The following is a 44445-nucleotide window of genomic DNA, read 5'->3' on the forward strand; positions in this document are numbered from 1 at the left end:
GTCCGAGGGACGCGCTGTCCGGAGGACCTACTTCTTGGAGGAGGTCTCCTCGAGCTTCAGCGCCACGCCGATCGCGAAGAAGGTGGGGGTCCACTCGCCCACGAACAGACCCCAGCGGTCGGCCTGGGGCTTGGACTTGCTCTTGCCGAGGCTGACCGCCCAGGAGAGGACGGACAGGCCGATGGAGGCGAAGCCCGCCGCGTAGGCGTGCTCGCTGCGGACACCAAGGTTCTGGATCGTGCTGATCATGGATGTACCTCTTTCCTGTGGTGGTCACCGTGAACGGTGAGCTCCTCGAGCGGTGTCCGCCCAGTCTCACACGAAACGCGGCAATACGAAAGCAGGCTGACTATAAAGTCCGCTGAGAGCGGGAACCGGGCGCTCAGCGCAGCAGGCGCCGGACCACCAGGGGGCCGGCCACCAGCAGGCCGGCTGCCAAGATCCGCCGCTGCGCCGTCCTGCGGCGACCCGCCCATCCTCCGGAGACCGCCGCGGTCTCGGGATCCGGCGAGGGCCGGTGCAGATTTCCGGCCGTGTCCGCCGCGGTGTGCTCCTCCGAGAGGTGGGAGGCGTCCACCTGCCGGGCCATCATCGCCTCCATCAGCCCCGGGGCCAGCCGGTGCTCCAGCACCATCGAGCGGCTCATGGCTCCCACGGCCACCTCTCGGCGGGGCCGCCGCGCGACCGAGACGACCGCGCGGGCCACCGCCCGGGGATCGGACACGGGCACCATCGGCTCGACGGCGCGGCCGGTGTAGTTGGCGGCGTGGCGGAAGAAGGGCGTGTCGATGCTCGCGGGGAGCACCGTGCACACGTTCACGTCGTCGAGCCCGTCCAGGCTCAGCTCGGCGCGCAGGCTGACTCCCAGGGCGCGGACGGCGGCCTTCGACATCGAATAGGCCGAGGTGTAGGGCTGGGCGATCTCGGCCACGACCGAGGACACGTTCACGAGCACTCCGCGGCCCTGGCGGCGCATCACGGGCAGGGCCGCGCGGGCGCCGTGGACATAGCCCATCACGTTGACGTCCAGGACCCGCCGGAAGTCCTCGAGCGGCACGTCCAGGAAGGGTGAGAAGAAGCCCACGGCGGCATTGTTGACCCACACGTCGATGCGGCCGAACTCCTCCACCGCCCGCCGGGCCAGTTCCTGGACGGCCTCGGGGTCGGTCACGTCGGTCGGCACGGCGACGGCGCGGGCGCCCCGCCGGCGGCACTCCTCGGCCACCGTCTCGAGGGCTTCGGCCCGGCGGGCCGCGAGGACCAGGCTCGTGTCCCGTCCGGCGAAGCGGAGGGCACTCGCCCGGCCGATGCCGCTGGACGCTCCGGTGATGACGACGACGGACTCCGGCTTGCGCATGCTGCTCCCTCTTCCGACGGTGCCACGGCCACCTGAGAGCAGGTGCCCACGGCGCCCAGTCAACCACTCGCAGGCGGGGCGGGACCAGGGGTCGGTGCTTCCGTGCGGGGAGATGACCGTGCCGGTGTGGGCGCATGTGGGGTCACCCGAAGCCCCATTAACAGATGCAAAAAGTTGTTCTCTCATGCAAACTGATCCATACCCGACCCGGTGGTGACCACCGCGGCCGGGGCGGACGTCGAACCGGTCGGGGGGCCGGTGGCGTCCTCGCCCGGGGCGAAGGAGCCTCCGGGCCGGGCCGATCATTCCTGGGGGGAAACATGCTGCCATCCGTCGTGGGTGCTCTGCTGAGCACCGTCGTCCTCGTCTACGTCCTGTCGAACGCCGCCTACACGCGGCACAAGCGCTTCATCGCCGGGGCCAGGACGCTGCGCCAGGCCATCGTCGCCGTCTACGCGGTGCTGCTGGTGCTCAACCTGTGGTGCGCCACGGTCATGCCCGTGACCCTCGTCTGCGACGCGATCGCGGTGGCCACCCTGGTGGCCACCGGGGTCTTCGGCTTCGTCATCGCCGAGCGGCGGATCCCCGCCACCACCGTGGTCGAGCGGCGGAGGGTGCTGGCCGTGGGGGCGCACCCGGACGACCTCGAGCTCGCCTGCGGGGCGACCCTGGCCAAGCTGGTCGACACCGGCCACGAGGTCCGCGGCCTGGTGATGAGCTCCGGGGAGGTCGGCGGCAACGCCGGGCTGCGCCCGGCCGAGGCTCAGCGCGGTGCCTCGTTCCTGGGCCTCAATGGGCTGCGGGTGCACGACTTCCCGGACACGAAGCTGGAGACGGTCAGCAACGACATGGTCCGGGCCATCGAGGCCGCGATCCGGGAGTTCGAGCCGGACGTGATCTTCACCCACTCCGCCCACGACCAGCACCAGGACCACTACGCCGTGCACCAGGCCACCCTGCGCGCGGCCAGGGCCCACCACTCGATCCTGTGCTTCGAGTCCCCGTCGGTGACCCGCGACTTCGACCCCTCGGTGTTCGTGGACATCGACGGTTACGTGGACGTCAAGGTCGAGGCCGTGCTCTCCCACCGGGACCAGGCCGGCAAGCCCTACATGACCCCGGGGCGGGTCCGTGGCATGGCCGCCTTCCGCGGGGCGCAGGCCAAGAACACCAACGCGGAGGCCTTCGAGCCGGTCCGCCTGCTCGGCTCCGCGATCGGCGACCTCTGAGCGCCGGGGTGCAGGGGCGTCCCCGCGGACGACCCGGCACCCCGGCGCGACCGGACGGGGAGCGCGGCGACGGCCCCGACGGCGCGCCCCTCAGACGGGTCCGGAGCTGCCGGCCGGGTACTCGAGCAGCGGGACCCGGCCGTCCTCGAAGGCGGCCAGCACCTCGTCGACGATGCGCCATCCCTGCTCCGCCGCGTCCCCGCGGACGCTGAAGGTGTGGTCGCCCTCGAGGACGCCCCTCAGCACGCTGCCGTAGGCGGTCAGGCCCGGCCGGGCCATCCCGGACGAGAGCGTCACGCGGGTCATGCCGCGGGAGTCGAAGGGCCCGCCCACGTTCAGCTCCAGGCTCAGCTGCTCCTCCTCGAGGCCCATGCGCAGGACGTTCGGGGCCACGTCCCCCGAGCGCGGCAGCTGCTCGTAGTCGTGCGGCGGGCGGCGGAACGTGATCGCGATCTCCTGGCGGGGGTTGCCGATCGCCTTGCCCGAGCGCAGGGTGACCGGCACACCGTTCCAGCGCCACGTGTCGACCTCGAGGACCACCTGGGCGAACGTCTCGGTCCCGCGCCCCGGGTCCACGCCGTCCTCGGCCGTGTAGTCGGGCAGCTCCCGGCCGTCCACGTCGCCGGCGGTGTACCGGCCGCGGACCGCGGCCAGCGCGGGGTCGCCCTGCCATGGCTTCGCCGCCCGCAGGACGTGGCTGGTCAGGGTGGGGATCTCCACCTGGTCGAAGGAGGAGGGCGGTTCCATCATCACGAGGGCCATGACCTGCAGCAGATGGGACTGGATCATGTCCCGCAGCGCCCCCGCGGCGTCGTAGAACCCTGCGCGCCCCTCCAGGCCCAGGGTCTCGTCGAAGACGATCTCCACGGACTCCACGTGCTCCCGGCTCATGAGCGGCTCCAGCAGCCGGTTGGCGAAGCGCAGCCCCACGAAGTTGAGCACCGCCGGCATGCCCAGGAAATGGTCCACCCGGAAGGTCCGCTCCTCGGGGACGAGCCTGCCCACGAGCCGGTTCAGCTCCCGGGCGGTCCCGAGGTCGGAGCCGATCGGCTTCTCGAGCGCCAGCACCAGGTCCTCCGGCAGGTCGAGCCCGGCCATGGCCTCGCACGCCCGCGCGGTGACCGCGGGAGGCAGTGCGAAGTACAGGCAGACCGGGCCCTCGACGTCGTCGAGAAGGCGCTCGAGGTCCCCGGCGTCGGTGACGTCGCCCGCCAGGTAGCGAGCGGTCTCCCGCGTGTGCGCGGCGGCGGGTCCGCTCGCGCCGACGGAGTCGAAGGCCTCCGCCACGACCTGCGCCCAGCCCTCCGCGGGCTCGCGCGAGGAGCCGACCACGTCGATGCGCAGATCCGGGGCCGAGCTCAGCAGCGTGCCCAGGCCCGGCAGGAGCAGGCGGGACGTGAGGTCGCCGGTGGCGCCCAGGATGATCAGGGTCCTGATGTTCGTCATGCCAGCACGGTACCCCGGCCCCTGAGGAGCACGCCGTCCGCGCCCCTCCCGCGGACGGTCCGCGACGGCGGCCGCGACCGTGACGACGCCGACGGCAGCCCTGCGCAGACCGGACGCCCGGCCGCGGCTGGTTGAATGGGTGGATGAGCGACGACGCGACCCGGCCCCCGTCCACCCCCCTGGAGGACTACGCCCTCCTGTCCGACCTGCGCACCGGTCCGCTCGTGTCCCGGGACGGCAGCGTCGACTGGCTCTGCTTCCCCCGCTTCGACTCGCCGTCGGTCTTCGCGGCCATGCTCGGCACGCCCGAGGACGGGCGCTGGAAGCTCGCCGCCGTCGACGGCGAGGTCACGGCGCGCCGCTACCTGCCCCGCACCTTCGTGCTCGAGACCACCTGGCGCACGCCCACCGGCACGGTGGTGGTGACCGATTTCCTGCCGCCGGGCGAGGAACCGGGCGACCACGCGGACCTCGTCCGGCGCGTGGAGTGCGTGTCCGGGGAGGTCGAGGTGGAGCACGACCTGCGGATCCGTTTCGACTACAACCGGGCCGCGCCGTGGACCCGTCGGCTGGACAGCTCCGGGGACGGCGTCGAGTGCGCTCTCCTGTCGATCGCCGGTCCCGACGCGCTGCTGCTGACCGGGCCCATGCTGCGGGCGCCGGAGCCCGCGGCGCGGGAGGACGCGTCCGCCGACGAGGACGAGGCCGGCAACCCCGACGACTACGAGGGCGCTGTCGCCGACCGGCTCGAAGGACGCTTCCGGCTCACGGCGGGGGAGTCCCTGGACTGGGTGCTGACCTGGCACGAGTCCCACCACGACCTGCCCACGCCCGTGGACCCCGCCGACGCCCTCGACCGGGCGGTGTCCTTCTGGACCGACTGGTCCTCCCACGTGAGCACCCACAAGCGCCAGGAGCAGGCGGTCCTTCGCTCGCTGCTGGTCCTGCGGGCGCTCACCCACAACGGCACAGGGGGCATCGTGGCGGCTCCCACCACCTCGTTGCCGGAGGAGTTCGGGGGGTCGCGCAACTGGGACTACCGCTACACCTGGCTCCGGGACGCCGCCCTGACCATCGAGGTGCTCGTCGCCCACGACTTCACCGACGGTGCGCTGACCTGGCGCAACTGGCTCCTGCGGGCCGTCGCGGCGGACTGGCGCGACATGAAGATCATGTACGGGGTGGGCGGGGAGCGGCACCTTCCGGAGCGCGAGCTGTCCCACCTCTCCGGGTACGAGGGCTCACGGCCCGTCAGGATCGGCAACGGCGCGGTGGACCAGTACCAGGCGGACGTGGCCGGCGAGGTGATGCTCGCCCTCGCAGCCCTCCGGGACGCCGGTGTGGAGGAGGACCACCACTCGTGGGGCCTGCAGAAGAACCTGCTGCGCTTCTGCGAGCACAACTTCGGCCGGAAGGACCACGGGATCTGGGAGATGCGCGGTGAGCCCGCCCACTTCGTGCACGGTCGGGCCATGATGTGGGCAGCTTTCGACCAGGGCGTCCGCGCCGTCGAGCAGCACGGGCTCAGCGGCCCCGTGGAGCGGTGGCGGGAGCTGCGGGACCAGCTGTGCGCCGAGATCATGGAGCACGGTTTCGACGAGGAGCTGAACACGTTCACCCAGACCTACGGCAACACCGAGGTGGATGCCTCCCTGCTGCAGCTGCCGCACGCGGGCTTCATCGACTACGACGACCCTCGGATGCTGGGGACGGTGGCGCGGATCGAGGCGGACCTGCAGGGGCCCACGCGCCTGCTGCACCGCTACCGCACGGCGTCCGGGATGGACGGGCTGGAGGGCGACGAGTACCCGTTCCTGATCTGCACGTTCTGGCTCGTGGAGCAGTACGCGCGCAGCGGCCGGGTGGACGATGCCGGCGAGCTCCTGGAGCAGCTCGCGGGCTACGCCAACGACCTCGGCCTCTACGCCGAGGAGTACGATCCCGAGAGCGGGCGGCTCGCCGGGAACTTCCCCCAGGCGTTCAGCCATCTCGGGTTCATCCGCGCCGTCGACGCCGTGGTGCGGGCACGGTCCGGCGTGGCCCTCACCGAGCGGCTCCGGACGTAGGCGGAACAACGGCGCGACGACGGCAGGATGACCAACGGGCGGCGGCAGCCCCTGGGCAGGACGGCGCCTCCACCAGGGCAGGACGACGGCCGGGCATCGGGAGGGCCCCGGCGCGGAAGCCGGCACGGAGCAGGACGGATCGGGGAGAACGGGCGGCATGAGCACCTTCGACCGCGCGGCGGAGCTGCCGCACGACCTCACCGACGACCTCGTCGACGGCCTCGGGGTGGTGAGAGCCACCCCTCTCGGCGGCGGCGACACCGCATCGGCCTTCCGCCTGGAGACGGCGCGGGGAACCCTGTTCGCGAAGACCATGGCGGATCCGCCCGCCGGGATGATGGCCGTGGAGGTCGCCGGTCTGCACGCCCTCCGGGAGCACGTGCCGGAGTTCCTCGGGGTGCCGGAGGTCGTGCGGTGGACCGAGCGCGGCATCGTCCAGGAGTGGATCGAGGAGGCTCCGGACCGGCGTCCGCCCGGCACCGAGGAGCAGTGCGGGCGCGGGCTCGCGGCTCTGCACCGTGCGCGGGGGACGGCCTTCGGGGGACTCGACCCGGATCTGCCCGGCAGGATCGGGTCCTTCGAGGTGGACCTGTCCCCGACCCAGGACTGGGCGGCGTTCCTGCTCGACCGGCGGATCCGCCCGCTGCTGCGGGACGCGGTCCGGTCCGGCCGGATCGCGGCGCACGCCGAGGACCTGCTCGAGGAGCTCGCCCCGCGGGCCGAGGAGCTCGCCGGGCCGCAGGAGCCGCCCACGCTGGTGCACGGCGACCTGTGGGCCGGCAACCGGCTCGTGGACGTCCGCGGGCGGAACTGGCTGATCGACCCTTCGGCGTACTGGGGGCACCGCGAGGTCGACATCGCGATGATGCTGCTGTTCGGCGGCTTCGGTGCGGACTGCCTGGCCGCCTACGACGCCGAGCACCCGCTCGCGCCCGGCTGGCAGGAGCGGGTGCCGTGGTACCAGCTGCCGCCGCTGCTGGTGCACGCCGTCCGCTTCGGCGGCGGCTACGGGGACGCGGCCGTGCGGGCGCTCCTGCGGCTGCGCGGCTGACCGGTCGCCGGGGGGCCGGCGGCGCGGACTGGGGGCAGACCCTCAGCGCTGCTCGTCCACCGATCCGCCGGCGCGCCGGCGGATGGACGCCGTGGCCAGCACCACCAGGAGCGCCGCCGCGGCCGCGCCCCCGGCCAGGAGCATGGACCGCGGTTCGTCCGTGGCCCGGCCGGCCGCGATCCAGGACAGCCCCCACGCTGAGGCGGCGGCCACGGCCCAGCGTCCGCCGACACGCCGCTGGATCGCGGCGACGACCGCGGCGAGCGCGAGCACGACGACGACACCGATCCACTCGGCGCCCCGGCCCTCCTGCGGCACGCCCGAGTCCACGAGGGCGGCTGCCACGTTGGCCGCCGTCGCGACGGACACCCAGCCCAGGTACAGGCCGAAGGTGCCATCGACCACGAGCAGGTCGAACAGGCCGCGCCGGCCCGGGAACTCCGTCAGGCGCACCACCAGCAGGCCCAGGACCAGGACCAGGGCGACGATGACCCCGACGCCGGCCCAGATCCAGCCCTGCTGCGTGACCAGCAGCCACCCGGCGTTGAGCAGCATGGACGCCGCCGCGAGCCAGCCGGTGGCGCGGGCCCGGGGGTCCGTCGCCCGCGAGGGCAGCCACTGCCAGACGGTGTAGGCGAACAGGCCCAGATAGATCACCGACCAGATCGAGAACGCCGTGCCGGCCGGGGCGAGCAGGGTGGCGTCCGCGGAGAGGCTGCCGCCGGACGACTCCTCGACCCGGGTGCCGAACACCCCGACCCCGACGAGCGTGCCCAGGAGGCACGCGATCTCGCTGACCGTGACCGCGAGCTGACGGACGCGGTCCCCGGCGGTGGGCCGCGACTCGGTGCGGCGGGTGCTGGTGGGGGAGACGGTCACGGCGGGGCCTTTCTCGAGGGGCACGGGTCGGCAGTCACGGGCCTGGGGTGAGGGGCCCGGAGCGATGAGCCGGAGGTCGCGGGTCGGACATCGCCGGGCCGGGGAGCCACGGGCCGTGGGACGCAGGCCGGCGTGCACGGCTCCTCGGTCACCACGGTAGGCCCCGGAGCTGACCGCCACCAGGGACGGAGCGGCACGCGGAGGGCGCCTGCCCCGGCCGTCCGCCGGGAGACGCCCGCTCCCGGACTGCGCCCGGGCCGTTCCCCTAGAGTGGCCGGATGGAACCCGAGCACACTCCCCGGCCCGTCGTGGGCCTCCTCGGCGCCACCGGAATCACCGGGCGCGTGGCGCTGGCCCATCTGCTGGCGCGGGCGCCCGAGGCGGGAGCGGACGTCGTCGTCGGCGTCCGGGACCCCGGGCGCGTGCGCGCCCTGTGCGCCGAACGGGACCTCCCCGTCCCCGAGGTGCTGCACGCCGACATCGCCGACCCCGACTCGCTGCGGGCGTTCGTCCGCCGGGCCGACGTGCTGATCGATCTCGCCGGGCCCTACACGCGGCTGGCGCCCCCGGTGCTCGCCGCGTGCGTCGCGGAGCGCACCCACTACGTCGACGTGACGGGCGAGTCCCAGCTCGTGCACCGGACCGACCGGGACCTGCACGGGGCCGCCCGGGCCGCCGGGGTCGCGCTCGTGCACACGGCGGGCTTCGAGGCCCTGCCCGCCGACGTCCTCGTCGACGCCGCCCGCCGGCACGCCGCCGCCCGGGGCGAGACCCTGCGCACGGCGGACCTCGTGACCTCCGCGCGCACTCCGCCGGGGACCGGGTTCTCGGAATCCGTCTCGGGCGGGACCGTGCAGAGCTTCGTCGAGGTGCTGCGGGACCCCGATCCGGCCCGCATCGGGGACGTCGCCGCCCGCCTCCCGGACCCGCTGCCGGGCAGCGGCACCGCCGCGGACCCCAACGCCGTCCGCACGTTCAGCCCGCTGCGCTTGCGCGCCCGGACCGCCGGCGGCCGGGTGCTCGCGGCCATGAGCCCGCTCGCGGCGATCAATCCGCCGGTGGTGCACCGCACCCAGGCCCTCAGCCCGGTCCCGCGGTCCGCCGCGCACCCCGTGGCCTTCCGCGAGGCCATGGACTTCGGCCGTGCGGGCGGGCTCCGAGGGGCGCAGGGCTGGGCCGCGGCCGTGGCGGTGGCCGTCTTCCAGTCGCTCGCCGGTCTCGCCACCGGCCTGCCGCATCCGGTGCGCGCACGGCTCGCCGACGGCCTGGCGGGGGCGCTGCCCCAGGCCGGGACGGGACCGGTGGGCGACGTGCTCACCGGCTGGTCGTGGACGACCCGCGGCGTGTTCACCACTCACGAGGGCAGCGAGTTCCCCGCCGTGCTGGAGGCGAAGGGCAACCCCGGCTACGGAACCACCCCGTGGCTGACCACGGAGCTCGCCCTGCGCATGGCCGTGCACGGCGTCCCCGACGCCGCCCTCGGCTCGAGCACGCCCGCCCTGGCCCTGGACGGCGACCTGGAGGCCCTGCGCCCGGCCCGGGTGCACATCACGGTCGGCTGAGCACGGTCGGCCGAGCGACGTGGCTGAGCCCGGTCGGCCGAGCGGCGTGGGCCGAGCACGGCCCGCTGAGCCCGGTCGGTCGGGCGACGGGGGCCGAGCACGGCCAGCTGAGCACGGCCGGCCGGGCGACGGGGGCCGAGCACGCGCCGGCCCCGTCCCTCGCGAGGAACGGGGCCGGCGGCACGACCGCGGTGGGCCGGACTACGGCTTGAGCACCACCTTGATGCAGCCGTCCTCCTTCTTCTGGAACTTCTCGTACATCTCCGGCGCCTGCGCCAGCGGGACCTGGTGGGTCGCCAGGTCGAGCACGCCCAGCGGGTCCGAGGGGTCGTCCACGAGCGGCAGGAGCTCGTCGATCCACCGCTTCACGTTGCACTGGCCCATGCGCAGCTGGACCTGCTTGTCGAACATCGTGAGAAGCGGCAGCGGGCTCTTCGTGCCGCCGTACACGCCGCTGAGCGAGATCGTGCCGCCGCGGCGGACGGCGTCGATGGCGGTGTAGACGGCGTCGAGACGATCCGTGCCGACGGTCTGCATGGCCTTGCGGGCCAAGGGGGACGGCAGCAGCCCGACCGCCTGGTGCGCCATGCCTGCCACCGGGGAGCCGTGCGCCTCCATCCCGACCGCGTCCACCACGGCGTCCGGGCCGCGGCCGTCCGTGAGGTCCTTGAGCCGCTCGGCCACGTCGCCGGCGGAGTCCAGCGTCTCGATGCCGTGGCGCTCGGCCATGGCCCGGCGCTCGGCGACCGGGTCCACGGCGAGCACGCGGTAGCCCAGGTGCCGGCCGATCCGGGCGGACATCTGGCCGATCGGGCCCAGGCCCAGCACGGCCAGGGAGCCGCCCTCCGGGGGAGCTGCGTACTTCACGGCCTGCCAGGCGGTGGGCACCACGTCGGACAGGTACAGGTACCGCTCGTCCTCACCGGTCTCGGGGACCTTGACGGGCCCGTAGTCGGCGTGCGGCACCCGCAGGTACTCCGCCTGGCCACCGGGCACGGAACCGTACATGCGGGAGTAGCCGTAGATGGCGCACCCGCTGTTGTACTCCCGGACCTGGGTGGTCTCGCACTGGGACTGCAGCCCCTGGGTGCACATGAAGCAGTGCCCGCAGGAGATGTTGAACGGGACGACCACGCGGTCCCCGGCCTTGATGTGGGTGACGTCCGGGCCGACCTCCTCGACGATGCCCATCGGCTCGTGGCCGACGACGTCGCCCTTGTCCATGAACGGGCCCAGCACCTCGTACAGGTGCAGGTCCGACCCGCAGATCCCGCTCGAGGTGATTCGCACGATCGCGTCCGTGGGTTCCTGGATCCGCGGATCCGGGACCTCCTCGACGCTCACCGAGCGCTTTCCCTGCCATGTCAGAGCCTTCATCGATCCTCCTTCTCAGAGCGTCCCCCGGTCCGGAAGGACAGCATGCTGATCTGTTCGGTCGGCCCCAGCCTACTGGGCGGTGTCCGGGCCCGCATAGCGCGGGCCCTCGGCCGGAGCCCCTGCCGCGGTCTCGCCCCGCAGGAAGTACGCCCCCACCGACCCGGCCAGGGTCGCGAAGACGGCCACCGAGTAGAGCGCCAGTACCACCTCCAGCACGCGGGGGAAGCCGCCCTGCGCCCCGAGCTCCCGGCCCGTGACGGTGGACATCGCCGCGTCGGAGAGCGCCGGACCGTATCCCGCGTAGTGGCCGAGGACGTACAGCAGCTGGCTCGAGACCAGCACGACGACGCCGGTGACCGCCGCGAGCCAGCCGATCCGGCTGGACAGCAGCTTCCCCGCCGAGCGCGAGCCCCGCACCCCGGCCGAGAGCACGCTCCCCGCCCGCGTCAGCCGGGTGAGCCGGAGCAGCCGGGCGGCCTGCAGCGCCCGCACGAAGCGCAGGAAGGGCAGCAGCAGGAACAGCACCTGCCACCAGTTGCGCTTCCAGAACCGCGCGGAGAACCGGGCGACGTAGGCCCGGAGCAGGAACTCGCCGACGAACACGGACCAGAAGAGCCAGCCGACCACGTTGAGGACGGCCACGAGCCCGGCGTCCTCGGCGAGCAGCTGGCCCAGCACCACGAACAGGAACAGGACGCCCAGCACGCCCATCGGCCGGTCGAGCCGGCGCGCGAGCCCCTCCGCCAGGCCGAGCTGCTCGGCCTCGTCGGCCGGCCGCCGGCCCTCGTGCCGGACGTCGTCGCTCCTCGCCACTGTTCTTCCCTCCGTCGCCCCGGCCTTCTCCTGGGCCCACGGTAGGCCACGCGCCCAAGGCCGCGGTGCCTCGGCCGCCCGTGCGGGCCCGTGGGCGACGGGTGCAGTGCACTGCCCGGTCCCTGGCCGGCCGAGCCGCCGTGGCCGAGCGGCGGACCGGATGCGGGGCCTCGTGCGGCACGGGGTGTCAGGCGTAGCCTCGCCTGCATGACGACACGGCGGGTGCTCCTCGCCGCGGCCGCTTCCCTGGGGCTGACGGCAGCCGTCTCCGCCTGCACAGAGACGAGGACACGGATGAACCCGGGCGCAGACAGCCCAGGACGGGGCCGCGCCGCCCTGCTGGCCCGTCCCGATGCGGCCGCTCCCCCCGAACCCGCCACGCCGGGCGAGCACGAGCTCGGCGTGGCGGAGGAGCGGGACACGCTGCTCTACGTGCCCCCCGAGGCGCAGCTGCCCGTGCCGCTCGTCGTGTCGCTGCACGGGGCCGGCGGCAGCGCGCGGGGCGGGCTGGACCTGCTGCGACGCGCGGCCGGCGAGCACGGCTTCGCCGTTCTCGCCCCCGCCTCCCGCGGCTCGACCTGGGACGCGGTCGGCGGTGACTACGGGCCCGACGTCGCCGTGCTCGACCGCTCCCTGCGGCGGACGTTCGAACTGGTGCGGATCGACCCCGGGCGGATCTCCGTCGCAGGGTTCTCCGACGGCGCCTCGTACGCGCTGGGCCTGGGGCTCGCCAACGGCGACCTGTTCGGCGGCATCGCGGCGTTCTCCCCGGGCTACGTCCCGCCCGCCGGCCGGGTGGGGGAGCCACGGGTCTTCGTCTCGCACGGGGTCGCGGACGAGGTGCTCCCGATCGACCGGACCAGCCGGCGGATCGTGCCCGCGCTGGAACGGGACGGTTACGACGTCACGTTCGTCGAGTTCGACGGCGGCCACGCCGTGCCGCCGGACATGGTGGCGCAGGCGGCCGACGCGCTGGGGTGGGCTCCCGGTCCGGGCGCGGCCTGAGGTGACCGACTGCACACCGTGCAACTTTGCACTGAGTGCACAATTGCACTTAGTGTAACGGGCTGTGACGCATCTGCCCGCCGAACCGGCCCAGGACCGTCCCCCGGAGGACCGGCGGGAGGCGGTGAAGTACCACAACCGCCGCGCCATCATCGACGCCGCGGCCGCACTCGCCGCCGAGCGGGGACTGGGCCGCTTCACGGTCCACGACCTCGCCGAGCGGGCCGGGGTCTCCCGGCGCACGATCTTCAACCACTTCGCCTCCGCGGACGACGCCGTCTACGCGCGCTTCAGCGAGCTGCTCGGGGTGTTCGTCGACAACTTCGCGCACGTCGTGGAAGCCACCCCGCCGCCCACGAACCCGAGCCCCGGTGCCGTCCTCGAGCAGCTGGCCGACGTCATCGAGCGCACCGAGCTGGTCCCCGCCATGTGCCACATCGCCCACCTCATGGGCGCGAGCGGGGACAGCCCCATCACGGCGATGTGGGCGCACGAGGTGTTCCAGACCCTCACCGCCCGGCTGGCCGCCGAGATCACCGACCGGGTCCCCGGCGCGCCCTCCTTCACCGTGGACCTGCTCGCGAGCCTGCTGCTCCACGCCCTGGCGGTCGCCTTCGAGCGGTGGGCCGAGGAGACCGGCGCGGTGGACACCCCCGACAGCCGCACGACCTGGCACCGGCTGCTGCGCGAAGCCGTGGAGCGCCTGCGCCACGGCTTCGCGGACTGACCCCGGCGCGGCCCGCACTCCGGGCAGGACATGCCCCAAGACACGACCCCGGCACGACGTCCCTGGGACGACGTCTCCGGCCGGACGTTCCCGACACGACCGACAGAGAAGAGACATGGCACATCTGCTGTACCGACTCGGGCGCTTCGCCGCCCGCCGAGCCTGGGCCGTGGTCGCGGCCTGGGCGGTGGTCCTGCTCCTCGCCGGCGGCTCCTTCGCGGCCTTCGGCGGGCAGCTGACCAACGGGATCACCGTGCCCGGCACCGAGACCCAGCGACTGGCCGACCGCCTGCAGGCCGAGCTGCCCGACGCCGGGCACGGCACCGGCCGGATCGTGTTCCGGACGGAGGACGGCGAACCCTTCGGCGTCGGCCAGCGGGAGCAGATCGGCGCGGCGCTCGCCGCGGCGGAGGAGTCCCCGGGCGTCGAGGGCGTCCTGGACCCGTTCGCCGCGCAGGACGAGCGCGCGGCGCAGGAGCAGCGGCTCGCGGACGGGCGCGAGGAGGCGGCCGACGGCCGCGCGCAGCTCGACGCCGCCGAGGAGGAGCTCGACGAGAACCAGGAGAGGCTCGACGCCGCCCGTGAGCAGGCCGAGCGGACCGACGCCTCCGACCGGGTCCTGGACGAGCTCGACGACCGGCAGGAGGCCCTCGACGACGGCCGCGCGGAGCTCGAGCGCAACCGGGAGCAGCTCGCGGAGGGGCTGCCCCAGCTCGACCGCGGCGAGCGGATGATGGCCCTGGCCGAGGGGACCCGCACGGTCTCCGAGGACGGGACCACCGCGATGGCCGTGGTGACCTTCACCGCCGAGCAGCAGGCGGTCACCGCCGAGGAGAAGGAGTCCCTGCAGGCCGCCGTGGACAGCACGGAGATCGAGGGCGTGCAGGCCGAGTACTCCCTGGAGATCGCCCAGGACATCTCCCAGCTCGTCGGCCCCGCCGAGGTCATCGGCGTGGTGATGGCCGGGATCGTGCTGCTGATCATGCTCGGCACCCTCGTGGCCGCCGGCCTGCCCATCCTGATGGCGCTCACCGGTGTGTCCGTCGGCGCCCTGGGCGTGCTGTCCTTCTCCGGGGTCCTGGACATGATGTCGGTGACCCCGATGCTGGGCGTCATGCTCGGACTGGCCGTGGGCATCGACTACTCGCTGTTCATCCTCAACCGGCACCGCCAGCAGCTGTTCGCCGGCACGGAGCTGCACGAGTCCATCGGCCTGGCCACCGGGACCTCCGGCAACGCGGTGGTCTTCGCCGGGCTGACCGTCATCATCGCCCTGGCCGCGCTCAACGTCACCGGCATCCCGTTCCTGGGGCTGATGGGCACCGCGGCGGCGGTCTGCGTGGCCGTGGCCGTGCTGATCGCCGTGACCCTCACCCCGGCGCTGCTGTCCCTGGTGGGCGGGCGGCTGCTCTCCGCCCGCGCCCGGGTCCGCGCGGCCCGCCGGCCCGCCCACCTGGGGGAGCCCCGCCCCGCGGTGGCCACCCGCCACCCGGTGCTGACCCTCGTGGCCGGCGTGCTGGCGCTCGTCGTCGTCGCGCTCCCGGCGGCCTCGATGCGCCTGGGCCTGCCGGACGCCTCCTCGGAGCCGGAGGACTCCACGCAGTACCGCACCTACCAGGTCCTCGACGAGAAGTTCGGCGCCGGCGCCAACGGCCCGCTGCTCGTGGTCGCCGACCTGCCGGAGGGCACGGACGAGTCCCGTGCCGCCGAGCTGCAGCTCACCGTGGGCGAGGAGCTCATGGCGAACGACGACGTCGTCTCCGTGGTCCCGGCCGGGCTCTCGGAGGACCACCGGACCGCCGCGTTCCAGGTCGTGCCCGAGGACGGACCGGCCGCCGAGTCCACCGAGGAGCTCGTCAACGACCTGCGAGCGCTGTCCCCCGCCCTGGAGGACGCGCACGGTGTGCGCATCGGCGTCACCGGACAGACCGGCGGCAACATCGACGTCTCCCAGCTGCTGGCCGACGCGCTCCCGCTGTACCTGACCGTGGTGATCGGCCTGTCTCTGGTGCTGCTGGTGCTCGTCTTCCGCTCGATCCTCGTGCCGGTCGTGGCGACCGCCGGGTTCATGCTCTCCCTCTTCGCCGCGTTCGGCGCGGTGGTGGCGATCTACCAGTGGGGCTGGCTGGGCGGTCTGCTCGGGGTGCACGCGCCCGGACCGGTGCTCAGCTTCCTGCCCACCCTCCTCGTGGGCGTGCTGTTCGGCCTGGCCATGGACTACCAGCTGTTCCTGGTCTCCGGGATGCGCGAGGCGTTCGTGCACGGCCGCTCGGCGCGGGCGGCCGTGCAGGAGGGGCTCCGGGCCGGCCGGGCCGTGGTCACCGCCGCGGCGATCATCATGATCTCCGTGTTCGCCGGCTTCATGTTCTCCCACATGGCGATGGTCCGGCCCCTGGGCTTCGGCCTCGCCTTCGGCGTGCTCGTCGACGCCTTCGTGGTGCGCATGATGCTGATCCCCGCCGCCATGCACCTGCTCGGCGACAAGGCCTGGTGGCTGCCCCGCCGGCTCGACCGGATCCTGCCCGACGTGGACGTCGAGGGCGACTCCCTGCGCCGCCACCGCACCCCCGTTCCGGCCGATCCGGCCGCCGCGGCCGGTCCGAGCGGCTGGGGTGACGCCGCGCCGGGCCCGGACGCCGAGCACGAGCTGGTCGGCGCCGGCCGCCGCGGCTGACGCGGCGCCGGGACCGCCGGGCGACGCCGGCGCACCCCGCCACCCGCAGCGGGTGGCGGGGTGCGCCGGCGTCGTGGGCCCGGCGCCGTGCCGTCAGGAGATGCCGTTCTCCTGCAACCACATCTCCAGCAGGCCCAGCTGCCACAGCACGTTGGAGCGCAGCGGCGTGTGGTGCTGGTTCGGGTCGGCCAGCAGGCTCTCCACGACCTCCGAGTTGTAGAGCCCGCGCCGCACGGCCGCCGGGTCGGTCAGGGCGGCCTCGACCCGGTCCAGGGTCCCGCCCTCGAGGGTGCGGATCGCCGGGACGGGGAAGTAGCCCTTCTTCCGGTCGATCACCTCGTCGGGGACGATGCCACGGGCCGCGCGCTTGAGCACGCCCTTGCCGCCGTCGGCGAGCTTGAGCTCCGGGGGGATGCGCCCGGCGAACTCGACGAGCTCGTGGTCCAGGAACGGCACCCGCGCCTCGAGGCCCCAGGACATGGTCATGTTGTCGACGCGCTTCACCGGGTCGTCCACGAGCATCACGGTCGAGTCGGTGCGCAGGGCGGCGTCCACGGCGGTCTCCGCACCGGGGCGGCCGAAGTGGCGCTCGATGAACGCCGTCGGCGCGTCGTGGGTCGCCATCCACCCGGGGGAGAGGACCTTCGCGAGCCGGGACCACGGCCGGTCGAAGAACGACTCGGAGTAGGTCTTGCGGGCGTCGTCGCGCGCGACGCCGGCCAGCGGCGGGTACCAGTGGTAGCCGCCGAGCACCTCGTCGGCGCCCTGCCCGGACTGCACCACCTTGACGTGCTTCGAGACCTCCTCGCTGAGCAGGTAGAAGGCCACGCAGTCGTGGCTGATCATCGGCTCGCTCATCGCGGCCACGGTCCGGTCGATCGCCGGGACCAGGCGGGCGTCGTCGATCGCGATCTGGTGGTGGTCGGTGCCGAATCGGCGGGCCACGAGGGAGGAGAACTCGAACTCGTCCCCGGACTCCTCGCCCCGGGACTCGAAACCGATGCTGAACGTCTGCAGGTCCTCCTGTCCGCTCTCCGCGAGCAGGGCGACGACGAGGCTCGAGTCGATGCCGCCGGACAGCAGCACGCCCACGGGGACGTCCGCCACCATGCGCCGCTTCACGGCGGTGCGCAGCTTCTCCACGAGCCCGTCCTGCCAGTCCTGCTCCGACCAGTCCGAGCGGTCCTCGTCGCGGGTGAACTGGGGGTTCCAGTACTCGTGGTCCGAGGCCGAGCCGTCGGGCTCGACCGTGCGCACGGTCGCCGGCGGCAGCTTCCGCACGCCCTTGAGGATCGTGCGCGGGGCCGGGACCACCGAGTGGAAGGTGAGGTAGTAGGACAGGGCGGTGCGGTCGATCGAGGTGTCGACGTCCCCGGCCGCCAGCAGCGCCTGAACCGTGGACGCGAACCGCAGCCGCGCCCCCGTGTGGTCGACGTAGAGGGGCTTGATGCCCAGCCGGTCGCGGGCCAGGACCGTGCGCCCGCTCGTGTGCTCGGTGACCGCGAAGGCGAACATGCCGTGGAAGTGGTAGACGCACTCCCGACCCCAGCGGTGGTAGGCCTTCAGGACGACCTCGGTGTCCGAGGTGGAGAAGAACTCGTAGCCCATGCCGCGCAGTTCCTCGCGCAGCTGCCGGTAGTTGTAGACCATGCCGTTGAACACGATCGACAGCCCCAGGCGGGAGTCCACCATGGGCTGCCCGCCCGAGGGGCTGAGGTCGACGATCTTCAGCCGGCAGTGGCCCATGGCCACCGGCCCCTGGGCCCAGGCGCCCTGCCCGTCCGGGCCGCGGCCGGACTGGGCGCACGTCATGCGGTGGATCGTGCCCGGGTTCGCGGCGGCGCCGTCGAAGCGGACCTCACCGGCGACACCGCACATCAGCGCTCACCCCCGCTCCGGGGCGCAGGGCTGGTCGGGACCGGAGTTCCGTGGCGCGAGAGCATCTTCCCATGCTACGGGCTCGGGTCGGCTGGTTCCTTGCCGGGGTGGACGCGCCAGGTCTTCAGCGAACCCTGCGGGCCTTCATGATCGGGAGCATCATGAACAAGCTGCTGCCCTCCGCGATCGTGGCCCGGGCGGCCATCGGCGCCGAGCAGTAGGGTCGTGGATCGACGCACCGGTTCGTCGCCCTCGGCCCCAGGGCCGCGCGACCCGTATCCCCGACCCGTATCCCCGACGACCTCCGAGAGGACACCATGACCGCCTCATCCGGGACAGTGCCCGGGATCTCCGCCGAGCTGCGCGAGGACCTGCACACCCTGTACCGCCGCTTGCACGGTGCCCCCGAGCTGTCCATGCAGGAGCACGCGACCGCCGGGCTGATCCGGGCGAGGATGGACGAGCTGGGTTGCGAGACCTTCGTCTGCGGCGGCACGGGCGTGGTGGCCGTGCTGCGCAACGGCGAGGGACCGGTGGTCGGCTTCCGGGCGGACACCGACGCCCTGCCCGTGGCGGAGGACACCGGCCTGGACTACGCCTCGACCGCCCGCGGAGTGCTGCCCGACGGGACGGAGGTCCCCCTCATGCACGCCTGCGGGCACGACGCGCACATCACCAGCGCCGTCGGGGCGGCCACCCTGCTGGCCGGTGCCCGCGACGCCTGGGCCGGGACCGTGGTCTTCCTGTTCCAGCCGGGCGAGGAGACCGCCGAAGGCGCCGTGGCCATGCTGCAGGACGGCCTGTGGGACCGTGCGCCCCGCCCCGAGATCGTCTACGGCCAGCACGTCTGGCCCGGGCGCGCCGGCCAGGTCGAGATCACCAGCGGCCCGGCCATGGCGATGGCCGACAGTTGGAAGGTCACCGTCCACGGCCGGGGCGGCCACGGGTCCCGCCCCGAGGACACGATCGACCCCGTGGTGCTCGCCGCCCACATGGTGGTGCGGATCCAGAGCATCGTCTCCCGCGAGATCCCCGCCCAGCAGGCGGCGGTGATCACCATCGCGAGCTTCCACGCCGGTCTCAAGGAGAACATCATCCCGGCGGTCGCGGAGTTCACCGTCAACGTCCGCAACCTGGACGCCGCCGTCCGGGAGCAGGTGCTGGCCGCGCTCCGCCGGGTCATCCGTGGGGAGGCCGCCACCTCCGGGGCCCCGGAACCGAGGATCGAGGAGATCTACACCTTCCCGCTGCTGGTCAACGACCCGGTCGAGACGGATTCCCTGCGCACCGCGCTCGGTGCGGCCATCGGCGCGGAGAACGTCCTCGACCGCCCCGCGCAGATGGGCAGCGAGGACTTCGGGCACCTGCCCGGCGCCATCGGGGTGCCCGGCGTCTACTGGTTCTTCGGCGGGATGCCCGACGAGGTGGTCGACGGCGACGCCCCGGTGCCGACCAACCACTCGCCGCTCTTCGCCCCCGTCCTGGAGCCCACGCTGAGCACCGGGGTCACGGCCGCGGTCAGCGCCATCCTCTCCCGTGTGGGCACCCGATGACGGGCGGCGCAGGGGCGGCGGAGCTGCTCGAGCTCTCCGCCCGGGACCTCGCCGCGGCCGTCCGGGCGCGCACGGTCTCCGCGCGGGAGGTGCTCGATGCCCACTTCGCGCGGATCGACGCGGTGAACCCTGCCGTGAACGCCGTGGTCACGCAGGTCCGGGAGCAGGCGTACGAGGCCGCCGCCCGCGCCGACGAGCTCACTGCGGCCACCCCCGCGGACGACCTGCCGCCCCTGCACGGGGTGCCGATGACGCACAAGGACACCCACGCCACCGCCGGGATCCGCACCACCTCCGGCTCCCCGGTGTTCGCCGAGCACGTCCCGGAGCACGACGAGCTGATCGTGGCGCGGTTCGCGGCGGCCGGGGTGATCAGCACCGGGAAGAACAACGTGCCCGAGTTCGCCGCGGGCTCCCACAGCTTCAACGAGGTCTTCGGCACCACGAACAATCCCTGGGCGCTCGACCGCAGCGCGGGCGGATCCAGCGGCGGGGCGGCCGCGGCCATCGCGTCCCGGATCCAGCCCCTGGGCGACGGCTCCGACATGGGCGGGTCCCTGCGCAACCCGGCCGCGTTCTGCAACATCGCCGGCTTCCGGCCCTCCGCCGGGGTCGTGCCCTCGGCGCCGGCCGGCGACGCCTGGGCGTGGCTGGGCCGCTCCGGTCCGCTCGCCCGCGGCGTGGACGACCTCGTCCTCGCCATGTCCGTCCTGGCCGGCCCCGATCCGCGGATCCCGCTGGACTGCCCGGCGCCGCGGACGGGCTTCCGGGCCCTCGCGGCGGAGGACCCGCCCGACCCGGGGGCGCGCCCGCTCGCCGGGGTCCGGGTCGGGGTGAGCGCCGACTTCGGCCTCGGCGTCCCGGTGGAGCCGGAGATCCTCAAGGTGCTGGCCGCCCAGGTGCGGGTGTTCCAGGAGCTCGGCGCCGTGGTCGAGGAGGCCGTCCCGGACCTGCGCGACGCCGACGAGGTGTTCGACGTGACGCGGGCCTTCGACATGGCCGTGAACCTGCGCGCGGTGGTCCAGGAGCACCGGGAGCTCGTGAAGCCGGAGATCGTGTGGAACGTCGAGAAGGGACTGGCGCTGACCGCCGAGCAGCTCATGGACGCCGCCCTGGCGCGCACCCGCCTGCACGAGGCGGTGCGCGTCTTCTTCGACCGGTGGGACGTGCTGCTGACACCCACCTCCCAGGTGCTGCCGTTCCCATCCGAGGAGCGCTGGCCCCGCACGGTCGCGGGTATGCCGATGCAGACATATGTCGAGTGGATGCGCTCGGCGAGCCTCATCTCGGCCACCGGGTGCCCGGCGGTCTCGGTGCCGGGCGGCTTCGGCCCCGGCGGTCTGCCGGTGGGACTGCAGCTCGTCGCCGCGCACGGGTGCGACGTCGAGCTGCTGCGGACGGCCCGCGCCTACGACCACGCCACCCGGTACGCGGACGCCGTGCCGGCCCTCTGATCCCGGGGCCGCTGAGGCGTTCACCCCTGATCTGCGGGGCACGGGTCCGAGGCCCTCAGGCTGCCGCCTCCAGTTCGAGCAGCGCGGCCTTGGCCTCCGGGCCGCCGATGTACCCGCCGAGGCCGCCGTCGCCGCGCAGCACGCGGTGGCACGGGACGACCACCGGCAGCGGGTTGGTGGCGCAGGCCGTGCCCACCGCCCGCACGGCCTGTGGGCGCCCGACCGACCGGGCCACCGCGCCGTAGCTCTCCGTGCGGCCGTAGCCGATCTCGGGCAGGTGCTCCTGGACCAGGCGCCGGAACCCGTGCGAGAGCGATCGGTCCAGCGGGAGGTCGAAGCGGGTGCGGGTCCCGGCGAAGTACTCCTCGAGCTGCCGCACGGCCGATGCCAGGCGGGCCGGGGCGCGCAGCACCCGCGGGCTGACCCGGCGGGCCAGGTCCTGCAGGACGGCCTCGTGGTCCTCCCGGGCGTAGGCCACCCGCACCAGGCCCTCCTCCGTGGCGGCCAGCAGCAGCACTCCCACCGGGGTGCCGACCGTGGTGTACGCGACGTCGAGCAACCCCGCCGCGGCGGCCCCGTGCTCCAGGCGCTGGTGCAGGCCTCGCAGCAGAGCCTCCGGCACGGGCTCGGCGCGGAGCACGCGCAGGGGCGACGGCGGGGGCGAGTGCAGGGGTGAGCTGGGGACGTTCGTGGTCATTGGTCCGCTCCTGTCCGGTCGGTCTCCGCGAGGACTCCGGAGGTGGTCGTGGAGATGGTCGTGGAGATGGTCGCGGAGGTGCTCGTGGTGACGGTCGTGGTGTCGGTCGTGGTGAGGGTCCTGCGGAGGGTGGCCACGCCGTCGGCGGCGGCCCGGCGGGCGGCCTCCGGGGTGCCGCCCAGCAGCCCGGCGATCTGCCGGTAGGGCAGACCGCCCAGATAGCGATAGGCCACCGCGTGCCGCTGCTTGGGCGGCAGCGCGGCCACGGCCCTCCACAGCGGGGAGTCGTGCTCGTGCGGCACGTCCCGGTGCGCCGGTGGCTCCGGGAGCGAGGCCACGGGAACCGCCGCCCGGGACCGCGCCCGCACGACGTCGATCGCCTTGCGGTGGGCGATGGTCACCAGCCACGCCTGCACGTTGGCCGTGGCCGGCAGCTCCGGGTACGCCCGCAGGGCGGCCAGGAACGTCTCCGACCACGCGTCCTCGGCGTCCGCGGAGGTGCTCAGCACGGCCCGGCAGACCCGCCACACCACGGGACCGTGCCGGCTCACCAGCGTCTCGAAAGGCTCTTTCGTCTCCATCACCCCGTAGACGTACGCACCGGGCGGAACGTGAGACCGGCGCGGAGACATCTGTCCCATCCTGCCGGAACGGTCCCGCTGGTGGCCCACCGGGCCGGCGGCACGCCGCCGGGCAGGACGTACGGCAGCGCCCCGCCCCGGGAGTCCCGGGACGGGGCGCTGCCGCACGCAGGGGGTCGTCCGGAGGACTACACGTCCTGGCGGGCGCGGTTGACGATCTTGGACCGGACGGTCAGCGCCAGCACGATGAACAGCAGGCCGTAGAGCACCAGCGGGATGGGCCCGGTCACGAAGATCGAGTAGTCGCCGTTGGAGGACAGCAGGGCGTCGCGCATGCTGGTCTCGGCCAGCGGGCCCAGCACCATGCCGATCATCAGCGGGGCCAGGGGCACGCCGTGGCGGCGCATCACGAAACCGATCAGCGCGATGCCCAGCAGCAGCAGCAGGTCGAACACCGCCCCGGAGGTCGCGTAGACACCGAGCCCGCAGAACACCGTGATCCCGGCGTAGAGGTAGGGCTTGGGGATCAGCAGCAGCTTCGCCCAGTACTGGGCGAAGGGCAGGTTGATGATCAGGAGCACGATCATCGCGAGGAAGAAGCTGGCCAGCAGCGCCCAGACGAGCTCGGGGGCGCGGTCGAACAGCAGCGGACCCGGCTGGAGGCCGTACTGCTGGAAGGCGGCGAGCATGATCGCCGCGGTGGCGGAGACGGGCAGGCCCAGGGCCAGCAGAGCGCCCATCGCGGTGCCCGTGGTCGCGTTGCCGGCCGCTTCGGGGGCGGCCAGACCGCGGATCGCGCCCTTGCCGAACATCGGGCTCGGACGGCGGCGGTCGATGCGGCGTTCGACGTCGTAGGAGATGAAGGTGGGGATCTCCGCGCCGCCGGCCGGGATGACGCCGAAGGGCAGGCCGATCGCGGTGCCGCGGGCCCAGGCCGGGGCGGCCTCCTTGAGCTCGGCACGGGACAGGAACGGGCGTCCCGCGGCCGAGATCTGCATGGCGGCAGGGTCGCGGCGAATGCGTGAGGCCACGAAGAACACCTCGCCCAGGGCCAGGATGGCCACGGTGACGGTGACCAGGGAGATGCCGTCGAACATCTGCGGGACCCCGAAGCTGAAGCGCTCGGTGCCGGAGATCGAGTCGATGCCCACGGTGGCGAAGCCCAGGCCCAGGATCAGGGCGGCCAGGCCCTTGACCGCGGAGTCGGAGACCACCGAGGACGTGGCGATGAAGGCGAAGATCGCCAGGGCGAAGAACTCGGCCGGGCCGAAGTTCGCGGAGAAGTCCGCCAGCGCCGGGGCGAGGAAGACGACGACGCAGGCCGCGATCATGCCGCCGACGAAGGCGCCGATCGCCGCGGTGGCCAGCGCCTGCGGGGCCCGGCCGTCCTTGGCCATCTTGTGACCCTCGAACGTGGAGGCGATCGCGGAGGCCTGGCCCGGGGTGTTCATCAGGATGGCCATGGTCGAGTCGCCGAACATGCCGCCGAAGTACACGCCGGCGAACATGATGAAGGCGGCGGTGGGGTCCAGGGCGAAGGTCATCGGCAGCAGCAGGGCCACGGCCATGGAGGAGCCCAGGCCCGGGAGGACGCCCACGGCGGTGCCCAGGAGGCAGCCGACGAGGACCCACAGCAGGTTCATGGGGGTCAGTGCGCCGGCGAAGCCGCCGGCGAGCAATTCGAGTGTCTCCATGTCAGAAACCGCCTCCCAGGATGCCGGACGGGAGGTTCAGGCCCAGGCCGGCAGAGAATGCCAGGTAGATCGCGCTGGAGAGGACCAGGGCGAGCGAGATGTCGAACAGGGCCCGGCGGCTGCCGAAGCCGCGGGCCACGGCCCAGAAGAGCACGGCGGCGGCCAGGATCCAGCCGAGGAACTCGATGGTCAGGGCGAAGACCAGGAACCCCGCCGCGGACCAGACCACCGCGGACCAGTCCGAGTGCGTCCGGTACGTGCTCTCCGAGAGCTCCTCGGGGTGCTCGGGGGAGCGCAGGTAGTGGAGCACCAGCAGGGCGGCCAGGACGTAGCCGGCGACCATGAGGATGCCGGGGAAGAACTTCGGGCCCGGGAAGTCGGTGCCCTCGGGGACCTCCATGGTGAGGATGCCGAGCAGCAGGTAGGTGCTGAAGGCCGCCAGCAGCAGCGGCACGACCAGCCCGCTGCGGCCGTCCCACCAGGACTTCCTTCCGGCCGGTGCGGCGGCGGGGCCGCCGGGGACATCGCCCTGGCCGCGGCCTGCGACCCCGGGGGTCGTCGTTGATGTGCTCACAGGTCCAACTCCTCGATGAGGGCCTCGATCTCGGCCCGGTCTTCCTCGATGAACTGCTCGAACTCGGGCCCGGTCAGGTAGACGTCCTGCCACTGGTTGCGCTCGAGGGCCTCGCGCCACTCCGGGGTCTCCACGGTCTCCGCGATGATGGCCTGCAGCTCGGCGAACTCCTCGTCGGTGATGCCGGGAGGGGCCACCATCCCGCGCCAGTTCGTCAGCTCCACGTCGTAGCCCTGCTCCTTGAAGGTCGGGGCGTCGAAGCCCTCCAGCCGCTCGGGGGCCGCCACGCCCAGGATCTTCAGTCGCCCGGCCTCCACCTGGTCGGCGAACTCGGTGAAGCCCGAGGTGGCCGCCTTCGCGGTACCGGAGGAGATCGTCTGGATCGCCTCGCCGCCGGAGGTCTTGGGGATGTAGGTGATGTCCGCGGGGTCGATCCCGGCCTGCAGAGCCAGGTCCGCGATGATGAGGTGGTCGATCGACCCGGCGGAACCGCCCGTGAACGGGAAGGCCTTGGGGTCCTTCTTCCAGTCGGCGATCAGCTCGTCGAGGCTGTCGTACGGGGAGTCGGCGGGCACGACGAGCGCGTCGTACTCCTCCGCCATGCGGGCGATCGGCCGCACGTCGTCGAGGCCCACCGGGGAGTCGTTGAGCGCGATGCCGCCCAGCATCACCGTTCCGGTGGACATGATCGTGCTCGCCTGGCCCTCCATGGTGGTGAGCTGGCCCAGGCCGATGGTCCCGCCCGCGCCCGGGATGTTGACCACCTGGGCGTTGTTGACGATGTTGTTGGTGCGCATCGCCTGCTGCTGCTCGCGCACGAACGTGTCCCATCCGCCGCCGGCGCTGGCCGGGGCGATGAGAGTCATGTTGGCGCGCAGGTCCGAGCCGCCGCTCGCCGCCTGGATCGACGTGAACGAGGCCAGCCCGATCACTGCGGCGGCGACGACGCCGTAGACCGTCATGGCGACGGGGTGCCGGCGCCGTGCGCCCGGCTGGGCCTGATCTGGTGGTGAACTCACGGGATCCACTTTCCTGGGTCGTAGGTTGCGGGTACATGGCTCGGTCCGAGCCGCTCCTGACGACGATAAGTGACCCGGATCACGCAGGGGCCCTTGTGTGCGCTTTCGCGCGTAGTGATCGTTGTGCTGGTTCTGCGCATTCTGCTCACGCCGAAAGAGACGCTCCTCACACGTTCGGCCGTAGGGTGGATCTCGTTTTGTACGCCGTTTCCCCAGGCATCGATTTCCCACCACCCGATGTCCCCACCCCACCGCGGAGGCTCCCATGACCGTCGTCGTTGCCCGAACCAGCACCCCCGAGGGCGAGGCCGCGCTCGCGGCCGCGGTCGAGGAGGCCGGACGCCGCCAGGAGGACCTGCTGGTCTTCAACCTCGGGGGCGCCCAGCTCGACCCGGAGGAGGGCCTGCTGAACGGCGTGCCCGTCAGCTTCCGCACCCCCGACTCCCGCAACCGGGACGCCGTGGGCGAGCTCCTCGACGCCGCGGAGCAGGTGAACGCCTCCGCCGTGGTGATCGGCGTGAAGCACCGCAGCCCCGTGGGCAAGCTCCTGCTCGGCAGCGCCGCCCAGCAGATCCTGCTCGAGGCCAACGCCCCGGTGATCGCGGTCAAGCCCCGGCGCTCCTGAGGCGTGGCCCCGACGCCTCCGGGGGCCCGGTCCGGGGCGTGGCTGTGGTTCCTCGTGGCCGGGGCCCTGCTCACGCAGACCGCCCTGAACCTGGTGCGCCCGGTCACCACCTACAAGCTGCTGTCCCTGGACGCGGACTCCGTGACGGTCGGCCTGGTCACGGCCGCCTACGCGGTGCTGCCGCTCGCCACCGCCATGTGGCTGGGACGGATGACGGACCGGGTGCGGGACCTGCGCACGATGGTCGTCGTCGGGGCCCTGGTCCTCGCCCTCGGCGCGGTGGCCCTGGCCCTGGCGCCCAGTGCTGTGCTCGTCGCCGTGGCGAGCGCCCTGCTGGGCATGGGGCACCTGGTGTTCACCATCGCCGGGCAGTCGGCGGTCGCCCGCTTCTCCCCGCCGGACCAGCTGGACAAGGGTTTCGGCTGGTTCACCGCGGCCTTCTCCGCAGGTCAGCTGGTGGGCCCGCTGCTGGTCGGCGTGCTCCTGGGCTCGGGCAGCGACGTCGCCTCGCCCGAACGGATCGCCGACATCACCCTGTCCCTGTGGATCGGGGCCGGGCTCTCGCTGCTCGTGGTGCCCGTCATGCTCCTGCGCCCGCGCGCGGCCGGGCCCGCGGGCGGCGGCGCCCGGAACGACGACGGTGCCGCGGCCTCGGAGCAGGCCGTTCCCGCCACCGGTGAGCTCGAGGCGGTCCAGGCGGCGCCGCGGGCGTCGATGCTGCGGATCCTGAGGGTGCCCGGCGTCCCGTCCCACATGCTGGCGTCCCTGGCCCTGCTGGCGATGCTCGACATCCTCACGGCCTTCCTGCCGCTGGTGGGGGAGCGGGCCGGGGTCTCCCCGGCGTGGATCGGTGTCCTGCTGGCCGTGCGCGGCGGCGCCTCGATCGTCTCCCGCGTCCTGCTGCCGTGGCTGGCCCACCGGTTGTCCCGGCGGGCCCTGCTGCTGGTCAGCCTCTACGGCGCCGGGTGCACGCTGGCCGTCCCGCCGGCCGTGATCACGATGCCGTGGCTCGCCGCGGCACTCCTGTTCGTGGGCGGCTTCTGCCTGGGCCTGGGGCAGCCGATCACCATGACGCTGGTGTCCACCGCGGTGCCCTCCGCGTGGCGGGGCTCGGCGCTCGCCGTGCGGCTGGTCGGCAACCGGGCAGGTCAGGTCGCGATGCCCCTGCTGGCCGGCCTCGTGGCCGCGCCGCTGGGCCCGGCCGGGGCGATCTGGTTCACGTGCGCGGTGCTGCTGGTCAGCGGGCTGGAGAAGACCTTGCGGCGCTAGCCGGGCGCGCGGGGCCACGTCGACAGGCCCGGCACAGGAGCGCCACAACGGCGGCACAATCCGGCCTGGTCAGCTGGAGGACGAGAAGGACCGGAAGGTCCGGGCCGGCGGGCGGGAGCCCGTCGGCACGTCCGACAGAAGGAACCCGCCGCCATGGTCGACGTCCACCACCCCGCACCCGGTGCCCGGCCAGCAGAGGACGGCCCGGCCCTGCCGGTGGTCCACAGACGCCGGCTGGTGGGGGTCGACGCCGCCCGGGGTCTCGCCCTGGTCGGGATGATGTCCACCCACATCCTCCCCGCCTGGAACCCGGAGACCTACGGGCCCACGCTCCAGTGGGAGCTGTTCGCGGGCCGCGCCGCGGCCCTGTTCGCGCTGCTCGCCGGGGTGGGCCTGGCCTTCTCCACCGGCGGGCGCACCCCCCACCGGGGCCGGACGATGACCGCCGACCGGGTCGGTCTGCTCGTCCGGGCCGTGCTGATCACCGTGGTGGGGCTGCTGATCAACCAGGTCATGCCGGGGGACCCGCCCGCGTACGACATCCTCGTCCACTACGGCATGTTCTTCCTGCTGGCGATCCCTTTCCTGCACCTGCCGGTGCGGGCGCTGTTCGGTCTCGCCGCCGCGGCAGCCGTCGTGGGGCCCGTGCTGATGCAGGCCCTCCGGAGGGTGCTGCCCGCGCCGGAGGTGTACAACCCGACCTTCGCCGACGTGCTCGCCGAGCCCGGGACCGTCCTGGCGCAGGTGCTGTTCACCGGCACCTACCCGGCGGCCCCGTACCTGGCCTACCTGCTCGCCGGGGTGGCCCTCGGCCGGCTGAACCTGCGATCCGCACGGGTCCAGGGCCGGCTGCTGTGGGCGGGGCTCGCCCTGGCCGTGGGCGCGTGGCTGGTCTACTGGGTGCTGGTCCTCCGTTCCGGGGGCTACGACCAGCTCCTGAGCTCCACCCCGTGGCTGAGCGAGGACCAGATCGACGAGATCATCGTCTGGGGCCCGGACCCGGTGCTGCCCGACTCCTCGTGGTGGTGGCTGCTGGTCCCCGGCCCGCACACCAACACCCCGGTGGCGATCCTGCAGGACCTCGGCTCCGGCGCCGCCGTCCTGGGCCTGTTCCTCCTGCTGGCGCGCCGGATCGGTGCCTGGCTGCTGCCGCTGAGCGCGATGGGGTCGATGACCCTCACGCTGTACTCGGGGCACCTGCTGGCCCTGACCGCCATGCTCCACTACGAGGTGCCGCTCCTGTGGTTCGCCATCCACGTGGTGGTTGCGGCGCTGTTCGCGGTGGCCTGGCACCGCTCCTTCGGGCGGGGACCGCTGGAGCGGGTCGTGGCCCAGGCCGCGGACGCCGGGCGCCGACTGGTCCCGGGCGCCGGCGGACACGCCGGGGCGAGCCGGTGACGTCGTCGTCCGGCGGACGGAGCGCCTCGACCGCCGTCCCGGCGGCGGCCCGCCCCGGGAGCTCCCCACGGATCCGTCGCGCAGCGAGGCCTCACCGCCGGCGGCCCGCACCGACTTCGCGCCCCGCCGGACCACGGGACCACGAGCTGGCACGGTCCGGCCTCATGGCTCGGACCGAGCGGGCCCACGGGATCAAGCTCCGCCCGGAACCCGCGAACGGGACGGGGGGAAAGGTGCACCACGGTCATGACGAGCCGCCCCTTGTCACTGCCGGACCAGGCTCCTAGCGTGGGAAGCGCCGGGGAACACCGGCACGTCAGAAGTGATCGCAGCATCCCGACTCGACAGGGAAGGCAAGACACCATGGCCAACGAACCGCAGAGTCCCGTGAAGGACCCCAACTACGACCTCATCTGGGCCCTCGAGGCCTCGCTCCACAACGTGTGGAAGTTGGAGACCTACATCCAGGACGCCGAGAAGGCCGGTGACAACGAGCTGGCCGAGTGGTTCCGCAAGATCCAGGAGAACAACCGCAAGGCCGGCGAGCAGGGCAAGAAGATGCTCGCTCAGCGCCTGCAGCAAGAGACCGGCTGACGGCCTCGAGATCCCTCGCTCGGCGGCTCCGTCATCGGCCACGCCGACGCGGAGCCGCCGACGCCGGAGGCTCCCGCGCCCTGGACGTCCCGGCGCTCCTCAGCGGCCCGGGCGTCCCGACGACCCCGCCCAGGCCGTGGTCGTCCGGGATGCGGCTCCACCCGTGGAACGGCCTCCTCGGCGGTGCCCGCGGGCTCAGGCGTCGAGGGTCTGTGGTACGGGCCGGGTCCTGCGCCCCAGTTCCACGGTGCGCTGCACGGACCACCACAGCAGGACGACGAGCATCACGTTGCGCGTGGTCAGCACGGCTGCCATCACCGGGTGGGCGTGGATGAGCGGGGTGTAGAACAGCGGATAGATCACGAACGTGGCGACCGCGATGCCCATCAGCAGCGCCGCCGGCGTCCGCCAGCGCCGCCGGTCGTGCACCAGGCCGGCCACCACCACCGGGGCGAGCCAGATCATGAACTGCGGGGAGCCCACCTTGTTGAACACGATGAAGACCGTGGTCATCATCAGCGCCCCCTCGTAGAAGAGCTCCTCCCGCTCGGCCCCGCGCTGCAGCGCACGGACCAGCAGCACCGCCCCCGCGAGGACGGCGAGCACGAGCAGCGGCTGCATCAGGAACGCGACGATCTCGGCACCGGGGCCGTAGACCTCCGTGGAGTTGATGGCCACGTTGTCGGCCATCCGGGCCCCGGCCACGTCCAGGACGCTCAACCACACCCACGGGGTGGAGAACGTGGCCTCCAGCTGCATGCCGCGCTCCCCCTGGTTGACGAGGAAGTCCGCGATGTGCCGGAGGCCGCCCGAGAGGTACGTGCCCAGCATCACCGCGGCCGTGACCCCCACCCCGGCGGCCACCACCTGGACGCGCTGCCGGCAGGCGATGAACAGGGCCAGCAGGACGGCGGCCGGCCACACCTTGATCCACGTGGCGATGCTCAGCAGCACGGAGCCGAGCACCGGACGGCGGGCCGCGCAGAGCAGGCCGACGAGCACGATCGGAGCCGCGATGCCCTCCACCCGGGCGAAACCGAGGTAGCCCAGGAAGACGGTAAAGAAGAGCCACCACCAGGCCGGGGCGATGCCCCGGCGGCCCCACGGGCCGCGGGTGAGGCAGACCAGCCCGGCCGCGTTGAGCGCGGCGATGATCAAGGTCCACACCAGCAGGTAGGGGCCGGGGCCGGCGATCCCGGCCAGGTGGATCGGGACCTGCGCCAGCACCGGGTACACCCACGGGCTGATCCCGTCCCCGCGGTCATCCGGGTCGTATCCGGCCATGGCCCAGGCGCGGTACTGCTCGGTGTCGCTGAAGGCGTCGCCGTGGATGACGAAGGACATCATCCAGCCCAGGAAGTAGAGGTGGACGACGGCGAAACCCCACCACACGCTGGACGGCCGGGCGAACCAGGCGACGGCGCGGGCGGGCAGCACGGCGTCGCGGACGCCGGTCAGCCGGTCGAAGAAGGCGGCCGAGATCTCAGGCCTCCTTCGTGGCGAGCGCGGCAGCAGGGCGCGGGCTGCCCAGCTGGTACAGGCGGCGCGCCGACCATCCCAGCAGCACCACGAGCAGGACGTTGCGCAGCGTCAGCACCAGGGCCATCACCGGGTCGTTGTGGCTCAGCTCCCAGTAGAACATCGGGTAGACGAGGAACGTGGCCACGGCGATGGCCATCAGCATGACCGCCGGCACCCGCCACGCCTTCCAGTGGTGGGTCAGCCCCACGGCCACGGCCGGGGCCAGCCACACCATGAACTGCGGGGAGCCGACCTTGTTGAACACGATGAACGCCGCGACCATGGTCAGCGATCCGGCCAGCAGCAGCTCGGTGCGGTCGGTGTCGCCGGAGCGCTCGCCGTTGCGGAGCGCCCGGGCGATCAGGACGGTCACCACGGCGGCGGCCAGCAGCAGCAGCGGCTGCATCAGCACGGCCATCGTCGCGGTGCCGGGGCCGTCGACCTGCATGGAGTTGATCTCCGTGTTCATGTACATCTGGGATCCCCCCACTCCCAGCACGGACTGCCACAGCCACGGGGTGGTGAACGTGGCCTCCAGCTGCATGCCCCGGTCCCCCTGCTGGGTGAGGAAGTCGAAGAGCCTCGGCAGCGCTCCCATGGCGGCGGCGACACCGGCCGCCGCCGCGCTGACGAGCAGACCTGCGACGACGACCGCCACCCGCCGGCGCGCCACGGTGACGAGGGCGAGCACGACGGCCGCCGGCCAGACCTTCATCCAGGTGGCGACGCTGAGCAGGACCGAGGCGGCGACCGGGTGGGCCACACCGTGGACCAGGGCGATGAGCACCAGGGGCGCCGTGAGCCCGTCGACGCGGGCGAAGCCCAGCCACCCCATCAGGAACACGAAGCCCAGCCACCACCACGCGGCCGGGAATGCGGTCCGGTCGCGTCCCCAGTTCGTCAGCTTCCCCACGGCCCAGCCGTTGAGCACGGTGATCATGAGGACCCACAGGAAGAAGAACGGTCCGGGGCCGGCCGCACCGGCCATCGCGATGGGCACCAGCGCCAGCACCGGATAGACCCATGGACTGGGTTCCGGGCCCAGGTTCTGCTCGTCGAAGCCGGCCAGGGCCCACTCACGGTAGATGTAGGTGTCGCTGAAGGCGGCACCGGACAGGGACAGCCCCAGGGCGAAGCCCAGGAACACCAGGTGCACCGCGATGAAGCCGATGAGCAGTCCGCGCGGGGATCCGGACCAGGCCGGCCCGCGCTGGGGTGCGCGCCCGTTCCGGAACCGGGTGAGCATGCTGAAGGTCGTGTCCGTGGACATGGGCAATCCTCGTCAAGGGGGTGGAGTCGCAGGGCCGCAGGTCCACTGCACCACCATGCTACGTGTCCGGGAACGGTCCGCACGGATGCGCGCGTCATGATCAGCCCCCGCGTCCGCCCCCGGATCCGGCTCAGGACGCCGCCGACACCCCGCGACGCCGAGGCGCCGAGGCGCCGAGGTGGCATCATAGCTGGGAACACGCTCCTGGCGAGCGTTCCGCACACCTGTCCGCCCAGCAGTGACACACGTAGGGGATCAGCGCACGTCATGACGGCAGGGGGTTCGCATCCGGAGGCACCGCAGGACCGCGGGGACCGGGCCGCCGCCACCGTTCCCCTCCGCCCGGACACGCAGGCCCCCCACCTGCACCCTCGAGCGCACGTCGCCGTCCTGCAGGGCTTCATCGGCTCCTTGATGATGTTCGTCGGATCGGTCGGCGCGGGGTGGATCGCCAACGGCTCGCCCATGGTCCGCCATCCGCTGGTCATCGCGCTGCGGGTCGAGGGGTGGGGCGTCTACACCTCCACCGTGCTGCTGACCGTGGGCGCCATGCTGCTGGTGCGCTCCTGGCTCCGGCTCGGGCAGAGGCTCCAGGGCTGGCCGGCGGGCGCCCAGCGCTCCGTGGTGCTGGCCGTGGCCGCCTGGTCCCTGCCCCTGCTGTTCGCCGTGCCGATCTACTCCCGGGACGTGTACGCCTACATCGGGCAGGGGCGTCTGATGCTGGCCGAGCAGAACCCGTACACGACCGGCATCTCCGTCCTGGAGAACTGGTTCATGCTGGGGGCGGACCCCGCCTGGGCCGAGGCCCGGACGCCGTACGGGCCGTACTTCCTGTGGCTGGCGCGCGCGGTCGTGGATCTCACGGGCGCGCAACCGGATCTCTCCGTCCTGCTGTTCCGCATCCTGGCCTGCGCCGGTGTCCTCCTCTGCGTCGTGTACGTGTCCAAGCTCGCGCGGCTGCACGGGATCGACCCGGCCCGGGCGCTGTGGATCGCGGTGGCCAATCCGCTGTTCCTCATCAGTTTCGTGGCCAGTGCGCACAACGACGCACTGATGCTCGGGCTGGCCGTGGCGGGAACGTACTTCGCGGCCACGGGCCGCCCGGTCACCGGTGTCCTGCTGGTGACCGCGTCCATCGGCATCAAGCCGATCACCATCCTCCTGCTGCCCTTCATCGGGCTCCTGTGGGCGGGGCCGAAAGCGTCCTGGGGGCGGAAGTTCGCCCTCTGGGCGGCCACGGCGGTGATCAGCTTCGGAGTGCTGCTGCTCAGCGGCCTTCCCTATCAGCTGGGCCTCGGGTGGGTGTGGGCGATCGTGGACCCCACCCCGGGATTCACCGGGTACTCGCCCTCCGGGTTCCTGGGCCAGCAGGTCCAGCACCTCGCGGACGCGGTCGGTCTGCCGGGTGCGTCGATGGCGTCGGTGCTGCGTGACGTCCTGCAGTACGCCGCCATCGGCCTGGTCCTGCTGCTGATGTTCCGCGGCGACGACCACCGGGTGGTCCGCAGGCTCGGCCTGGCCTTCGCCGCCGTGGTACTGCTCTCCCCGATCATCCAGCCCTGGTACATCCTCTGGTTCCTGCCCTTCCTCGCCGTGACCGGGATCAAGGACAACTGGCAGATCCGCTGCCTGTACATCGTGATCACCTTCTTCGTGATCTTCGGCGCCCAGGACCAGCTGTCCGTGTGGCCCTTCATCGAGCTGGCCGTCGACGCGTCGACGATCGCCTTCGTGACCGCCCTGCTGTTCACCGGCTACCTGATGCTCCTGGATCCCCACACCCGCCATCTGCTCGTGCACGGCGGCCCGACGGGCTGGCTCGGCCGCCGACGCCGCCGCCGCTGAGGCCCGCGGACAGGACGGTCCCGCGCCGTGGACCAGCGCAGCGCGGAGCACGTGCCGCCCACCCCACGGATGCGTGGGCGGATCGGCCGAGGAGAGGTCCCTGCGGTGGAGCCGGCGCCTACTCCACCACGGTGACCGTCGCGTCCGTGAGATAGGGCTCGGACTCGCGGTTGACGAGATAGTTGGCGGTCTCCTCGTCGGTGAGCCGCAGCAGCCGCTCACGGTCGCCCGGCTCGCTGAACAGGTCGCCCGCCTCGACGGTGCCGGTGGCCTCGACCTCGTCGCCGGGGCTCAGGCCCTCGGGCATCTCCGCCACGAAGACCACGGTCTGCTCGGCGCCCATGGTCAGGAACTCCTCGCCGAAGATCTCCTCCACCTCGTTGGTCAGGGTGATCTCCTCCCCGACCAGCTCCTCGGTGGAGACCTCCGACTGGTCCAGCTGGGTCAGCCGGGTCTCGTCCTGGCAACCGGTCAGGGCCAGTGCCGCGGCCAGACCGGCCGCGGCGAGGATCGGTGTGCGGTGGTGGGTCATGAGCGTGCTCCTCACTTCTCCGGTGACGCCGGTCCGAGGCTGCGTGTCGTCGACCTGCGTCGTCACACTCTAGCCCTCGCCGCAGGGGCCGGTCAGGCGATCCCCGGCGGGAGCCGGACGGTGAACAGCGTGCGGCCCGGACGGGACTCCACGTCCACCGTGCCGCCGTGCGCCTGCACCACCGAGCGGACGATCGACAGGCCCAGCCCGGTGCTGCCCTCCCGGGTCTGCCGGGAGGTGTCCAGGCGGCTGAAGCGCTCGAAGAGCCTGGCCTGGAACTCCTGCGGGATGCCCGGGCCCGCGTCCAGCACGGAGGCCTCCGCCCAGCCGTCCCGGGTGACCCGCACGGCGGCGGTCACCGCGGTACCGGGCGGGGTGTGCTTGCGGGCGTTGGAGAGCAGATTGGCCAGCACCTGGTGGAGCTGCCTGACGTCGGCGCGCACGGGAACCGGATCCTCCGGCACGTCCAGGGCCCAGTCGTGGTCGGGGCCGGCGGCCGAGGCGTCGGTGAGGGCCTCGAGCACGAGCTCGCCGAGGTCCGCGTCCCGCAGCTCCGGGGGGCGGCCCTCGTCCAGCCGGGCCAGCAGCAGCAGGTCCTCGACGAGGGCGGTCATCCGCAGCGTCTGCTGCTCGACCCGGGCCAGGGAGACCCGGCCGGTGCCGGTCAGGGGCTCGGTGAGCTGCAGCATGTCCGTGTAGCCGCGCACGGCCGCCAGGGGAGTGCGCAGCTCGTGGGAGGCGTCGGCCACGAACTCGCGCAGCCGGGTCTCGGAGTGCTGGCGCGCGGCCAGGGCCGAGTCGACGTTGTCGAGCAGGGAGTTCAGGGCGTGGCCGACCTCCCCGACCTCGGTGCCGGGCCGGGCGAGCTCGGCGGGCACGTGCTGGTCGGCCAGGGAGACCTCCCCGGAGGCCAGCGGCAGACGGGCGACGTCGGCGGCCACGGCCGAGACCTGTTCCAGCGGCCGCAGGGCACGGCGCACGACGACGGTCCCGACCACCGCCGTGATCACCAGCGCGAGCAGGCTGCCCACGGTCATGGTGGTCACGAGCTCCGCCACGGTGTCGTCGACCGACTCCGTGGGCAGCCCGGTCACCAGCACCTGGCTGCCGCTGCGCGCGCTGCGGGCGACCGACTCGACCCGGTACTCGCCCACGGACAGGACCACGTCGGAGAGCCGCCCCTGCTCCGTGCCCGTGGAGCGTCGGCGGTCCCCGAAGCCGCGCTCGTCCGGGCTCTCGGCGGCGAAGGCGCCCGCCGCCCGCAGGGCGGCGACGTCCTCCTCGGGCAGCGGCGCGGGCTCCCCGGAGCCGGTGCGGTAGGACGCGGTGACCACCTCCTCCTCCTGCAGCACGGCCACCAGGACGCCCACCGGCTGGCCGGGGGCGTCGAGAGGGTCCCGCTCCAGGGCCGGGTCCCCCCGGGTGAAGGTCAGTGCCCGCCCGGTGGCCTGGCGCAGCGATCCGTCGAGCCGGTCGCAGAGGTCCTGGCGGGTGAGCTCCACGATCGTGGCTCCCAGCACGAGCAGGACCACCGCCAGGAGGACGAGGACTCCTGCGATGAGCCGGGTGGCCAGACGCAGGCGCGGCCGGGACGGCGGTGGGGTCCGGGGGCCCTGCGGCATCAGGACGCGGGTTTGATGACGTACCCGGCCCCGCGCACGGTGTGGATCATGGGGGCGCGGCCGGCGTCGATCCGCTTGCGGAGGTAGGAGATGTAGAGCTCCACGATGTTGGCCTGACCCGAGAAGTCGTAGTGCCACACGTTGTCCAGGATCTGGGCCTTGGACAGCACCCGGCGCGGGTTCTCCATCAGGTAGCGCAGCAGCTCGAACTGGGTGGTGGTCAGCTCGATCGGCTCCCCGGCCCGGGTGACCTCGCGGCTGTCGATGTTGAGCACCAGGTCCCCGACCACCAGGGTGGTGCTGTCCTGTGCGGCGGCCCCGGAGCGCTGGACCAGCCGGTGCAGCCGGATGAGCACCTCCTCGATCGAGAAGGGCTTGGTCACGTAGTCGTCCCCGCCCGAGGCCAGACCCTCGATCCGGTCGGCCACGGTGTCCTTGGCCGTGAGGAACAGCACCGGCACCTCGGGATAGGACTGGCGGATCCGGGACAGGACCTCCAGGCCGTCCAGGCCGGGCAGCATCCGGTCCAGCACCAGCACGTCCGGGGCGAACTCGCGGGCCTGGGCGACGGCGTCGAAGCCCTCGTGGGAGATCCGGGCGTCCCACCCGCACATGCCCACGCCCATGGCCACGAGGTCGGCCAGGGCCGGCTCGTCGTCCACGACCAGCACCCGGATCGGCGAGCCGTCCGGGTGGGTGAGGCGAGGCAGGACCTCGGTGAGGACGGAGAAGCTGGAGGAGTAGGACATGGGAACTCCCGGTGCCGGGCGGATGTGACAGTGCCACTGTTGCCCAACAGATTAGGCGCACCTCCTGTGGAAGCTGTGCGCAGGCTGTGCCGTGGGGCGGGGGCTCTCAGGCGGACCGGGGTTGTCGGCACAGCTCCGGCAGAGACTTCGGACGGACAGTGGGACCACTCGAAGCAGCCATCCACCCGACACCCAGGAGCGGACATGCGCACCATCACCATCACCGACGCCGTCGAGGCCGCCGCCCGCGCCCAGTACGAGCGGGCCGCCCACCCCTGGGCGCCCCGGTGGGAGGACTGCGCCGAGTCCGACCGCGCCGTCTACCGCCACGCGGTGCGGCCCCACGTCGAAGCAGCCGCCCCCTTCATCGCCGCCCGGGCCCTGCAGGACGCCGCCACCGCCTTCGCCACCACCCGCCCGTCCGAGGCCGCCCGGCGCAGCCTCGAGTACCCGGTGGTGGAGCTGCAGGCCATGGCCTACCGGCACACGGCGGCCCAGCGCCCCGTCGCGGTCCCGTCGCCGGCCACGGCCACCGTTCCCGCAGCCGCAGCCGCAGCCGCAGTCGCGACCGTACCGCGCCGGGTGCGCGCCGTCCTCAGCGCCCTTCGCCCGTCGGGGCGCCCCGAGGCCGTGTAGGCGCCGGAAGGAGCCGCAGCCGGTCGGCTCCCGGCCGGAACACGGATCCTGCGTCACAGCGGAAGCACAGCATTCCGAAAAGCTCACCACATGCGCGAGCGCAAAAGTGGCGTCAACACCGGTTCTCCGGACCGGTCCGGCGGGCAGGGGGCCCGCCGTCGCGTCGCGCTGAGGGGGCCGCCGTCATGACCGAATCCCAGGGCCGCCCGCCGAGGACCGTGCCGTGGGCGCCCATCGCGGCGCAGCGGCTGGGGGCTTCTCGCGCGGACGGGATCCCGGCCGCCGGCTCGACCGTGGACCCGGCTGCGGACTCGTCCGCCGCCTCGTCCGCCGCCTCGGCCGCCGGGTCGTCTGCCGGGCCGGCTGACGGCGCGGCCACCGCCTCGGCCGCCGGGTCACCTGCCGGCTCGGCTGTCCGCTCGGCGGCGGATTCGACCACGGGACCGGCCACCCCGGCCGCCGCGCCGGACAAGCGCCGCCTCGTCGGGGTGGACGCCGCCCGCGGCCTGGCCCTGATCGGGATGGTCGCGATCCACATCCTGCCCGCGTGGGACCCGGGGACCTTCGAGCCCACGGCGCAGTGGACCCTTTTCGCCGGCCGTTCCGCCGCGCTGTTCGCGCTCCTCGCCGGCGTGGGCCTGGCCTTCAGCACCGGTGGCCGGGCACCGCACACCGGCCGGGCGATGACCGCCGACCGGGCGGGCGTGGCCGTCCGCGCGCTGCTGATCGCGGGCCTGGGGCTGGCGATCAACCACGTGCTGCCCGGCGAGACCATCGACGACGTCCCGGCCGTCAACATCCTCGTCTACTACGGGGCCTTCTTCCTGCTGGCGATCCCGTTCCTGCGCCTGTCCGCGCGGGTCCTGTTCGCCTGGGCGGGGTGCTTCGCCCTGGCCGGTCCCGTGCTCGTGCACGTGCTGCGGGACGTCCTGCCGGCCGTCGAGCGCTACAACCCGGACTACCTCGATCTCTTCGGGGACCCCGGAGCCACCGCGGCCCGGCTGCTGCTGACCGGGACCTTTCCCGCGCTGCCGTACCTGGCGTACCTGCTGACCGGCCTGGCCATCGGCCGGCTCGACCTGGCCGGGATCCGGGTCCAGGCGGGGCTGGTGCTGGTCGGGGTGCTGCTCGCTGTCGGGGCCTGGCTGACCTCGTGGATGCTCGTCGAGCGGGCCGGCGGTTTCGACCAGCTCGTGTCCCGCACGCCCGGCCTGGACGAGGAGCTCGTCACCGACATCATCGTGTTCGGCCCCGACCCGACGCTGCCGACGACCACGTGGTGGTGGCTTGCGGTCGGCGGACCGTACACCAACACCCCGCCGGCCCTGCTGCTGGGCCTGGGCTCGGCGATGGCAGCGCTGGGCCTGTTCCTCCTGCTGGCCCGCCGCTCCGGGGCCTGGCTGCTGCCGTTGAGCGCAATGGGCGCGATGACCCTCACCGTGTACTCCGTGCACCTGCTGGCCCTGGCCACCGAGGTGCACTACGACCAGCCGCTGTGGTTCTTGGTCCACGTGGCCGTGGCCATGGCCTTCGCCCTGCTCTGGCGCCGGGCCGTGGGGCAGGGCCCCCTCGAGCGGTTGGTCGCCGCCCTGGTGCGGGCCACCCGCCGGAGGGTGCTGTCCCGGGAGCACCGCCCGGGCTGAGGAAGGCGGGCCGAGGCACGGCCGGCAGGGCGACGAGGATCGCCGGCGGGCAGGTCTACCGGGTCTCGACCGCGGCGGTCCGGCGCCGCTGCGCCGCGTAGCCCAGGACGAGCAGGCCGGCCACGGCCAGGCCCACCCCCACCCAGGCGGGGGAGCGGTAGCCCCAGCCGGCCGAGATGACGATCCCGCCGAGGAAGGCGCCCACGGCGTTGGCCAGGTTGAACGCCGCGTGGTTCATGGCGGCGGTCAGGGACGGGGCGTCCTTGGCCTCGCGCAGCAGGCGTACCTGGAGCGAGGTCGTGAAGATCGAGCCCATGATGCCGATCCACAGCGCCCCCAGGACGGCCGCGACCGGCAAGTGGACGAACAGCGCGAAGAACGCCAGGGCCACCCCGGACACCGCGCCGGCGCCGAGGGCGGTGCGCTCGATCGAGCGGTCGATGAGCGGGCCGGCCAGCAGCGAGCCCACGGTCATGCCCACGCCGAACACGGCGAGCACCCACGGCACGGTGCCGATGTCGAGGCCGGTGAGCTCGGTGAGGGTCGGAGAGATGTAGGTGTAGACCGCGAACATGCCGCCGAAGCCGATCGCCCCGGCCAGCAGGGTCAGGGCCACCTGGGGGCGGGCCAGGGCGCGGACCTCCTGGGCCGCGGAGGCCATGCCCTCGTTGCGCGTGCGGGGCACCCACAGGGCGAGGGCCCCGATGGTCAGGACGCCCAGGAGCACCACGAGGAGATAGGCGGAGCGCCAGCCGAGGGCCCCGCCCAGGGCCGCGGCGAACGGCACGCCCACGATGTTGGCGATGGTGAGCCCCAGCATCACCCGGGCCACCGCGGTGCCGCGCCGCTCACGGGCCACCAGGGAGGAGGCCACCACCGCGGCGACCCCGAAGTAGGCGCCGTGGGGCAGCCCGGCGAGGAATCGGGCGACGTAGAGCCACTCGAGGGAGGGCGCGGCGGCCGAGAGCCCGTTGCCCACCACGAACGTGAGCATCAGCGCCAGCAGCAGCGTCTTGCGCTCCATCCGGGCGGCGAGGGACGTGATGAGCGGTGCGCCGACCACCACGCCCAGGGCGTAGAGGGAGATGGACTGGCCGACGGCGGGGATCGAGGCGTCGAAGCCCTCGGCGATGAACGGCAGCAGGCCCATCGAGGCGAACTCGGTGGTGCCCACCCCGAAGCCGCCCATGGCCAGGGCGAAGATGGCGAGGCGGGTGCCGGCGGGGCCAGGGGCATTGACCACCTGGAGCAGGGCGGTGCGGGGTGCGGACACGGCGGATCCTTCCGAGGAGGGCACAGGGACGGGGAACGAGCACGTCGTCGAGCCCGAGCGAAAGGGGAGGGTGTCTTTCGATGCTACGCGCGATCACCCCGGCCTCCCATGCCTGTCGGTGTGATCTTCGTCAGTCCGGGCAGCGCCGGCGAGCGCTCGAGGGTGCCCCGTGGCCGCCGGGCGTCGTGGGTGCCTCCGGCTGCCTCTGCCGGGGACGACGCCACCGTGACCTGCCCTGCACGGGGGCGATTTCGTCGCAATTGTCATTTGTGGGGCTTGCCCGCCCGTCCGTGGCATGCTTCGTCTCGTTATGAGGAACGTCATGCTCCGGAAACACGACGTGCCCGATGCAGTAACACGCACTTCCTACAGTCGGAGCAGAACCGCTCGCCCCGCCCCCAAGGAGCAGCCCATGACCGAGCACGCCGGACCAGGATCCGCGCCCGTGGTGCCGCACGCCCGGCGGCCGGTCCTCCGGGTGGTCGGCGGCACCGCCGTGGCGCCCACCCGCACCGAACCCGCGTCCACCGAGATCGACCCGGACGCCGCCGCGCGGGCCCGTGCCGCGGCCGCACGGGCCGCCCACCCCTCGTCAGGTGTGGGGGTGCCGGGCTTCCGGCGCCCGCAACCGGCCGCGGTCCCCGGGCAGGACGACCGGCCGGCGTCCCGGGGCGAGCCCGCCGCACTCCCGGGAGAGCAGCCGGTGGAGCAGCGGACCGCACAGCAGCCCGCCGCCCCCGTGCCCGCCCTCGAGGGGCTCGGCCCGCACGTGGTCACGGGACCGGTCCTCCTGCCGGCCGCCCGGTCCGGTGACGCGCTCAAGGTCGAGGTGCTCCACGTGGTGGACCCCGATGCGTCCGACGGTCCCCTCGAAACCGGGTGCACCGCCTACCTGCCGGTCCGCGCGGACGGGGCCGTCTTCTGCCCCCGGGAGCTCCACCAGGCCCTGGGGGCTGCCGGGCAGCCGCTGCTCGGCACCTTCCGGGTGACCGTGTGCCGGACCGGCGCGCAGGACGTGCCCACCGTGGCGCACCGGCAACCGTTCGCCGAGACCGACGAGCACTGGATCGTCGTCGGGCGTTCGGGGGCCGAGGACGTCGACGAGCGGACGTTCTGCCTCACCGCCGCCATGCAGCAGGCCGTGCACGCCGGGGTGGACTTCCTGGCCCGGGACCGCGGCATGGACCGGCCCATCGCCCACGCCTATCTCTCGAGCGCCGCGGAGTTCGCCGTCACGAGACTGGAGGACAGCTCCGCGGGCGCCTTCGGCCGGATCCGCAAGGCCGACTTCCGCTGAGCGTCCCCCGCGCAGGGGGACGCTCACGTCGCACCGCGATCGATGTGCATTCGTAACCGTCATATTTCGCATGCAATACGACGGACCGACCGGTAAGCCCTACTGTGGGTGACGCAGGTCACGCGGGCGTCCGTGCGCGGTCCCGACAACGAGGTCGGGCTGTCGCCGCCGGAGCACCACGGCCGGGGCGCCCGGTGACCTGTCCAATCCTCCGCCGCGGACCGCGCCGTCTCCCAGGGGGTGGACCGCGCCGTGGAGGTGCACCGGCTGATCCGCCAGGCGGACATCGGCCGCTCCCGCCGGGATCAGTCCCGGCGGTCGGCGTAACGATCGGCGTAGCGGTCCCGCACCCGCCGGTACAGGGTGAACGTGCCGAGATAGGCGAGGGCCGCGAGCACCACCACGGGCAACCACTCCTGGGCGTCCACGGACGTCAGCAGCACGCCGGCCGAGGTCAGCACCAGGGCCAGCACGAGCAGGCTCGCGACGATCGACTTCACGGGCGTCCTTCCGGGGCGCGGGGTGTTCCGGGGCCACTCCAGCGTAGCGGCCCGGCAGCAGAAGCCGGTGGCAGCGGCCCGGTGGCAACGGCCCGGAGAAGGTGGCCCGGAGAAGGTGATCCGAAGGAAGTGGCCCGGCGGGGGCGGTGTGGCCGGGGGGACTCGGCGGAAGGAGCTCGGGACTCAGCTGGCTGCGGCGTACGCGGATCCCGGCTGGTCCGCGGGGGACTCCGCGGGGGCCCCGTCCGAGCGCAGCAGGTCCTCCACGTCCGCCTCGTCGAGGGCGGCCTCGCGGGCCAGGAGGGTGATCGGCACGTCGTGGCGCACGGCCAGGCGGAGCTCCTCGCGCAGGGTCTCGACGGCCTGGTCCAGCCGCCAGCGCTCGGCCTCGAGGCCGGCCTCGTAGGCGCAGAGGCGCCGGGCCTGCTCCTCGGCGTCCGGGGAGGCGAGGGGGGCGGCGTCCGCCAGGGCCTGGTCGAAGGACCACTCCGCGGCCTCGACCTGCCCGGCCGCGGCCAGGACCCGCTGGGTGAAGAACGGGCGGAACAGCATCGTCTCGCCGTCGGGGACGATCGAGGGCACCGTGCCCTCGGGCAGCGGCGTCTCCTGCAGGAAGCCGCAGTCACAGGCGTGCACCCGCCGGCCGTCGACCGCCGCCTGGGCCACCGCGTGGTTGACGCTGTCCTGCACCTCGGTGAAGTCGAGGGTGCGCACCGGCATGGGCCGCCCGCAGTGCACGGGGACTTCCGTGGTGCCGTGGTGATCCACCCGGACCGCCCGGAGGGGGGAGAACTCTGCCGTCTCGGCGGTGGACCCGGGGTGCAGCTGCTGGTTCATCGTGCGACCTTCCTCACGTACCCTGATTCGTTCCTCTGCCACGTCGTGCGCTTCCGCATGAAACCGCACGGTTCCCATCGAACAACAGTGTTACTAGATTGTCTAGTTACCAGCTCTCCTGATTTGTAGAAGGACTACACTGGGCTTATGAGTGCAGACCGCAAGACCTCGTCCGGCTACTGGTATGCCGCCGAGGGCGACCGTCCCCCGGCGGTGCAGGTGCTCGAGGCGCTGCGCGCCTACCGGGCGGCCGAGTCCGCCATGCGCCTGCGGACCCGGGACTCCATGGGCATGGGGGAGAAGGACGTGCTGGCCCTGCGCTATCTGCTGGAGGCGAACCGCGCCGGGACTCCGATGAGCCCGCGGGACCTGGCGAGCAAGCTGGGCATCTCCTCGGCCTCCACCACCACGCTGCTGGACCGGTTGTCCCGCAGCGGCCACGTGGCGCGCCGCCCCCACCCCACGGACCGGCGGGCGCTGGTGATCGTGGCCACCGAGGAGGCCGACTGCGAGGTCCGCTCCACCCTCGGGGCCATGCACGAGCGGATGCTGAGCGCGGCCCGCGGGCTGTCCGCCGAGGAGGCCGCCACCGTGACCGCCTTCCTGCACGCGATGGCCGAGGCGGTCGAGGCCGTCGACGAGACCCAGCTCAAGGAGCAGATCGAGGACTGCCGGCACCCCGGCCACGGAGCCGCCTGAGCCCGGTGCCCGCACCGCCGGGTACCGCACCGGGGGGTCGACGCTCGCGCGGGACCTCCCGGCACCAGGTCTCCGGCACCAGATCCCCGGCACAGGACGCCGGGGCACGAAAGGAGATCCCCATGGGACTCGACGACAAGATCCGCAACGCGACCGACAAGGCGGTCGGCTCGGCCAAGAAGGCGGTCGGTGACGCCACCGACAACCGCGATCTGCAGGCTGAGGGCACGGCGCAGAAGACGGCCGGGACCACCAGGCAGGCCGGTGAGCACCTGAAGGACGCCGCCCGGAACGTCGGCGACGGCTTCAAGAGCTGAGGCGACGAGTGCGCCCCCGGGCCCGGGAGAGGGAGGGGGCGCACCGTTGCGCCGCAGCGCACCGTGCAGGCCGGGATCCGCTGGGGAGCGGGCCACCGACCTGCGGCACCGGTGTGTGAGCCAGCGCCGGACAATAACCTACCAGTCGGTAGACATTGCTGGGAACGACGCCGGGCCCCCCC

At 73.1% G+C, this 44445-nt stretch carries 40 protein-coding genes; 20 read left to right on the top strand and 20 right to left on the bottom strand.

Going from position 1 to position 44445, the window contains the following annotated elements:
- Positions 1–27 precede the first annotated feature (27 nt).
- Complete coding sequence (locus tag ABD220_RS06195; protein WP_284563031.1) at positions 28–249, bottom strand: hypothetical protein; 222 nt, start codon at positions 247–249, stop codon at positions 28–30.
- A 133-nt stretch (positions 250–382) separates the two neighbouring features.
- The gene (locus tag ABD220_RS06200) at positions 383–1357 is read right to left on the bottom strand and encodes an SDR family oxidoreductase (RefSeq protein WP_344120780.1); all 975 of its coding nucleotides are present in this window, start codon (positions 1355–1357) and stop codon (positions 383–385) included.
- A 320-nt stretch (positions 1358–1677) separates the two neighbouring features.
- Between ABD220_RS06200 and ABD220_RS06205 the strand changes: the two genes are divergently transcribed.
- The gene (locus tag ABD220_RS06205; RefSeq protein ID WP_344120782.1) at positions 1678–2586 is read left to right on the top strand and encodes a PIG-L deacetylase family protein; all 909 of its coding nucleotides are present in this window, start codon (positions 1678–1680) and stop codon (positions 2584–2586) included.
- 90 nt (positions 2587–2676) lie between these two features.
- Here the strand turns inward: ABD220_RS06205 and ABD220_RS06210 are convergent, their stop codons facing one another.
- A complete protein-coding gene (locus ABD220_RS06210) occupies positions 2677–4032 on the bottom strand; it encodes a glucose-6-phosphate dehydrogenase (RefSeq protein ID WP_344120783.1) in 1356 nt (451 codons plus the stop codon).
- 143 nt (positions 4033–4175) lie between these two features.
- On the opposite strand from ABD220_RS06210, the gene ABD220_RS06215 reads away from it, so the two are divergent.
- Together ABD220_RS06215 and ABD220_RS06220 are read left to right on the top strand one after the other, a co-directional pair.
- Positions 4176–6098 (top strand): glycoside hydrolase family 15 protein, encoded by a 1923-nt coding sequence (locus tag ABD220_RS06215; protein ID WP_344120784.1) that lies wholly within the window; start codon positions 4176–4178, stop codon positions 6096–6098.
- 157 nt (positions 6099–6255) lie between these two features.
- Entirely contained in the window at positions 6256–7149 is an 894-nt protein-coding gene (locus ABD220_RS06220) for a fructosamine kinase family protein (protein ID WP_344120785.1), read from the top strand.
- 42 nt (positions 7150–7191) lie between these two features.
- Here the strand turns inward: ABD220_RS06220 and ABD220_RS06225 are convergent, their stop codons facing one another.
- The gene (locus ABD220_RS06225) at positions 7192–8028 is read right to left on the bottom strand and encodes a tryptophan-rich sensory protein (RefSeq protein WP_344120786.1); all 837 of its coding nucleotides are present in this window, start codon (positions 8026–8028) and stop codon (positions 7192–7194) included.
- 278 nt (positions 8029–8306) lie between these two features.
- On the opposite strand from ABD220_RS06225, the gene ABD220_RS06230 reads away from it, so the two are divergent.
- The gene (locus tag ABD220_RS06230; protein ID WP_344120788.1) at positions 8307–9590 is read left to right on the top strand and encodes a saccharopine dehydrogenase NADP-binding domain-containing protein; all 1284 of its coding nucleotides are present in this window, start codon (positions 8307–8309) and stop codon (positions 9588–9590) included.
- 201 nt (positions 9591–9791) lie between these two features.
- Here the strand turns inward: ABD220_RS06230 and ABD220_RS06235 are convergent, their stop codons facing one another.
- Positions 9792–10967: a zinc-dependent alcohol dehydrogenase gene (locus tag ABD220_RS06235; RefSeq protein WP_344120790.1), complete on the bottom strand. Its 1176-nt coding sequence runs from the start codon at positions 10965–10967 to the stop codon at positions 9792–9794.
- A gap of 69 nt (positions 10968–11036) precedes the next feature.
- Complete coding sequence (locus tag ABD220_RS06240; RefSeq protein ID WP_344120792.1) at positions 11037–11780, bottom strand: hypothetical protein; 744 nt, start codon at positions 11778–11780, stop codon at positions 11037–11039.
- Between the two features lie 294 nt (positions 11781–12074).
- On the opposite strand from ABD220_RS06240, the gene ABD220_RS06245 reads away from it, so the two are divergent.
- From ABD220_RS06245 to ABD220_RS06255, 3 genes are all read left to right on the top strand, one after another.
- Entirely contained in the window at positions 12075–12785 is a 711-nt protein-coding gene (locus ABD220_RS06245; RefSeq protein ID WP_344120794.1) for an alpha/beta hydrolase, read from the top strand.
- Between the two features lie 64 nt (positions 12786–12849).
- Positions 12850–13512: a TetR/AcrR family transcriptional regulator gene (locus ABD220_RS06250; RefSeq protein ID WP_344120796.1), complete on the top strand. Its 663-nt coding sequence runs from the start codon at positions 12850–12852 to the stop codon at positions 13510–13512.
- A 115-nt stretch (positions 13513–13627) separates the two neighbouring features.
- The gene (locus tag ABD220_RS06255; protein ID WP_344120797.1) at positions 13628–16186 is read left to right on the top strand and encodes an MMPL family transporter; all 2559 of its coding nucleotides are present in this window, start codon (positions 13628–13630) and stop codon (positions 16184–16186) included.
- A gap of 93 nt (positions 16187–16279) precedes the next feature.
- Here the strand turns inward: ABD220_RS06255 and ABD220_RS06260 are convergent, their stop codons facing one another.
- On the bottom strand, positions 16280–18064 hold the full coding sequence (locus ABD220_RS06260) for an N-acetylglutaminylglutamine amidotransferase (protein WP_344120799.1): 1785 nt from the start codon (positions 18062–18064) through the stop codon (positions 16280–16282).
- Between the two features lie 71 nt (positions 18065–18135).
- On the opposite strand from ABD220_RS06260, the gene ABD220_RS06265 reads away from it, so the two are divergent.
- The 3 genes from ABD220_RS06265 (at position 18136) to ABD220_RS06275 (ending at position 21071) form a co-directional block, all read left to right on the top strand.
- Positions 18136–18285: a hypothetical protein gene (locus tag ABD220_RS06265; protein WP_344120800.1), complete on the top strand. Its 150-nt coding sequence runs from the start codon at positions 18136–18138 to the stop codon at positions 18283–18285.
- A gap of 96 nt (positions 18286–18381) precedes the next feature.
- Positions 18382–19617: an amidohydrolase gene (locus tag ABD220_RS06270; protein ID WP_344120802.1), complete on the top strand. Its 1236-nt coding sequence runs from the start codon at positions 18382–18384 to the stop codon at positions 19615–19617.
- On the top strand, positions 19614–21071 hold the full coding sequence (locus ABD220_RS06275) for an amidase (RefSeq protein WP_344120803.1): 1458 nt from the start codon (positions 19614–19616) through the stop codon (positions 21069–21071). Before ABD220_RS06270 ends, ABD220_RS06275 begins: the two co-directional genes overlap by 4 nt.
- A gap of 55 nt (positions 21072–21126) precedes the next feature.
- Here ABD220_RS06275 and ABD220_RS06280 read toward each other — a convergent pair whose 3' ends face one another.
- The 5 genes from ABD220_RS06280 to ABD220_RS06300 form a co-directional block, all read right to left on the bottom strand.
- Positions 21127–21768: a methylated-DNA--[protein]-cysteine S-methyltransferase gene (locus ABD220_RS06280; protein ID WP_344120805.1), complete on the bottom strand. Its 642-nt coding sequence runs from the start codon at positions 21766–21768 to the stop codon at positions 21127–21129.
- Positions 21765–22349: an RNA polymerase sigma factor gene (locus tag ABD220_RS06285; protein ID WP_344120807.1), complete on the bottom strand. Its 585-nt coding sequence runs from the start codon at positions 22347–22349 to the stop codon at positions 21765–21767. Before ABD220_RS06285 ends, ABD220_RS06280 begins: the two co-directional genes overlap by 4 nt.
- Before the next feature lie 188 nt (positions 22350–22537).
- A complete protein-coding gene (locus ABD220_RS06290; RefSeq protein WP_344120808.1) occupies positions 22538–24043 on the bottom strand; it encodes a tripartite tricarboxylate transporter permease in 1506 nt (501 codons plus the stop codon).
- 1 nt (position 24044) lies between these two features.
- Positions 24045–24617 carry a tripartite tricarboxylate transporter TctB family protein gene (locus ABD220_RS06295; RefSeq protein ID WP_344120809.1) on the bottom strand — a complete coding sequence of 191 codons (573 nt, stop codon included), beginning with the start codon at positions 24615–24617 and terminating at the stop codon, positions 24045–24047.
- Complete coding sequence (locus ABD220_RS06300; protein ID WP_344120810.1) at positions 24614–25636, bottom strand: tripartite tricarboxylate transporter substrate binding protein; 1023 nt, start codon at positions 25634–25636, stop codon at positions 24614–24616. Before ABD220_RS06300 ends, ABD220_RS06295 begins: the two co-directional genes overlap by 4 nt.
- Before the next feature lie 265 nt (positions 25637–25901).
- Here ABD220_RS06300 and ABD220_RS06305 point away from each other — a divergent pair, with 265 nt between their 5' ends.
- The 4 genes from ABD220_RS06305 to ABD220_RS06320 all read left to right on the top strand — a co-directional run bounded on the left by ABD220_RS06305 (position 25902) and on the right by ABD220_RS06320 (position 29522).
- Positions 25902–26261, top strand: coding sequence for a universal stress protein (locus ABD220_RS06305; RefSeq protein ID WP_344120811.1), 360 nt, complete (start codon positions 25902–25904; stop codon positions 26259–26261).
- 3 nt (positions 26262–26264) lie between these two features.
- Positions 26265–27530: an MFS transporter gene (locus tag ABD220_RS06310; RefSeq protein ID WP_344120812.1), complete on the top strand. Its 1266-nt coding sequence runs from the start codon at positions 26265–26267 to the stop codon at positions 27528–27530.
- 153 nt (positions 27531–27683) lie between these two features.
- A complete protein-coding gene (locus ABD220_RS06315) occupies positions 27684–28928 on the top strand; it encodes a heparan-alpha-glucosaminide N-acetyltransferase domain-containing protein (protein WP_344120813.1) in 1245 nt (414 codons plus the stop codon).
- A 363-nt stretch (positions 28929–29291) separates the two neighbouring features.
- Complete coding sequence (locus tag ABD220_RS06320; RefSeq protein WP_344120814.1) at positions 29292–29522, top strand: hypothetical protein; 231 nt, start codon at positions 29292–29294, stop codon at positions 29520–29522.
- Between the two features lie 195 nt (positions 29523–29717).
- On the opposite strand, the gene ABD220_RS06325 is transcribed toward ABD220_RS06320, so the two are convergent.
- Together ABD220_RS06325 and ABD220_RS06330 are read right to left on the bottom strand one after the other, a co-directional pair.
- Positions 29718–30959 (bottom strand): glycosyltransferase 87 family protein, encoded by a 1242-nt coding sequence (locus tag ABD220_RS06325; protein ID WP_344120815.1) that lies wholly within the window; start codon positions 30957–30959, stop codon positions 29718–29720.
- Positions 30960–31005: 46 nt separating this feature from the next.
- Entirely contained in the window at positions 31006–32313 is a 1308-nt protein-coding gene (locus ABD220_RS06330; protein WP_344120816.1) for a glycosyltransferase 87 family protein, read from the bottom strand.
- A gap of 267 nt (positions 32314–32580) precedes the next feature.
- Here ABD220_RS06330 and mptB point away from each other — a divergent pair, with 267 nt between their 5' ends.
- Positions 32581–34158, top strand: a complete 1578-nt coding sequence (gene mptB / locus ABD220_RS06335; protein WP_344120817.1) for a polyprenol phosphomannose-dependent alpha 1,6 mannosyltransferase MptB — start codon at positions 32581–32583, stop codon at positions 34156–34158.
- A gap of 118 nt (positions 34159–34276) precedes the next feature.
- Here mptB and ABD220_RS06340 read toward each other — a convergent pair whose 3' ends face one another.
- The 3 genes from ABD220_RS06340 to ABD220_RS06350 all read right to left on the bottom strand — a co-directional run bounded on the left by ABD220_RS06340 (position 34277) and on the right by ABD220_RS06350 (position 37061).
- Positions 34277–34690 (bottom strand): hypothetical protein, encoded by a 414-nt coding sequence (locus tag ABD220_RS06340; protein ID WP_344120818.1) that lies wholly within the window; start codon positions 34688–34690, stop codon positions 34277–34279.
- 92 nt (positions 34691–34782) lie between these two features.
- The gene (locus tag ABD220_RS06345; RefSeq protein ID WP_344120819.1) at positions 34783–36312 is read right to left on the bottom strand and encodes a sensor histidine kinase; all 1530 of its coding nucleotides are present in this window, start codon (positions 36310–36312) and stop codon (positions 34783–34785) included.
- Positions 36312–37061: a response regulator transcription factor gene (locus ABD220_RS06350; protein WP_344120820.1), complete on the bottom strand. Its 750-nt coding sequence runs from the start codon at positions 37059–37061 to the stop codon at positions 36312–36314. Before ABD220_RS06350 ends, ABD220_RS06345 begins: the two co-directional genes overlap by 1 nt.
- 204 nt (positions 37062–37265) lie before the next feature.
- Between ABD220_RS06350 and ABD220_RS06355 the strand changes: the two genes are divergently transcribed.
- Both ABD220_RS06355 and ABD220_RS06360 read left to right on the top strand, forming a co-directional pair.
- On the top strand, positions 37266–37697 hold the full coding sequence (locus ABD220_RS06355; protein ID WP_344120821.1) for a hypothetical protein: 432 nt from the start codon (positions 37266–37268) through the stop codon (positions 37695–37697).
- Between the two features lie 185 nt (positions 37698–37882).
- Positions 37883–39340 (top strand): heparan-alpha-glucosaminide N-acetyltransferase domain-containing protein, encoded by a 1458-nt coding sequence (locus ABD220_RS06360; protein ID WP_344120822.1) that lies wholly within the window; start codon positions 37883–37885, stop codon positions 39338–39340.
- 55 nt (positions 39341–39395) lie between these two features.
- On the opposite strand, the gene ABD220_RS06365 is transcribed toward ABD220_RS06360, so the two are convergent.
- Positions 39396–40613: an MFS transporter gene (locus ABD220_RS06365; RefSeq protein WP_344120823.1), complete on the bottom strand. Its 1218-nt coding sequence runs from the start codon at positions 40611–40613 to the stop codon at positions 39396–39398.
- A gap of 412 nt (positions 40614–41025) precedes the next feature.
- On the opposite strand from ABD220_RS06365, the gene ABD220_RS06370 reads away from it, so the two are divergent.
- A complete protein-coding gene (locus tag ABD220_RS06370) occupies positions 41026–41910 on the top strand; it encodes an acetamidase/formamidase family protein (protein WP_344120824.1) in 885 nt (294 codons plus the stop codon).
- A gap of 305 nt (positions 41911–42215) precedes the next feature.
- On the opposite strand, the gene ABD220_RS06375 is transcribed toward ABD220_RS06370, so the two are convergent.
- On the bottom strand, positions 42216–42410 hold the full coding sequence (locus ABD220_RS06375; protein ID WP_344120825.1) for a hypothetical protein: 195 nt from the start codon (positions 42408–42410) through the stop codon (positions 42216–42218).
- Between the two features lie 183 nt (positions 42411–42593).
- Positions 42594–43247 carry a PIN domain-containing protein gene (locus ABD220_RS06380; RefSeq protein ID WP_344120826.1) on the bottom strand — a complete coding sequence of 218 codons (654 nt, stop codon included), beginning with the start codon at positions 43245–43247 and terminating at the stop codon, positions 42594–42596.
- A 147-nt stretch (positions 43248–43394) separates the two neighbouring features.
- Here ABD220_RS06380 and ABD220_RS06385 point away from each other — a divergent pair, with 147 nt between their 5' ends.
- Both ABD220_RS06385 and ABD220_RS06390 read left to right on the top strand, forming a co-directional pair.
- Positions 43395–43946 carry a MarR family winged helix-turn-helix transcriptional regulator gene (locus ABD220_RS06385; RefSeq protein WP_344120827.1) on the top strand — a complete coding sequence of 184 codons (552 nt, stop codon included), beginning with the start codon at positions 43395–43397 and terminating at the stop codon, positions 43944–43946.
- 122 nt (positions 43947–44068) lie between these two features.
- On the top strand, positions 44069–44263 hold the full coding sequence (locus tag ABD220_RS06390) for a CsbD family protein (protein WP_344120828.1): 195 nt from the start codon (positions 44069–44071) through the stop codon (positions 44261–44263).
- Positions 44264–44445 lie beyond the last annotated feature (182 nt).

Source organism: Kocuria aegyptia, assembly GCF_039530085.1.
Taxonomy (GTDB): Bacteria; Actinomycetota; Actinomycetes; order Actinomycetales; family Micrococcaceae; genus Kocuria; species Kocuria aegyptia.

Excerpts from the sequence above, each read along its gene's own strand:
- ABD220_RS06330 (WP_344120816.1), bottom strand. The coding sequence starts at position 32,313 with ATGTCCACGGACACGACCTTCAGCATGCTCACCCGGTTCCGGAACGGG.
- ABD220_RS06205 (WP_344120782.1), top strand. The coding sequence starts at position 1,678 with ATGCTGCCATCCGTCGTGGGTGCTCTGCTGAGCACCGTCGTCCTCGTC.
- ABD220_RS06245 (WP_344120794.1), top strand. The coding sequence starts at position 12,075 with ATGAACCCGGGCGCAGACAGCCCAGGACGGGGCCGCGCCGCCCTGCTG.
- ABD220_RS06315 (WP_344120813.1), top strand. The coding sequence starts at position 27,684 with ATGGTCGACGTCCACCACCCCGCACCCGGTGCCCGGCCAGCAGAGGAC.
- ABD220_RS06380 (WP_344120826.1), bottom strand. The coding sequence starts at position 43,247 with ATGAACCAGCAGCTGCACCCCGGGTCCACCGCCGAGACGGCAGAGTTC.
- ABD220_RS06275 (WP_344120803.1), top strand. The coding sequence starts at position 19,614 with ATGACGGGCGGCGCAGGGGCGGCGGAGCTGCTCGAGCTCTCCGCCCGG.
- ABD220_RS06355 (WP_344120821.1), top strand. The coding sequence starts at position 37,266 with ATGCGCACCATCACCATCACCGACGCCGTCGAGGCCGCCGCCCGCGCC.
- ABD220_RS06350 (WP_344120820.1), bottom strand. The coding sequence starts at position 37,061 with ATGTCCTACTCCTCCAGCTTCTCCGTCCTCACCGAGGTCCTGCCTCGC.
- mptB (WP_344120817.1), top strand. The coding sequence starts at position 32,581 with ATGACGGCAGGGGGTTCGCATCCGGAGGCACCGCAGGACCGCGGGGAC.
- ABD220_RS06340 (WP_344120818.1), bottom strand. The coding sequence starts at position 34,690 with ATGACCCACCACCGCACACCGATCCTCGCCGCGGCCGGTCTGGCCGCG.
- ABD220_RS06280 (WP_344120805.1), bottom strand. The coding sequence starts at position 21,768 with ATGACCACGAACGTCCCCAGCTCACCCCTGCACTCGCCCCCGCCGTCG.
- ABD220_RS06260 (WP_344120799.1), bottom strand. The coding sequence starts at position 18,064 with ATGTGCGGTGTCGCCGGTGAGGTCCGCTTCGACGGCGCCGCCGCGAAC.
- ABD220_RS06210 (WP_344120783.1), bottom strand. The coding sequence starts at position 4,032 with ATGACGAACATCAGGACCCTGATCATCCTGGGCGCCACCGGCGACCTC.
- ABD220_RS06215 (WP_344120784.1), top strand. The coding sequence starts at position 4,176 with ATGAGCGACGACGCGACCCGGCCCCCGTCCACCCCCCTGGAGGACTAC.
- ABD220_RS06285 (WP_344120807.1), bottom strand. The coding sequence starts at position 22,349 with ATGGAGACGAAAGAGCCTTTCGAGACGCTGGTGAGCCGGCACGGTCCC.
- ABD220_RS06255 (WP_344120797.1), top strand. The coding sequence starts at position 13,628 with ATGGCACATCTGCTGTACCGACTCGGGCGCTTCGCCGCCCGCCGAGCC.
- ABD220_RS06290 (WP_344120808.1), bottom strand. The coding sequence starts at position 24,043 with ATGGAGACACTCGAATTGCTCGCCGGCGGCTTCGCCGGCGCACTGACC.
- ABD220_RS06195 (WP_284563031.1), bottom strand. The coding sequence starts at position 249 with ATGATCAGCACGATCCAGAACCTTGGTGTCCGCAGCGAGCACGCCTAC.
- ABD220_RS06265 (WP_344120800.1), top strand. The coding sequence starts at position 18,136 with ATGCTACGGGCTCGGGTCGGCTGGTTCCTTGCCGGGGTGGACGCGCCA.
- ABD220_RS06345 (WP_344120819.1), bottom strand. The coding sequence starts at position 36,312 with ATGCCGCAGGGCCCCCGGACCCCACCGCCGTCCCGGCCGCGCCTGCGT.
- ABD220_RS06200 (WP_344120780.1), bottom strand. The coding sequence starts at position 1,357 with ATGCGCAAGCCGGAGTCCGTCGTCGTCATCACCGGAGCGTCCAGCGGC.
- ABD220_RS06390 (WP_344120828.1), top strand. The coding sequence starts at position 44,069 with ATGGGACTCGACGACAAGATCCGCAACGCGACCGACAAGGCGGTCGGC.
- ABD220_RS06230 (WP_344120788.1), top strand. The coding sequence starts at position 8,307 with ATGGAACCCGAGCACACTCCCCGGCCCGTCGTGGGCCTCCTCGGCGCC.
- ABD220_RS06385 (WP_344120827.1), top strand. The coding sequence starts at position 43,395 with ATGAGTGCAGACCGCAAGACCTCGTCCGGCTACTGGTATGCCGCCGAG.
- ABD220_RS06270 (WP_344120802.1), top strand. The coding sequence starts at position 18,382 with ATGACCGCCTCATCCGGGACAGTGCCCGGGATCTCCGCCGAGCTGCGC.
- ABD220_RS06220 (WP_344120785.1), top strand. The coding sequence starts at position 6,256 with ATGAGCACCTTCGACCGCGCGGCGGAGCTGCCGCACGACCTCACCGAC.
- ABD220_RS06235 (WP_344120790.1), bottom strand. The coding sequence starts at position 10,967 with ATGAAGGCTCTGACATGGCAGGGAAAGCGCTCGGTGAGCGTCGAGGAG.
- ABD220_RS06320 (WP_344120814.1), top strand. The coding sequence starts at position 29,292 with ATGGCCAACGAACCGCAGAGTCCCGTGAAGGACCCCAACTACGACCTC.
- ABD220_RS06360 (WP_344120822.1), top strand. The coding sequence starts at position 37,883 with ATGACCGAATCCCAGGGCCGCCCGCCGAGGACCGTGCCGTGGGCGCCC.
- ABD220_RS06370 (WP_344120824.1), top strand. The coding sequence starts at position 41,026 with ATGACCGAGCACGCCGGACCAGGATCCGCGCCCGTGGTGCCGCACGCC.
- ABD220_RS06305 (WP_344120811.1), top strand. The coding sequence starts at position 25,902 with ATGACCGTCGTCGTTGCCCGAACCAGCACCCCCGAGGGCGAGGCCGCG.